The organism is Streptomyces rubradiris, from assembly GCF_016860525.1.
GTDB lineage: Bacteria > Actinomycetota > Actinomycetes > Streptomycetales > Streptomycetaceae > Streptomyces > Streptomyces rubradiris.
The window spans coordinates 1-57,671 of the sequence record NZ_BNEA01000008.1; the positions used below are offsets into that span (position 1 = coordinate 1).

At 71.8% G+C, this 57,671-nt stretch carries 36 protein-coding genes and 3 pseudogenes (1 of these 39 running past the window's edge); 18 read left to right on the plus strand and 21 right to left on the minus strand.

The window, feature by feature from the left end; translation table 11 throughout:
• The 6 genes from Srubr_RS12190 to Srubr_RS12215 all read right to left on the minus strand — a co-directional run.
• Positions 1 to 715 (minus strand): SDR family oxidoreductase (locus Srubr_RS12190; RefSeq protein WP_203854979.1); only part of this gene is annotated, 715 nt, incomplete at its 3' end.
• Positions 716 to 938: 223 nt separating this feature from the next.
• Positions 939 to 1,721, minus strand: coding sequence for a thioesterase II family protein (locus Srubr_RS12195; RefSeq protein ID WP_189999752.1), 783 nt, complete (start codon positions 1,719 to 1,721; stop codon positions 939 to 941).
• 13 nt (positions 1,722 to 1,734) lie between these two features.
• Positions 1,735 to 2,190, minus strand: a complete 456-nt coding sequence (locus tag Srubr_RS12200) for a type II 3-dehydroquinate dehydratase (RefSeq protein WP_189999751.1) — start codon at positions 2,188 to 2,190, stop codon at positions 1,735 to 1,737.
• Between the two features lie 82 nt (positions 2,191 to 2,272).
• Positions 2,273 to 3,022 carry a 3-oxoacyl-ACP reductase FabG gene (fabG, locus tag Srubr_RS12205; protein ID WP_189999750.1) on the minus strand — a complete coding sequence of 250 codons (750 nt, stop codon included), beginning with the start codon at positions 3,020 to 3,022 and terminating at the stop codon, positions 2,273 to 2,275.
• Positions 3,019 to 4,248 (minus strand): cytochrome P450, encoded by a 1,230-nt coding sequence (locus tag Srubr_RS12210; protein ID WP_189999749.1) that lies wholly within the window; start codon positions 4,246 to 4,248, stop codon positions 3,019 to 3,021. Before Srubr_RS12210 ends, fabG begins: the two co-directional genes overlap by 4 nt.
• The gene (locus tag Srubr_RS12215) at positions 4,245 to 8,198 is read right to left on the minus strand and encodes an amino acid adenylation domain-containing protein (RefSeq protein WP_189999748.1); all 3,954 of its coding nucleotides are present in this window, start codon (positions 8,196 to 8,198) and stop codon (positions 4,245 to 4,247) included. The genes Srubr_RS12210 and Srubr_RS12215 overlap by 4 nt, the downstream gene beginning before the upstream one ends.
• Before the next feature lie 224 nt (positions 8,199 to 8,422).
• On the opposite strand from Srubr_RS12215, the gene mhpA reads away from it, so the two are divergent.
• Both mhpA and Srubr_RS12225 read left to right on the plus strand, forming a co-directional pair.
• Positions 8,423 to 9,922 carry a bifunctional 3-(3-hydroxy-phenyl)propionate/3-hydroxycinnamic acid hydroxylase MhpA gene (gene mhpA / locus Srubr_RS12220; protein WP_189999747.1) on the plus strand — a complete coding sequence of 500 codons (1,500 nt, stop codon included), beginning with the start codon at positions 8,423 to 8,425 and terminating at the stop codon, positions 9,920 to 9,922.
• A gap of 41 nt (positions 9,923 to 9,963) precedes the next feature.
• Entirely contained in the window at positions 9,964 to 25,335 is a 15,372-nt protein-coding gene (locus Srubr_RS12225) for a type I polyketide synthase (RefSeq protein ID WP_189999746.1), read from the plus strand.
• Here the strand turns inward: Srubr_RS12225 and Srubr_RS12230 are convergent.
• Positions 25,328 to 26,083 carry an alpha/beta fold hydrolase gene (locus Srubr_RS12230; protein WP_189999745.1) on the minus strand — a complete coding sequence of 252 codons (756 nt, stop codon included), beginning with the start codon at positions 26,081 to 26,083 and terminating at the stop codon, positions 25,328 to 25,330. The two genes, Srubr_RS12225 and Srubr_RS12230, sit on opposite strands and share 8 nt — an antisense overlap.
• A 156-nt stretch (positions 26,084 to 26,239) precedes the next feature.
• Positions 26,240 to 27,529, minus strand: coding sequence for a helix-turn-helix transcriptional regulator (locus Srubr_RS12235; RefSeq protein WP_189999744.1), 1,290 nt, complete (start codon positions 27,527 to 27,529; stop codon positions 26,240 to 26,242).
• A gap of 645 nt (positions 27,530 to 28,174) precedes the next feature.
• Between Srubr_RS12235 and Srubr_RS12240 the strand changes: the two genes are divergently transcribed.
• The gene (locus Srubr_RS12240; protein WP_189999743.1) at positions 28,175 to 28,417 is read left to right on the plus strand and encodes a hypothetical protein; all 243 of its coding nucleotides are present in this window, start codon (positions 28,175 to 28,177) and stop codon (positions 28,415 to 28,417) included.
• Positions 28,384 to 29,196 (plus strand): NADPH-dependent FMN reductase, encoded by an 813-nt coding sequence (locus Srubr_RS12245; protein WP_229927007.1) that lies wholly within the window; start codon positions 28,384 to 28,386, stop codon positions 29,194 to 29,196. The genes Srubr_RS12240 and Srubr_RS12245 overlap by 34 nt, the downstream gene beginning before the upstream one ends.
• A 146-nt stretch (positions 29,197 to 29,342) precedes the next feature.
• Here Srubr_RS12245 and Srubr_RS40525 read toward each other — a convergent pair.
• A pseudogene (locus Srubr_RS40525) lies at positions 29,343 to 29,700 on the minus strand (IS5/IS1182 family transposase); the annotation flags it as partial.
• A 263-nt stretch (positions 29,701 to 29,963) separates the two neighbouring features.
• Complete coding sequence (locus tag Srubr_RS12250; protein WP_189999741.1) at positions 29,964 to 31,112, minus strand: questin oxidase family protein; 1,149 nt, start codon at positions 31,110 to 31,112, stop codon at positions 29,964 to 29,966.
• Between the two features lie 275 nt (positions 31,113 to 31,387).
• On the opposite strand from Srubr_RS12250, the gene Srubr_RS12255 reads away from it, so the two are divergent.
• The 5 genes from Srubr_RS12255 (at position 31,388) to Srubr_RS12275 (ending at position 37,556) form a co-directional block, all read left to right on the plus strand.
• Positions 31,388 to 32,200, plus strand: coding sequence for an NAD(P)H-binding protein (locus Srubr_RS12255; protein ID WP_203854980.1), 813 nt, complete (start codon positions 31,388 to 31,390; stop codon positions 32,198 to 32,200).
• Between the two features lie 7 nt (positions 32,201 to 32,207).
• Entirely contained in the window at positions 32,208 to 32,864 is a 657-nt protein-coding gene (locus Srubr_RS12260) for an NADPH-dependent F420 reductase (protein WP_189999995.1), read from the plus strand.
• Between the two features lie 170 nt (positions 32,865 to 33,034).
• Positions 33,035 to 34,624, plus strand: a complete 1,590-nt coding sequence (locus Srubr_RS12265) for an ANL family adenylate-forming protein (RefSeq protein ID WP_203854981.1) — start codon at positions 33,035 to 33,037, stop codon at positions 34,622 to 34,624.
• A 44-nt stretch (positions 34,625 to 34,668) separates the two neighbouring features.
• A complete protein-coding gene (locus Srubr_RS12270; protein WP_229927018.1) occupies positions 34,669 to 36,306 on the plus strand; it encodes a class I adenylate-forming enzyme family protein in 1,638 nt (545 codons plus the stop codon).
• Between the two features lie 29 nt (positions 36,307 to 36,335).
• Positions 36,336 to 37,556: a cytochrome P450 gene (locus Srubr_RS12275; protein WP_189999863.1), complete on the plus strand. Its 1,221-nt coding sequence runs from the start codon at positions 36,336 to 36,338 to the stop codon at positions 37,554 to 37,556.
• A 49-nt stretch (positions 37,557 to 37,605) separates the two neighbouring features.
• Here the strand turns inward: Srubr_RS12275 and Srubr_RS12280 are convergent, their stop codons facing one another.
• From Srubr_RS12280 to Srubr_RS12295, 4 genes are all read right to left on the minus strand, one after another.
• The gene (locus Srubr_RS12280; RefSeq protein WP_189999864.1) at positions 37,606 to 38,892 is read right to left on the minus strand and encodes a phthiocerol/phthiodiolone dimycocerosyl transferase family protein; all 1,287 of its coding nucleotides are present in this window, start codon (positions 38,890 to 38,892) and stop codon (positions 37,606 to 37,608) included.
• 21 nt (positions 38,893 to 38,913) lie between these two features.
• Positions 38,914 to 39,708, minus strand: coding sequence for an arylamine N-acetyltransferase family protein (locus tag Srubr_RS12285; protein WP_189999865.1), 795 nt, complete (start codon positions 39,706 to 39,708; stop codon positions 38,914 to 38,916).
• A gap of 42 nt (positions 39,709 to 39,750) precedes the next feature.
• The gene (locus Srubr_RS12290) at positions 39,751 to 40,773 is read right to left on the minus strand and encodes an NADPH:quinone reductase (RefSeq protein ID WP_189999866.1); all 1,023 of its coding nucleotides are present in this window, start codon (positions 40,771 to 40,773) and stop codon (positions 39,751 to 39,753) included.
• Between the two features lie 134 nt (positions 40,774 to 40,907).
• Positions 40,908 to 41,861, minus strand: coding sequence for a phytanoyl-CoA dioxygenase family protein (locus Srubr_RS12295; RefSeq protein ID WP_189999867.1), 954 nt, complete (start codon positions 41,859 to 41,861; stop codon positions 40,908 to 40,910).
• Positions 41,862 to 42,242: 381 nt separating this feature from the next.
• Here Srubr_RS12295 and Srubr_RS12300 point away from each other — a divergent pair, with 381 nt between their 5' ends.
• From Srubr_RS12300 to Srubr_RS12330, 9 genes and pseudogenes are all read left to right on the plus strand, one after another.
• Positions 42,243 to 43,043: an AfsR/SARP family transcriptional regulator gene (locus Srubr_RS12300; protein WP_189999868.1), complete on the plus strand. Its 801-nt coding sequence runs from the start codon at positions 42,243 to 42,245 to the stop codon at positions 43,041 to 43,043.
• Positions 43,044 to 43,266: 223 nt separating this feature from the next.
• Complete coding sequence (locus Srubr_RS12305; RefSeq protein WP_189999869.1) at positions 43,267 to 44,388, plus strand: DegT/DnrJ/EryC1/StrS family aminotransferase; 1,122 nt, start codon at positions 43,267 to 43,269, stop codon at positions 44,386 to 44,388.
• 29 nt (positions 44,389 to 44,417) lie between these two features.
• Positions 44,418 to 45,653 carry a class I SAM-dependent methyltransferase gene (locus tag Srubr_RS12310; protein ID WP_189999870.1) on the plus strand — a complete coding sequence of 412 codons (1,236 nt, stop codon included), beginning with the start codon at positions 44,418 to 44,420 and terminating at the stop codon, positions 45,651 to 45,653.
• Between the two features lie 63 nt (positions 45,654 to 45,716).
• The gene (rubN8, locus tag Srubr_RS12315; RefSeq protein WP_189999877.1) at positions 45,717 to 46,988 is read left to right on the plus strand and encodes an amino sugar nitrososynthase RubN8; all 1,272 of its coding nucleotides are present in this window, start codon (positions 45,717 to 45,719) and stop codon (positions 46,986 to 46,988) included.
• Positions 46,989 to 47,158: 170 nt separating this feature from the next.
• A complete protein-coding gene (locus Srubr_RS12320; protein WP_189999871.1) occupies positions 47,159 to 47,998 on the plus strand; it encodes a phytanoyl-CoA dioxygenase family protein in 840 nt (279 codons plus the stop codon).
• Between the two features lie 127 nt (positions 47,999 to 48,125).
• Entirely contained in the window at positions 48,126 to 51,404 is a 3,279-nt protein-coding gene (locus Srubr_RS41390; protein WP_189999872.1) for an RHS repeat-associated core domain-containing protein, read from the plus strand.
• A gap of 135 nt (positions 51,405 to 51,539) precedes the next feature.
• Positions 51,540 to 51,659: pseudogene (locus Srubr_RS41960) on the plus strand (hypothetical protein); the annotation flags it as partial.
• Positions 51,660 to 51,786: 127 nt separating this feature from the next.
• A pseudogene (locus tag Srubr_RS41965) lies at positions 51,787 to 51,855 on the plus strand (hypothetical protein); the annotation flags it as partial.
• A gap of 75 nt (positions 51,856 to 51,930) precedes the next feature.
• Positions 51,931 to 52,425, plus strand: a complete 495-nt coding sequence (locus Srubr_RS12330) for a glycosyltransferase (RefSeq protein ID WP_373313655.1) — start codon at positions 51,931 to 51,933, stop codon at positions 52,423 to 52,425.
• Positions 52,426 to 52,463: 38 nt separating this feature from the next.
• On the opposite strand, the gene Srubr_RS12335 is transcribed toward Srubr_RS12330, so the two are convergent.
• From Srubr_RS12335 to Srubr_RS12360, 7 genes are all read right to left on the minus strand, one after another.
• Positions 52,464 to 53,414 carry an ROK family protein gene (locus Srubr_RS12335; protein ID WP_229927020.1) on the minus strand — a complete coding sequence of 317 codons (951 nt, stop codon included), beginning with the start codon at positions 53,412 to 53,414 and terminating at the stop codon, positions 52,464 to 52,466.
• Entirely contained in the window at positions 53,381 to 54,046 is a 666-nt protein-coding gene (locus Srubr_RS12340) for an HAD-IA family hydrolase (protein WP_189999874.1), read from the minus strand. Before Srubr_RS12340 ends, Srubr_RS12335 begins: the two co-directional genes overlap by 34 nt.
• Positions 54,046 to 55,140, minus strand: a complete 1,095-nt coding sequence (locus tag Srubr_RS12345; protein WP_189999875.1) for a Gfo/Idh/MocA family protein — start codon at positions 55,138 to 55,140, stop codon at positions 54,046 to 54,048. Before Srubr_RS12345 ends, Srubr_RS12340 begins: the two co-directional genes overlap by 1 nt.
• Positions 55,137 to 56,297 carry a DegT/DnrJ/EryC1/StrS family aminotransferase gene (locus Srubr_RS12350; RefSeq protein ID WP_189999876.1) on the minus strand — a complete coding sequence of 387 codons (1,161 nt, stop codon included), beginning with the start codon at positions 56,295 to 56,297 and terminating at the stop codon, positions 55,137 to 55,139. Before Srubr_RS12350 ends, Srubr_RS12345 begins: the two co-directional genes overlap by 4 nt.
• Before the next feature lie 162 nt (positions 56,298 to 56,459).
• Positions 56,460 to 56,789 carry a TPMT family class I SAM-dependent methyltransferase gene (locus tag Srubr_RS40545; protein ID WP_229927022.1) on the minus strand — a complete coding sequence of 110 codons (330 nt, stop codon included), beginning with the start codon at positions 56,787 to 56,789 and terminating at the stop codon, positions 56,460 to 56,462.
• The gene (locus Srubr_RS40550) at positions 56,693 to 57,082 is read right to left on the minus strand and encodes a class I SAM-dependent methyltransferase (protein ID WP_229927023.1); all 390 of its coding nucleotides are present in this window, start codon (positions 57,080 to 57,082) and stop codon (positions 56,693 to 56,695) included. The genes Srubr_RS40545 and Srubr_RS40550 overlap by 97 nt, the downstream gene beginning before the upstream one ends.
• 163 nt (positions 57,083 to 57,245) lie before the next feature.
• A protein-coding gene (locus tag Srubr_RS12360) for a methyltransferase domain-containing protein (protein ID WP_229927024.1) crosses the window boundary here: on the minus strand, positions 57,246 to 57,671 show its end. 570 nt of this gene lie beyond the right edge of the window; 426 of the gene's 996 nt are visible here — the last part of the coding sequence; its start codon lies beyond the right edge, outside the window; its stop codon occupies positions 57,246 to 57,248.

Below are 57,671 nucleotides of genomic sequence, written 5' to 3' on the forward strand. Positions count from 1 at the left end.
TGTTCATGAGTTCGGTCATGATCCGGATGAAGAACTCCGGGAGCTTGGGCTCGGCGTCCTCGGGAGCCAGGTCGACCACCTCGATCGGCCGCCCGGTCACCGCTGCGATCACCTCGATGTGCTCCTGCTGCGTCAGGGCCTGCGGCCCGGTCAGCCAGTACCCCTTCCCCTCGTGCCCGGCACCGGTCAGCGCGCAGACCGCCGCGTCGGCGATGTCGCGTTCGTGGATCGACGCGGTGGGGGCTTGCAGGAAGGGAATCCGCAGTACTTCCCCGGACCGGATCGCCGGCGCCAGGTGAAGCTGTTTCGTGGCGAAGGTGGTGGGACGCAGGAACGTCCAGGCGATCCCGGATTCCCGGAGCGCTTCCTCCACCGCGGAGTGCATCACCGCGCTGCGGCTGTGCCGGGTGGCGGGATCGACCACGGCGGCCGAGGACAGCAGCACGATGTGCTCCACCCCGGCAGCCCGCGCCGCACCGGCGAAATCGGCGACACGGTCCGCATGGGCGTACAGGAAGACCTTCTTGACGCCGTCGAGCGCCGCCGGCCAGGTCTCCGGCTCGTCCAGGTCGAGGCGGACCATCTCGACGCCATCCGGCGACTCGCCGGTGCGCGGCGTCCGGCTGGTCCCGCGGACCGGGACTCCGGCAGACAACAGCCCGGCCACCACATGGCTGCCGACATCGCCGTACGCACCAGTGACAAGAACGGACAAGACTCCTCCAGAGGATCGGCGGGTCGACGTTCGAACGAACGGCCATACAGTACTGAGAACCTGACGGAGAGCCACGGTACGCGGCTTTCGCCCGGCCGCGCAGACCCTCTGGGACGTCAACGGCGCATCACCGCCGCGTAGATGACGCACGGAGGAAGGCCGCCGGGCTCGATAAGCGCGGGCCCGCGGGCGGATCCGCGGCACCGAGCGCTCCTCACCGTCCTCACCGCAGACGCGGTGTCTGCTGCGCGGTGACGGCCGCGAGCCGCCGACGAAGGAGCGCCACGACCTGCTCGTTTTGGTCGGCCAGGTAGAAATGACCGCCGGGCAGTGTCACGACGTCGGTCGGCCCGGTCGTGTGCCCGGCCCAGGCGTGCGCCTCCTCCGGGCTCACCAGTGCGTCGCGGTCGCCGGTGAGTACGGTGACCGGGCAGTCCAGGACGGCGGACGGATCATGCCGGTAGGTCTCCACCGCACGGTAGTCGTTGCGGATGAGGGGGAGGGCCATCGCCCGGATCTCCGGGTCGTCGAGTGCCGTCGAACCGGGACCGCCGAGCCGGCGCAGGTGGGCGAGGACGTCACCGTCCGAGGACAGGTGGAACCGGTCGTCCCGGTACCGGGACGGCGCCCGGCGCCCGGAGACGAACAGGCGGGACGGTGCGGGCAGCCCGTCGGCGGCCAGCCGCAGGGCGACCTCGTACGCCAGCAGCGCCCCCATGCTGTGTCCGAACAGGGCGAGGGGCCGGTCGTCCACGAGCCGCACCGCGTCGGTGATCCGGTCGGCCAGTTCCGGGAGGTTGTCGATGCTCGGCTCGTGATGGCGGTCCTGCCGGCCCGGGTACTGCACGGCCAGTACGTCGACCTCGGGGGCCAGCGCTCGCGCGAGCGGGAAGAAGAAACTGGCCGATCCGCCCGCGTGCGGCAGGCAGACCAGGAGGGACATCGCGTCCCCGGCCGGGCTGAAGCGGCGCAGCCAGGCCCTCAGGTGCGCCGATGACTCCGGCATCGCGGGTGCCTCCCTAGCTTTGGTGTGTGGGATCGGGGCCGCACAGCTCCAGCAGCGCCCGGGCGGCCAGGCGGTAGCCGAACGCGCCGAGACCCACGACGACCCCGCTGGCCAGCGGGGCCAGGACCGATTCGTGGCGGAAGCGCTCACGGGCCCAGACGTTGCTCAGGTGCACCTCGATCCACGGCGCGGGATAGGCGGCGAGCGCGTCGCGCAGGCTCCACCCGGCCATCATGAGCGCGCCGGGGTTGACGATCGCGCCGATGGTCGACCTGCGGTGCGCGTGCACCGCCTGGACCAGGCCTCCTTCGTGGTCGTCCTGGATCGCGACGACCTGCCAGCCGGCCTCGGCCACCTCGTCGGCGACGGATTTCGCGATGTCGTCGACGGTGTCGTAGCCGTAGATCTCCGGTTCGCGGTCTCCGAGTATTCCGAGGTTGGGCCCGTTGAGCAGGAGCACGGTGGTCACAGGGGGCAGTCTCCTTCGGCCTTCGGCGTATCGGCGTATCGGTGTTCGGTGTTCGGGGTGCGCGGTCGGGCGGAGGAGCCGGTCAGCAGACCGGTCCGCCGGCGACATGGATGATCTGGCCGGACACGAACGAGGCATGGTCGCTGGCCAGGAAGGCCACGACGTCGGCGATGTCCTCCGGCCGGCCGACCCGGCGCAGCGGGATCGTCGCCGCGGCCTGCGCCTGGTGTTCCTCGGCCGTCCGGCCGGCCTGCGCCGCCAGGGCCGCGGTCATCTCGGTGGCCACGTAGCCGGGCGCCACGGCGTTGACTGTGACGTTCAGCGGACCGAGTTCCAGGGCCAGCGTCTTGGTCAGGCCCTCGATTCCGGCTTTCGCCGCCGAATAGTTGGCCTGGCCGGGGTTGCCGACCGCAGCGATGCTCGACAGGTTCACCACGCGGCCCCAGCCGAGCTTGGCCATGTGCTCGGCGACCGCGTGCGTCATCAGGAATGTGCCGCGCAGGTTCACGTTGATGACCAGGTCCCAGTCGGCCGGTGAGAGGGAGAAGACCATGTTGTCCCGGGTGATGCCGGCGTTGTTGACCAGGATGCAGGGCGGCCCGAACCGGTCGACGACTTCGTCGACCGCCGTGCTGACCGCGTCGGCGTCGCTCACGTCGACCCCGATGGCCCCGGCGCGGCCGCCCGCCCGGACCAGGCCGGCGGCCGTGCTCTGCGCGGCCGTCACGTCCACGTCGAGGACGGCGACGTCGATGCCGTCCCCGACCAGCCTGCCGGCCACCGCGGCACCGATGCCCCGGGCCGATCCGGTGACGATGGCGACGCGGTTCACGCCGGCTCGGGCGTCAGCGTGACCGGCAGGGAGCTCATGCCGTGCAGGATGCTGGAGTAGATCCACCGCTCCGGCCCGGTCTGTTCCGCGCACGACACGAGCGTGCGCAACGAGTCGAGGATTTCCTCCACTTCGATGCGTGCCAGCGTGTGCCCCAGGCAGAGGTGCGAGCCGAAGGCGAAGGTCAGGTGCTTGTTCGGCCTGCGGTCGAGGAGGAAGCGGTCCGGGTCGGCGAAGACCTCGGGGTCCCGGTTGGCCGAGGAGATCCAGACGCTGACGATGTCGCCCTTCTTGACCGGCTGGCCGTTCACCGTGGTGTCCCCGGACGCCGTGCGTCCGCCGTGCAGGGACGGCACGGTCCAGCGCAGCACCTCGTTGGCGGCGGTGTCGAGGCCGACGGTGCCCTCCTTGAGCGCCCGCCACTGGTCCGGCCACTCGATCAGTGCCTGCAGACCGCCGGAGATGGCATGCCGTCCGGTCTCGTCGCCGCCGATCATCAGCCCGTAGCAGTTGGACATCAGGTCGGCGTCGCTCAACGGCCCGCCCCCGATGCGGCAGTTGGCCAGCAGGCTGACCACGTCGTCGGCGTCACTGCCGCGCCGGGTGTGCGCCAGGTCGGCGAAGTAGAGCAGGATCTCGCTCTTGGCCTGCCAGCTCTCCTGCGGCGGGGCGTCCGCGTAGTCGGAACTCCACGCGTGCGAGGTGAGCCCGAGCAGATAGCGGCGATCCGCCTCGGGCACGTCCATCAGGCCACAGATCGCACCCAGCGGGACGTTCGCGGACACGTCGTGGACGAAATCGCACTCGCCTTTGTCGATCGCCGCCCGGATCAGGTCGTCGATGGTCCGCCGGATCGCCGTGCGGATGGTCTTGAGCCGGCGAGGGGAGAACGCCGCGTTGAGCACGTTGCGCAGCTGGGTGTGCTTGTCGCCGTCGGTCACCGCGAGCATCGAGCCGGACGCCGAGTCGCCGCCGGCCAGCAGGGTCGCCAGCGCGTTGCCGCCTTCGGTGGTGAAGTGTTCCTTGTCCCGGTAGACCGCCATCGCGTCGGCGTAGCGGGTGAAGACCCAGAAGCCGGGACGGTCCCCCCGCGCCGGATGCCAGTAGTGGGACCGCTCCTGCCGGAGCCGGCGCCACACCTCGGAGAGTTCGTTCTCGGCGTGCAGCACCGGGTCGGCGAGGTCGAGCGAATCCAGGAGCTCAGGGCTGACTACGGGGCGGGTCATCGGCGGCCTTCCACGTGAGGCGTCTGGGCGGGCGGGGACGGCAGCGAGGTGGCCACCGCGGCGAGGGCACCGATCGTGGGGTTTCCCACGATCTCCTTGGGGGAGAGGGCCAGACCCGCTTCGCGGGCGCGCCGGATCAGCGAGATGGCCAGCATGCTGTCGCCGCCGAGCGCGAAGAAGTCGCTGTCGGCGCCGACGTCCGTGGCGCCCAGCAGCTCCCCGACGATGGCGGCCAGCGCGCGTTCCGCCGGCGTGCGCAGGGCCGGCCGCGCCGCCGCGGGCGGGGGACTGTCCCGCTCGGCGACCGCGGGCAGCGCGGCCAGGTCCAGCTTGCCGTTCGGCGTCATGGGCAGGGCACTGACGAGGACGTACCCCGTCGGCGTCATGTGCTCCGGCAGCCGGCGTGCCGCGTGCTCCCGGAGCCGCTCGGGGGTGGGTGCCTCCCCGTCGGCGGGCACGACCCAGGCGATCAGCCGGGCCCGGCCGCCACGGTCCTCGCGTACGCCGGCCACCGCACGGGCGACCGCGGGCAGTTCCTCCAGCACCGCCGCCACCTCGCGCGGCTCGATCCGAAAGCCCCGCAGTTTGATCTGGTCGTCGGCCCGGCCGTGGAAGTCCAGGTTGCCGTCGGCGCGCCAGGAGGCGATGTCGCCGGTGCGGTACATCCGGCTGCCGGGCGGGCCGAACGGGTCCGCCACGAAGCGTACGGCTGTCAGGGCGGGCTGGTTGAGGTAACCCCGGGCGACGCCGGGGCCCGCGATGTAGAGCTCGCCGCGGAATCCGGGTGGCACCGGCTGCAGCCCGGGGCCGAGCACGTAGGCGCGGGCACCGGCGACGGGCCGTCCGATCGGAGGCCGGCCGTCTGCCGTGAGCGGCCCGCTCTGAGTGGCGCAGACGGTGACCTCGGTGGGCCCGTAGGCGTTGACCATCCGGCGGCCCTGCGACCAGCGCGCGGCCAGCTCGGCCGGGCACTCCTCGCCCGCGCTGATCAGGCCGCGGAGCCCGGGCAGTGCGCCGGCGGCGCCGTCCATGCTGGACAGTGCCACCGGCGGCAGGATGGCGTGGGTGATCCGGCGCTCGGTCAGAACCGCCGTCAGCGGTTCTCCGGCGAGGGGGCCCTGCGGCGGCACGACCACCGTCGCCCCCGAGGTGAACGCGCCCAACAGCTCGGCGACGAACGCGTCGAAGCTCGGTGAGGCGAACTGCAGGACCCGGGCGGTGCTGTCCAGTCCCAGGCCCTCGCGTTTGGCCGCGGCCAGGTTCGCCAGCCCGGCGTGGGTGACCACGACGCCCTTCGGCCGGCCGGTCGTGCCGGAGGTGTAGATGACGTACGCCGGATCGGCCACGTCGGGCGCGACCCGGGGAAACCCGCCCGCCGGCTCGCCGGCCTCCGGCCCGTCCAGGTGGACGCGCGGCCAGGGACGGGTCGAGGGCATGTCGGCCGACGCCGTCGTGCAGACCGCCACCGGGTCGCAGTCCTCCAGCATCGCCGTGATCCGCTCTGGCGGGTATCCCGGGTCGATGGGGACGAACGCCGCGCCGGTCCGGACGGTCGCCAGGAGCGCGGTGATCAGGTCCAGGGACCGCGGCAGCAGGAGGGCCACCATCCGGCCCGGCGCCGCACCCGCCTGCGCGATGGCCGCCGCGAGCCGGCCGGCACGGCGGTCGAGTTCGGCGTACGAGGTGGTGACGCCGGCCTCTTCCACGGCCGGCCGTCCGGCGTGTGCGTCCGCAGCGTCCTGCCACAGCCGGCCCAGGGTCGCGGCGGGCTGCTCCTGCCGGGAGGAGTTCCATTCCTGCAGCACCTGGCGGCGGGTGGCCGGGTCGAGGAGGTCCAGCGAGGCGACCGGCTGGCCGGGCGCCTCGCGAAATGCCCCGAGCAGGCGCAGGACCATCTCGAGGAGGCGTCCGGCGCAGTCCGCGCCGATCCGCCGCGGGTCGGTGACCAGGGTCAGGACGAGATCGCCCGCGTCGTGGCCCACCCTGAGCTCGGCCGTGAGCGGCCGGGCCGGGCCGGGCGGCGGGTCCCCGACACGGGTGAAGGTGAGCGCGGTGTCGAACAACGTGTCTGCCGCGGCGTCGAGTTCGGCCCGCCCCCGCGGTCCCAGCCGGGCGTGCCCGGCCGAGGCGGCCACGGCCTCCTCGACCCGGTGGAGGACGGCGCCGATCTCCTCGCCCGGCGCGACGGCCACCAGCAGCGGCCGGGGCCCGGCCCCGAAGACGACCGGCGAGCCGGCGCCCAGCAGGTGCAGCAGGACCGCCCAGACTCCGAGCAGCGTGTTCTTTGCGGACGGGAAATCCGGGATCCGCCGCTGGAGTGCGGGTGCCCCCAACGTGTCGTCGCCCGGCCGGGCGAGCCTGTCCCGGAGCAGGGAATCACCGTCGACCCCCCCTAGCGACGCGTGCCAGAACCGCGCGCCCAGCGCCTGCTCGCGCAGCAGGTTCCGGTCCGGCTTCGCCGATCCCAGCAGCGGCAGTTCGGACCTGACCTCGATGTCCACCGGAGCATGGCGGTCACCGAGCGCGTCCGCCACGTACGCCCCCAGGTCGGCCGGCCGCGGCGTGCAGCCGGGCGCCGGCGTCACCACCGCGTGGACCAGCGCCAGGAAATCCTCGTCCTCGATCCCGAACACCGCGGCCTGGGCCACGTCGGCGTGTTCGAGGAGCACGCGCTCGATCGCCTCCGGGTGGATGCGGACACCGTGACCCTTCAGGACCCCGTCGAGGCGGCCCTCGAGGGTCAGGTATCCCGACTCGTCGAGCCGTCCGATGTCGCCGGTGCGCACCCACCCGTCGCGGACCGTCCGCGCGGTCTGCTCCGGGTCGTTCCAGTAGTGGCTCATCGCCCAGCGCCCGGACGAGCAGATCTCGCCGGAGACGCCCGGCGGGAGGAGCCGGTCGTGGTCTCGCGGATCACGGATGGTGATCCGGACGTTCGCCGGGGGCCGGCCGACCGTGCGCCGCAGGTCGGGGTCCAGATGATCCTGTGGGGTGAGCAGGCTGATCATGCCGGTCTCGCTCGTGCCGTAGACCTGGAACAGCACCGGGCCGAGCGATTTGGCGGCGGCCGCCAGCCGCTCCGGCGCGGCCGGGCTCCCGGTGTAGAACACCTCGCGCAGGCTGGAGCGGTCGTAGTCGTCGAACGCGTGATGCTCGGTGAGGGCGTAGACCTGCGCAGAGGCGAGGACGAGCCGGGTGACGCGGTGCCGTTCGACGGCTCGGAGCACCGCCTCGGCGTCGAACCCGTGGTGCAGCACGACACTGCCCCCGGCGATGATCGCGTCATCGGCCGAGAAACCGCTGGAGTGGGTCAGCGTCCCGGTGATCAGACAGACCGCCGGCTGGGCCCCGGCGGCCGCCGAGGCCATGTCGTCCTTCACGTCGAACGGCCAGCAGACGCCCTTGGGCCGTCCCGACGATCCGCTGGTGAACGTCACCACGGCGATCTCCGCCCGCTCGGCCGTCGCGTCGTCGAACGGCGACTCCAAGGGGCGGCTCATGTCCAGAACATCCGGTCCGTACGGACCCGGGGCGGCGAGGGCGAACGCCGATCCGGCCGCGGCACGCAGCTCGCGCGCACGGTCGAGGTTGTCCTGGTCCACCGCCAGCACGCTCGGCCGCAGCCCGGCGAGAATCTCCGCCTGGACGCGAGGACCCAACTCGTCCTGAGGGTCCGCGGCGTTCACCCCGCGAATGTGGACCGCCGTCGCGCCCAGGAGGTTCACCGCGTACCGGTACACCAGGGTGGACGGTGTGTTGGGACTGGTCAGCACGGCGACCGAGGTGCCCGGGCCGACACCGGCCGCGCGCATCCACCCGGCGGTCGTGCGGATCGCACGGGCGAGACGCTCGGCCGGGAAGGGGTCGTTTCCGAGCACGAAGGGAACGCCGGCAGGATGGGCGTCGAGCCGGCCGAGGATCCGGCGGATGTAGTGATCATGCCCCCGCAACGGTGATCTCCAATGCAGCTTGACGATCGGGCCGACGGACCGGCCGCGAGGCTGGACGTCGGCGCGAACCAGGGTGCCGTGACGGCGTGCGGGACCACGCTAGGTACAGGGGCGGCCGCCGCAGATCCCTCGCATTGACAGTGGTTGCCGCTGCCCGGTCCCCGCCCGCACTGTCCGGGTGGGTGATGGCCAAGCGCCCGGGCGCATCCGTAGGGTCGCCGGACATGGCCTCCCTGACTCCGCGCGCCGACGTTCTGGTGGTCGGCTGCGGCCCTAGCGGTGCCGTGCTGGCGAGCCTGCTGGCCCGCCGGAACCGCCGGGTGATCGTGCTCGAGCGGCATCGCGAGGTCTTCGGGCTGCCCCGGGCCACCAGCTTCGACGGGGAGACCGCCCGGCTGCTGGCGGCGGCGGGGATCGGCGCCGGCCTGCCCGGCATCTCGGTGCCCGCGACCGGCTACCAGTGGCACGGCGCGGACGGGCAGGTCCTCCTGGACATCGCCTTCAGCGACACCGGCCGGTACGGGTGGCCGGACGCCAACACGATGCACCAGCCCGCGCTGGAGCGGCTTCTGGGCGCCGCGGTGGCGGCCGAACCGACGGTTGAGGTGCGCCGTGGCCTGACCGTCGTAGGCGTCGACCAGACCGACGGCGACGTCACCGCGACCGCCGAGGACGAAACCGGCGCCACCCACACCTTCCGGGCCGGCTGGCTGGTCGGCTGCGACGGGGCGAACAGCGTCGTCCGCGAACTGGCCGCCGTGCCGATGACCGACCTGGGGTTCTCCTTCGAGTGGCTGCTGTGCGACGTCCTGCTGCACGAGACACGCGAGTTCGCCCCGACCAACCTGCAGCTGTGCGACCCGGCCCGGCCCACGACACTGGTGGGCAGCGGACCCGACCGGCGGCGCTGGGAGTTCATGTGCCTGCCGGGGGAGTCCGCCGCCGACATGGACAGCGCCGAGACGGCGTGGCGGCTTCTGGCACCGCACGGCGTCACGCCGCAGACGGCGAAACTGCTGCGCAGCGGGGTCTACCGGTCCCATGCCCGGTGGGCCCAGCAGTGGCGGCAGGGCCGGGTCCTCCTCGCCGGGGACGCGGCCCATCTGATGCCACCGTTCGCCGGCCAGGGCATGTGCTCGGGCATCCGCGACGCCAGCAACCTGGCATGGAAACTGGACCTGGTGCTCGGCGGCCGGGCCGACGAGCGGCTGCTCGACACCTACACGCTGGAGCGGCGCAGCCACACCAAGGCCGCCGTCCTCGCCTCCGTCAAGCTCGGCCGGGTCATCTGCGTGACCGACCCCGCCGCCGCGGCCGACCGCGACGCGGCGATCCTGGCCAACGGCGGCGGCCGCCGGACGCCACCGCCCGAGGCGACAGCGCTGGCCACCGGGCTGCTCCGACCCGGAGCCGGTGACGTGATCGGCACCGGCCGGTTCGACGACCTGATCCCGGCGGGCTTCCTGCTGATCACCACTGAGGAACCCGGCACCGTCAGCGAGACCCGGCGCACCCTGCTGTCCAGGCTCGGCGCCACCGTCGTCCACATCGGAGCCGACGAACAGACGGACAGCGGATACCTCGGCTACCTGCGGGACCGGGGCGCGGCCTCCGTTCTGGTCCGGCCGGACTACCACGTCTACGGCACCGCCCCCGCCGGCGCGATGACCGCGCTGCTGGAGGAACTGCTGGACCGGCTGGCGCCGCACCGCCCGTCAGACTGAGGGATCCCGGCCGCCCCGCCGCGACCCTAGCGTTGACCGACGTGAGTACCACTGAGGAAGATCTCATCCGGGCATTGCGCGAGTCGGTCAAGGAAACGGCCAGGCTGAAGCAGCGGAACAGCCAGCTGCTCGCCGCGGCCTCGGAGCCGATAGCGGTGGTCTCCATGGGATGCCGCTTCGCCGGGGGCATCGCCGGGCCGAAGGACTTCTGGCGTGTGGTGTCTGAAGGCGCCGACGTCTACACACCGTTCCCCACCGACCGCGGCTGGGACCTGGCCAACCTCTACGACCCGGACCCGGACACACCCGGTACGACCTACGTCGACCAGGGCGCGTTCCTGCACGACGCCGCCGAGTTCGACGCCCGCTTCTTCGGCATCTCACCCCAAGAGGCGACAGCGATGGACCCGCAGCAGCGGCAGCTTCTCGAGGTCTGCTGGGAGACGATCGAACACGCCGGAATCGACCCGGACAGCCTGCGCGGCACCGCCACCGGCGTCTACGCGGGCATCGTGCACCAGGACTACGCACCCGACATCGCGGGCGCGGAGGGCTTCCTCAGCCTCGAGCGCGCGCTGGGCAGCGCCGGCGGCATCGCCTCCGGCCGGGTCGCCTACTGCCTCGGGCTGGAGGGGCCCGCGGTCACGGTCGACACGATGTGCTCGTCGTCGCTGGTCGCGATCCACCTGGCGAGCCAGGCACTGCGCCGGGGCGAGTGCACGATGGCACTCGCCGGCGGCTCGACCGTGATGGCGACACCGGGCGGCTTCGTCGGATTCGCCCGCCAGCGGGGCCTCGCCCGCGACGGCCGGTGCAAGTCCTTCGCCGCCGCGGCGGACGGCAGCAGCTGGGCCGAGGGCGTCGGCGTGGTACTGCTCGAGCGCCTCTCGGACGCCCAGCGCAACGGGCATCAGGTACTCGCCGTGATCCGCGGCTCCGCGGTCAACCAGGACGGCGCCTCCAACGGCCTCACCGCCCCCAACGGGCCCGCCCAGCAGCGGGTCATCCGCGCCGCGCTTGCCGCCGCCGGGCTGACCGCCGACGAGGTCGACGCCGTCGAGGCGCACGGCACGGGAACCACGCTCGGCGACCCGATCGAAGCGCAGGCGCTGCTGTCGACGTACGGCCGGGGACGCGACCCCGAGCGGCCCCTGCTCCTCGGCTCGGTCAAGTCGGTCCTCGGCCACACCCAGGGCGCCTCGGGCGTCGCGGCGGTGATCAAGACCGTGCTGTCGCTGCGTCACCGGTACCTGCCCGCCACACTGCACGTCGACGCCCCGACCCCGCAGGTCGACTGGTCACCCGGCACGGTCGAACTGCTGACCGAGGGACGCGCGTGGCCCGACACCGGGCGCCCGGCCCGCTCCGGCATCTCCTCCTTCGGCGCCAGCGGAACCAACGTCCACATGATCCTCGAGGAGGTTCCGGCCGAGCCCGTCCCGGCCGGCCGGGACGCCGACGGCGGGGCACTGCCGTTCGTCGTCACCGCCAAGACCGCCACCGCGCTGGCCGGCCTCGGCCGACGGCTCGGGGACACCGTGGACGAGAGCACCGCCCTCGGCGACCTCGCCCACGCGCTGACGACCGGACGCGCGGTGCACAGCCACCGGGCGGTGGTGGTGGCCCGGACCCGGGACGAGCTGCGCGCGGGGCTCGCCCAGGTGGCCGAGGGCCGCACCGGGCCCGCAGTGATCAGCGGGTCGGCCGGCACGAGCGGCCCCGGCAAGGTCGTCTTCGTCTTCCCCGGCCAGGGCACCCAGTGGACCGGCATGGGCCGTCAGCTGCTGGACACCTCGCCGGTCTTCGCCGCCCGGATCGCCGAGTGCCAGCAGGCGTTCGAGCCCTGGGTCGACTGGTCCCTGGTCGACGTCCTGCGCGGCGAGGCTCCCGAGACGCTCGAACGTGTCGACGTCGTACAGCCGGTGTGCTTCGCGATGATGCTCGGCATGGCGGCGGTCTGGGAATCGCTCGGCGTGGTCCCGGACGCGGTCGTCGGCCACTCGCAGGGCGAGATCGCCGCCGCCTGCGTCTCGGGCGCGCTCTCCCTGGCCGACGCCGCCCGAGTGGTGACACTGCGCAGCCAGGCGATCGCCGAGCTGCTGCCCGCCGGGGGCGGAATGGCATCGCTCCAACTGTCCCAGGACGCGGCACGCACCCTGATCGAGCCGTGGGGAGGGCGCCTGCAGACGGCGGCGCTCAACGGCCCCTCGTCCGTGGTGATCGCCGGCGAGGACACCGCGCTGGACGAGCTCGCGGCGCAACTGGCGGACAGCGACATCCGCTTCCGCCGGATTCCGGTCGACTACGCCTCACACAGCCACTACGTGGAGAGTGTGCGATCCGCCCTGCTGGCCGACCTCGCCGCCGTCACCTCCACGGCACCGCGCACACCGTTCTACTCGACGGTCGAGCCCGGCTGGCGCGACGAACAGCCCTTCGACGCCGACTACTGGTACCGCAACCTGCGCCAGCCCGTCCTGTTCGAACCGGCCATCCGCGAGCTGATCACCCACGACCACCGGGTCTTCATCGAGCTCGGCGCCCACCCGGTGCTGCTCCCGTCGATCAGCGAGACCGCGGCCGAGCTGGACGCGGACGTGCTCGCGGTCGGATCGATCCGGCGGGACGAGGACGGACCGGCCCGGCTGGCCGCCTCGGCGGCCGAGGTCTTCGTCCGCGGCACGCCGGTGAACTGGCCGGCCCTGCTGCCCGAGGGCGCCGGAGCGGTACGGGTCGAACTGCCCACCTACCCCTTCGACCACCAGCGCTACTGGATCACCATGCCGACCACGGCGGCGGGCGCCGAGTCGCTGGGCCAGGTGACCAGCGGCCACCCGCTGCTCGGCGCAGTGGTGGAACTCCCGCAGACCAACGGCGTGGTCTGCACCTCCCGGCTGTCCCTGGCGACCCACCCCTGGCTGGCCGGCCACCGCATCCAGGACAACGTACTGGTGCCCGGCACCGCCTACGTCGACCTGGCGATCCAGGTCGGCGACCAGCTCGGCTACGGGGTGCTCGACGAACTGGTGATCGAGGCGCCGCTGGTGCTCGCCGCGGACGCGTCCGTCAGCCTGCAAGTCGCCGTCGGCGCACCGGACGCCACCGGCCGCCGGCGGGTGGAGGTGCACAGCTCCCGCGCCGACGGCGAATGGACCCGGCACGCCGCCGGCCACCTGCAGGCCGACGCGCACGACCAGACGCCGGGCGGCGGCTTCGACTTCGGCCAGTGGCCGCCCCCGGGCGCCGTTCCCGAGCCGGTCGACGACTTCTACGACAGCCTCGCCGAACGCGGGTACCAGTACGGGTCGGCCTTCGCCGGGCTGACCGCCGTGTGGCGGCGCGGTGAGGAGATCTTCGCCGAGGCCGCGCTGCCCGCCGACCACCGGGACGACGTGGACCGGTTCGGCATCCACCCCGCGCTCTTCGACGCCGCCCTGCACGCGAACGCCTTCCACCGGCGCGCGGACGACCGTAACGTCCTGCCGTTCGCCTGGAACGGCGTCCGGCTGCACGCCGGCGGGGCCGTCGCGCTGCGCGTCCGCGTCGCGCCGTGCGGACCGGACGCGCTGTCCTTCGACGCCGCGGACGGCACCGGCGCGCCGGTGCTGTCCATGGAATCACTGGTCTCCCTCCCGATCACGGACGTGAACGGGCAGCCGGGCGGCCGGACGCCGCACTCGCTCTGGCAGGTCGACTGGACGCCGCTGCCCCCGCCGGCGCCGGCGCCGGCCACGGCGCGAAAGCACCAGGCCGTCGTCGAGACCTCGGGCGACGTGGTCCGGCTGGCGCTGGACGACGAACTCGGCGAGCCCCGCCCGGACTTCGCCGTCCTGGACGTCGTACCCGGCGCCGGCGCGCAGACCGAGCCGCTGCCGCTGCTGGGCCGGGTGCTCGAGGTGGTGCAGGCATGGCTGGAGGAACCGGCGCTCGCCCCGGTGCCCCTGGTGGTGGTGACCCGCGGCGCGGTTCCGGCGTCGGGCCCCGTCGCGGACCCGGCGGGTGCCGCGGTCTGGGGGCTGGTGCGGTCGGCACAGGCCGAGCACCCGGACCGGATCCTCCTGGTCGACATGGAGTTGGACGGGGACCGCGACGGGGCGGTCACCGCGGGCCTCGCCAGCGGCGAGGCCCAGGTCGCGGTCCGCGGGGACGCCGTCCTGGCCCCGCGCCTGGGCCGTGCCGCCCTCACCGGGCAACCGGCCGCGGCCGGCTTCACCGACGGCGGCACCGTACTGATCACCGGCGGGACCGGCGTGCTCGGCGCGCTGCTGGCCCGGCATCTGGTGGGCGAGCACGGCGTACGCCGGCTGGTCCTGGCGGGCCGGCGCGGCGCGGACGCCGACGGGATGGCCGAGTTGGTGGCCGAACTGGGTGACCTGGGTGCGTGCGTCGAGGTGGCCGCCTGCGACGTGACCGACCGGGAGGCGCTCACCGCGCTGCTCGCCGCCGTCCCGGCCGAGCACCGGCTGACCGGCGTCATCCACGCGGCCGGGGTGCTGGACGACGCCGTCATCACCGGCCTCGACCCGCACCGCCTGGCCCGGGTGTTCGCACCGAAGGCGGCGGCACTGCGGCTGCTGGACGAACTGACCCGCGACGACCCGCCCGAGGTCTTCGCCGTGTTCTCCTCGGCCGCGAGCGTTTTCGGCTCGGCAGGCCAGGGCAACTACGCGGCCGCGAACGCCTACGCCGAGGCGATCGTGTCCGCACGCGCCGCCGGCGGTCTGCCCGCGGTGGCACTGGCCTGGGGACTGTGGAGCCCGGCGACCGGAATGACCGGCCGGCTGGCCGACGTCGACCGGACCCGGATGAGCCGTGGCGGCGTACGTCCGCTACCGCCCGCCGAAGCGCTGGCCGGCTTCGACGCCGGCATCCGCGCCGGCCTCCCGCTGCTGGTGCCGATCGGTCTCGACCTCGGCGCGGTCCGGGCCGAGGCGGGAGCCAACGGCACCGTTCCGGCTCTCTTCCGCACGCTGGTCCGGCCGCCACGGCCCACCGCGCGGGCGGGCGCCGACGAGCCCAGGGGCGCACTGAGCCGCCGGCTCGCCGGGCTCACCAGCGAGGAGCAGACCGAACTGGTCCTCGCGCTCGTGCGTACAGAGGTCACGACCGTGCTCGGCATCACCGACCTCGATGCCTCCTTCGACGACAGCCGCTTCGGCGAGATCGGGTTCGACTCACTGACCGCGGTCGAACTGCGCAACCGGCTGACCGCGGCGGCCGCGGTCAAGCTCCCCGCCACGCTGATCTTCGACTACCCGACACCACGGCAGCTGGCCGGCCACCTGATCGAGAAGGTGCAGGGGTCCGCCACCGGCGCCGCCGCGCCCGCGCTCCACGCCCCCGGACACACGCTCCCGGCGTCCGACGACCCCGTGGTGATCGTCGGCATGGCGTGCCGCCTGCCGGGCGGGATCACCACACCGGCCGAGTTCTGGGACCTGGTGGCCGAAGGACGGGACGGCATGTCCCCGCTGCCGGCCGACCGCGGCTGGGAGACGGACCGCCTCCTTGGCACCGACCCCGACCAGGCCGGCACCACCTACGCCCGACAGGGCGGCTTCCTGCACGACGCCGGCTACTTCGACGCCGGGCTGTTCGGCATCTCGCCGCGTGAGGCGACCGCCATGGATCCCCAGCAACGGCTGCTCCTCGAAACCACCTGGGAGGCCCTGGAGACGGCCGGCGTCGACCCCTCGTCGCTGCGCGGCGAACCCGTCGGCGTCTACACCGGCATGTCCATCCACGACTACCTCGGCGACCTGACGCGCGTACCGGCTGAGTTCGAGGGCTTCACCACCACGGCGACGGCCGGCAGCGTCGCCTCCGGCCGCGTGTCGTACGTGTTCGGTCTCGAGGGCCCGGCCATGACGGTCGACACCGCGTGCTCGTCCTCCCTGGTGGCGATCCACCTGGCGGCCCAGGCACTGCGCCAGGGCGAGTGCGAGACGGCACTCGCCGGTGGCGTGGCCGTCATGGGCTCCCCCGTCGGCCTGACCGGGTTCTCGCGGGCACGCGGACTCGCCGCCGACGGCCGGTGCAAGGCGTTCGCCGCGGCGGCCGACGGCACCGTGCTCTCCGAGGGCGTCGGCGTCCTGGTGCTGGAACGGCTGTCCACCGCACGGCGCAAGGGACATCGCCCGCTCGCCGTCGTCCGCGGTTCCGCGATCAACCAGGACGGCGCGTCCAACGGCCTCACCGCCCCCAACAGCCTGGCCCAGCAGCGGGTCATCCGGGCCGCTCTCGCCGCCTCGGGCATCGGCCCGGACGAGGTCGACGCGGTGGAGGCACACGGCACCGGCACCACGCTCGGCGACCCCAGCGAGGCACAGGCCCTCATCGCGACCTACGGCCACGGCCGTCCGGCCCAGCGACCGCTGTGGCTCGGCTCGGTGAAGTCCAACCTCGGCCACACACAGGCGGCGGCCGGTGTCACGGCGGTGATCAAGATGGTGGAGGCGATCCGGCACGGGCATCTGCCGCCCACGCTCTTCGTCGACGAACCCACCCCCCACGTCGACTGGTCCGAGGGCGCCGTGAGGCTGCTGACCGAGGGCCGGCCCTGGCCCGACGCCGACCGGCCGCGGCGCGCCGGAATCTCGTCGTTCGGCATCAGCGGCACCAACGCCCACCTGATCCTGGAACAGATCCCCGAACCGGCCGCGCCGGAGGAGGACGGGGACAACGCGCCGGCCGTGCTGCCGTTCGTGCTGTCCGCACAGAGCGCGACGGCACTCGCCGGCCAGGCCGCACAGCTGCGCACCGCCGTCGAGCAGGGGGTGCCGCTTTCCGGTACGGCCCGCACCCTCCTCGCCGGCCGCGCGCTGCTCGCGCACCGGGCGGTCGTCGCCGCGGCCGACCGGGACGCTCTGCTCGCCGGCCTGGACACGGTCGCCGCGGGCGAGGCCGGTCCCGGCACGGCAGTGGGCGCCGCCTTTGCCGGCGCCGGGGCATCCGTGGTGTTCGTCTTCCCCGGCCAGGGGGCGCAGCGGCCCGGAATGGGCCGCGCCCTCTACGACCGGTTCCCGGTCTACGCCGCCGCCTTCGACGACGCGTGCGCCAGGCTCGACGAGCGGCTGGCCGGCGCCGCGGACCGGTCCGTCCGGGACGTGGTCTTCGCCCGGCCGGACAGCCCGGAGGCGGCCGCGCTGGACCAGACCGTCTACACCCAGGCGGCGCTGTTCGCCGTCGAGACCGCACTGTTCCGGCTCGTCGAGTCCTGGGGCGTACGGCCTGCCCTGCTGCTCGGGCACTCGGTGGGCGAGATCGCCGCGGCGCACGCCGCCGGCCTGCTGTCGCTCGACGACGCGGCGACCGTGGTGGCCGCCCGCGGCCGCCTCATGCAGGCCCTGCCCGCCGGGGGAGCGATGGCCGCGGTGGCCGCGACGGAGGAGGAGCTCCGGCCGTTCCTCACCGAGGGCGTCTCCCTCGCCGCGGTGAACGACCCCGCCTCGGCCGTGCTGTCCGGTGACGAGGACGCGGTGGACGCCGCCGTGCGGACACTGCGGGAACAGGGCCGCAAGGTGCACCGGCTGCCGGTGTCCCACGCCTTCCACTCGGCGCGGATGGACCCGATGCTCGCCGAGTTCCGGACCGCGATCGCGGACGTGGTCTGGCGTCCGGCCCGGATTGCGGTGGTCGCCCACGACGGAGCCGACCTCACCGACCCCGACCACTGGGTCGACCACGTCCGGCGCACCGTGCGCTTCGCCGACGGCGTGCGCACCGCACTGGACCGGGGCGGGCGGCTGTTCGTCGAACTGGGGCCGGGGGCCGGCCTGTCCGCGCCGATCCTGGAGACGGCGGCACGGTCCGGGTACGAACCGGTGTGCGTTCCCGCGCTGCGGGACGGACAGGCCGAACCCGACACCATGATCAGCTCGATGGCCGCGCTGTTCGTGCGGGGAGTGCCGATGGACTGGCATCCGCTCGTCCCCGCGGACGCCCCGGATGTGCTGCTGCCGACGTACGCGTTCGACCGACGGCACTACTGGCTGCCCCCGGCGCCCGGTGCGGCGAACGCGGCCGACCTGGGCCAGAGCCGGGTCGAGCACCCGCTGCTGTCGGCGATCGTGCCCGTCCCGGACACCGGCGGCCTGATCGGCACGGCCCGGCTGGCGCTCACGACCCACCCCTGGCTCGCCGCGCACAGGCTGCACGAGGTGGAGACCCTGCCGGCCGCCGCACTCGTCGACCTCGCCGTGCGGGTGGGCGACGAACTCGGTTACGGCGTACTGGGAAACCTGACGCTGGAGACCCCGCTGACGATCCCCGCGGAGACGACCGTCCGGCTGGAGATCGTGGTCGGAGCCGACGACGGCGGCAGCCGCCCGTTCACGGTCTACGGCGCCCGCGACAGTGAGGAGAACTGGGTCCGGCATGCCGGCGGCACGCTGGAAGCAGGCGCCGTCACCGACCCCGGGCCGGTGCAGCCGTGGCCGCCGTCCGGCGCCGAGCAGGTCACGAGCGGCCCGGAGACCCCCGAACGCTCGCGGCTGCTCGGGCTGTGGCGCCGCGGCGAGGACACCTTCGTGGAGGTCGCGCTCGCCGACGAGGAGGAGCCCGATACGTTCGGACTCGACCCGGCCCTGCTCGACGCAGTGACCCGGGCGGTCCTCGACCCCGCCTCGGCCGCGACACGATGGGAGTCGGTGGTACTGCACGCCACCGGGGCGCGCCGACTGCGGGCTCACCTCACCCGGCTGGACCACGACCGCTGGAGCCTTCGGGCGACCGACGAAACCGGCAGGGCGGTCCTGTCCGCCCGCTCGGTCCACTCGACGCCGGTCCGCCCCGAGGACGTGGGCGCCCGCCCCCCGCAGGCCATGTACCGCCTGATGTGGCACCCCGTGGCCACCCCGGCGGTTCCGCCCGGCCACCCGGCGGCCGTCAGCGTCACCAGCGCCGAGGACGTGGCCGCGCTCGCCGCCGGACCCGGCCGGCCGACGGCCGCCGTGTACGACGTACCGACCGGCACCTCCCACCCGGCGGCCGTCCTCGCCGACGTTCTCGGCCTGCTCCAGGCCTGGCAGCGCCACGCCCCCGCGGACACCCGGCTGGTCGTGCGGACCGAGGGCGCCGTCGACGGCGGGACCGGCGGCCTGACCGACGCGACCGGTGCCGCCGTGTGGGGCCTGACCCGTGCGGCCCAGGCCGAGATGCCCGGTGTCCTGCTGCTCGACGTGGAGCCGGGCCTCGATACGGCACCGGCCCTCGCCACGGCACTGGCCGTCGACGAACCACAGCTCGCCGCCAGGACCGACGGTTTTAGGGTTCCCCGCCTCGCGGCGGCCGGTGCACCGGCCGCCGAGCCCGCCTCGTGGAACCCGGACGGGACGGTGCTGATCACCGGTGGCACCGGGTCGCTCGGCGCTCTCGTCGCGCTCCACCTGGTGCGCACCCGCGGTGTCCGGCGGTTGCTCCTGGCCAGCAGGCGCGGAGCTGCCGCCGACGGCACCGAGGCACTGGTGGCCGAGCTGTCCGCACAGGGCGCCGAGACGTCCGTGATCAGCTGCGACGTCGCGGACCGGGACGCGGTGGCGGCGATGCTCGCCGCGATCCCGCCGGAGCACCCGCTGACCGCGGTCGTGCACACCGCCGGCGTCCTGGACGACGGGCTGGTCGCCGCGATGACCCCGGCACGCCTGGACGCCGTGTTCGGCCCGAAGGCGGACGCCGCCCGCCACCTGGAGGAGCTGACCCGCGACCACGACCTCGCCGCGTTCGTCACGTTCTCGTCCGCCGCCGGACTGCTCGGCTCGGCCGGCCAGGCCAACTACGCCGCCGCCAACGCCTACCTGGACGGCCTCATGGCGATCCGGCGCGCCAACGGCCGCAACGGCGTGTCACTGTCCTGGGGCCTGTGGGCCCAGGACAGCGGCATCACGCTCCACCTCACCGACGCGGACCGGGCCCGGATGCGCCGCGCCGGCGTGTCGCCACTGCGCCCCGAGGAAGGGCTCATGCTCTTCGACGCGGCCGTGGACAGCGGTGAGGCCCACCTCGTACCGATCAAGCTCGACCTCGCCGCCGCGCGGGCCGAAGCGGCCACCGGCGAACCGGTCCAGCCGCTGCTGCGCGATCTGGTACGCGTCCGCCGCCGGGCGGGCCAGGCGGCGGGCGCCGGTGACCTGGCGGGCTCGCTGGCCAACCGGTCGGTGGCGGAGCAGGAGCGCTCCCTGCTGTCCCTGGTCCGGGCCAGGGCGGCGCTGATCCTGGGATACGCCTCGGCCGAGGACATCGCACCGGACGCGCCGTTCCAGTCCGCCGGGATGGACTCGCTGGGCGCGATCGAGCTGCGCAACCGGCTCAGCGCCGCGGCCGGCTTCGCCATGCCCGCGTCGTTGATCTTCGACTACCCCACGCCGGTGGAACTGGCCCGGTTCCTGCGGGAGCGGCTCACCGACGCAGACACGCCCGCCGCGGCCGGCGCCGCCGTGGCGGCGAGCCCGGCCGATCCGATCGCGGTGGTCGGGATCGGCTGCCGGCTGCCGGGCGGCGTGCGGGGCCCGGACGGGCTCTGGGACCTGCTGACCGCACGCGGCGAGGGCCGGTCGGCGGTGCCGACCGACCGCGGCTGGGACCTGTCCACCATCCCGGTGGAGGCGGGCGGCTTCCTGACGGACGCGGCCGAGTTCGACGCCGGCTTCTTCGGCATCTCCCCACGCGAGGCGACGGCCATGGACCCCCAGCAGCGGCTGCTGCTCGAGGTCGTGTGGGAGGCATTCGAGGACGCGGGGCTCGACCCGGCCGCCCATCGAGGTTCCGACGTCGGCGTCTTCGTAGGCGTGATGGGCGAGGGCTACGGGATGAACGGCGGTGATCCGCAGACCGACGGCCTGCGGGTCACCGGCGGCGCCCTCTCGGTGGCGTCCGGCCGCGTGTCCTACACGTACGGCTTCACCGGGCCGGCGATCTCGGTCGACACGGCGTGCTCCTCCTCCCTCGTCGCGATGCATCTGGCCATGCAGGCCCTGCGCAACGGCGAGTGCTCGCTCGCCGTGGTCGGCGGTGTGACGGTCATGGCGACGCCCAACGCGTACCTCGAGTTCGCCAAGGCCGGCGGGCTCGCGGCCGACGGGCGGTGCAAGGCCTACTCCGCGTCGGCGGACGGGACCAGCTGGTCGGAGGGCGTCGGCGTGGTGCTGCTGCAGCGACTGCCGGACGCCGAGGCCCAGGGCAGCACGGTGGGCGCCGTGATCCGGGGCTCGGCGGTCAACCAGGACGGCGCCTCGAACGGCCTGACCGCCCCGAACGGGCTCGCGCAGCAGCGGGTCATCCAGCGGGCCCTCGCGGCCGCCGGGCTCGCGCCGTCCGACGTGGACGTCGTCGAGGGACACGGCACGGGCACCCGGCTGGGCGACCCGATCGAGGCGCAAGCACTCCAGGCCACCTACGGAAGGCGCGGGACGGCGCAGCCGCTGTGGCTGGGGTCGGTGAAGAGCAACATCGGCCACACCCAAGCGGCGGCCGGTGTGGCGGGCGTGATCAAGATGGTGCTGGCGTTGCGCCACCAGACGCTGCCGGCGACCTTGCACGCGGACATGCCGAGCACCGAGGTCGACTGGTCCGGTGACACCGTCCGGCTGCTGACCGTGGCCAGGCCGTGGCCGGCCCGCCCGGACCGGCCACGCCGCGCCGGAGTGTCCGCTTTCGGGGCCAGCGGCACCAACGCACACGTCATCCTCGAAGAGCCGCCCCGGCGGGGCACCGCGAGCGGACCGGCCGAGTCCGGCGGGGGAGGCATCCTGCCGTTCACCGTGTCGGCGGGCGACCCAGGCCGGCTCGCCGCGGCCGCGACCCGGCTGGCCGACACCGTGGAGAACCGGCGGCCACCGCTGCCCGACCTGGCCGCCGCGCTCGCGTTCGGCCGGACGAAGCACCGGGAACGGGCCACCGTACTCGCGGCCGACCACGCCGAACTGGCCCGGCGGCTGCGGAGCCTGGCCGCCGGCGAGACCGAGCCGGACGTCATCACCGGACGGGCCGGGCCGGGCACCGGCGCGGTGTTCGTCTTCCCCGGCCAGGGCGGCGGATGGGCCGGCATGGGCCGTGAACTGATGGCCGAGTCGGCGGAGTTCCGGGAATGGGTGCACCGGTGCCAGGAACTGCTCGACACCTACGACTGCGACTGGACACTGGAGGAAGCGCTCGGCGGCGCCGACGACCTCTCCCGGACCGACGTGGTCCAGCCCGCCGCGTTCGTGATGATGACCGGGCTGGCGCAGCTGTGGGCCAGGGCCGGTGTCACGCCCGACGTGGTGATCGGGTCGTCGCAAGGTGAGCTCGCCGCGGCATGCGTGGCCGGGCTCCTCTCGCTGGACGACGCGCTGCGGATCTGCGTGGTGCGCTCCCGGCTGGCCGCGGCACTGCCACCCACCGGCGGAATGCTCGTCCTGGGCGTCGGCCGCACGCGGGCGCAGGAGCTGCTGTCGGCGTACGGGGGCAGGCTCGAACTGGCCGCGGTCAACGGACCCGCGATGGTCGGCGTCTCCGGTGAGGCCGACGCCATCGAGCACCTCGCGGCCTTCGCCGCCGAGCAGGAGATCTGGTTCCGCAGACTGCGGGCGGACTACGCCTCCCACTCCTTCCTCGTGGACGAGCTGGAACGCCCGATGCTGGCCCAGCTCGACGGCGTCGGCGAGCGCCCCGCACACGGACTCGTCGGCTCGTGCCGGTTCTACTCCACGGTCGAGAGCCGGTGGATCGGCCCGGACGAGGTACTCGACGCGGGCTACTGGTTCCGCAACCTGCGCCGGCCGGTCGAGCTGGAAGGGGCCGTCCGCGAGGTGACCACCGAGATGCGGGCCGTCATCGAGGTGTCCCCGCATCCGGGCCTGGTCTCGTCGATCCTCGACGTCATCGCCGACACCGGCCGGCCGGTCGGGGTGATCGGCACGCTCCGCCGTGACCAGGGCGGCCCGCGCCAGGTGCTGACCGCGCTGGCCGAGGCGTTCGCGATCGGGCTGCCGGTCGACTGGTCGGCGGTTGTCCCCGGCGACGGGCCGGCCTGGCGTGAGCTCTGCCGCGACCTGCCCACCCATCCCTTCGACCATCGCCGGTACTGGCTGCGTGGCGGCACCGTCGCGGCCGCGGACGAAGCGGCCCACCCGCTGCTGACCACCGTGGCGGCACTGCCCGGTTCCGGCGGCGTGCTGGCCGCCGGCCGGCTGTCCGCGAACCACCCGTGGCTCACCGGAGCGGTTCCCGCTTCGACGTGGATCGAGCTGGTCATCCGGGCCGGTGACGAGGTGGACTGCGGCACGGTGGCAGAACTCGATCTGGTCGAACCCCTCCGGCTGGACCGGAGCGATGCGCGGCAGGTCCAGGTCGTGGTCGCCCGCGCGGACCTCACCGGCCGGCGCCCGGTGCAGGTGCGGACCGGCAGTGACCGGTCGGGCTGGACCCTGAACGCGACCGGTGTCCTCTCGCCCGGCCCCGCGGCAGCAGCCCCAGCGGAAACCGGAACCGGCCCGCTGTCCTGGCCGCCGGCCGGCGCCGACCCGGTGACACCCGCCGGCCTGCCCGACTGCGTACGCGGCGTCTGGCGGCGAGGCGAGGAGACCTTCCTGGAAGTGATCCTGCCAAACGAGCTCCGCGAGGAGGCCGACGGCTTCGGCATCCACCCGCTGCTCCTGGACGCCGCGACCCGTGCCACGGGCGAGGCGACCTCATGGCGCGAAGTCGAACTGCACGCGACCGGCGCCGTGTCCGTGCGGGTCGCGCTGCGCCCGGCTGAGGACGGCATCGCACTGACCGCGGTCGACGAGTCCGGCCTGCCGGTGCTCACCGCGGGCCGGATCGCGACGCGGCCGGTGCACGAGCCCCGGCCCAGCGGACCGGGTGACGTGCTGCGGACCGTCTGGTTCCCGCTCGACCACGAGCCCGCTGCCGGCCCGCCGCGGACCGTCGTGGTCGACAGCGACGACGACCTGCTCGATCCCACCGCTCTGGCCGCGGCGGTCGCGGTGCTCGATGTGCTGCCTGGCGAGCCGCCCGCGGCGGCCTGCCGCCGAGCGCTCGCCGTCACACAGGCGTGGCTGGACGAGCCCGAACTGGCCGGCCACCGGCTGGTGGTACGGACCCGGAACGCGGTTTCGGCCGAGCCCGTCGCGGTGCTTGATCCCGCCGCCGCGGCCGTCCGAGGCATGATCGCCGCCATCCAGGCCGAGTACCCGGACCGTTTCGTCCTTGTGGACGTCGAGCCGGGCGCGGATCCGGACGCCGGACTGGGCCCGGTGCTGGCCGCCGACGCCGCACAGGCCGCGGTGCGGGCCGGGCGCGTCCACGTTCCGCGGCTGGTGGCCGTCAACGAAGCCGGACCGGCCGTCCGGCCACTCGACCCCGACGGCACGGTCCTGATCGTGGGCGGCACCGACGGGACCGGATCCCGCGTGGCCCGGCACCTGGCCGCCGACCACGGCGTCCGCCACCTGGTCCTGGCGGACCCACAGGGCGCGGACACCCCCCGATCCGCGGCCCTGGCCGACGAGCTCGCCGCCCTCAGCGCCTCCGTGTCCGTCGTGGCCTGCGACGTGACCGACCGGGACGCGCTGCACCGCCTGCTGTCCGCGATACCGGCGGACCATCCGCTGACCGGCGTGGTCCACGCCGCCGAAACGGCCGACCGCACCCCGCTCGGGGAACTGGACCCGGAACGCCTCGACGCGGTCCTCGGCGCACGCAGCGACTCGCTGCGGCACCTGGCCGAACTCGCCGCGGGCCGGGAACTCGCCCTGTTCGCCGTGGTCACCACGGCGGCCGAACTGACCGGTCCGGCCGACCAGGCGGCCACCGCGGCGGCCGACGGGCTCGCCCGGGCCGCCGCCGCGAGCTGCGGAGCCCGCGTACCGGTGCTTGCGTCCGCGGACGGTCCGGGACTGTCGGCGCTGTCTGCGGCGATCGGCACCGCCGAACAGTTCCCGGTTCCCGGCCGGCCCGATCAGTGGGGCGCGCCCGTGCCCGGCCGGCCGGTCCCGCCGCTGCTGCGCGGGCTGGTCCGGCCGCGGCGGCGGCCCGCCTACCGGGCGGCGGCCGGCGCGGAGAGGGCCGACCGGTGGTCGCAGCTCCTGAGTGCGCAGGCCGGTGCGGACCGGGAGAAGACCGTACTGGACCTGGTGCAGGCGCAGCTGGTTGGGGTCCTTGGACTCGACCCGGAGGAACCGGTCGAGCCCGAGCGCGGCTTCTTCGAGTCCGGCCTGGACTCCGTGATGGCGATCGAACTGGCCCGGCGGCTCAACAGCCACGCCGGCACCGCGCTCACCCCGGCCGGGGTGTTCAACCACCCGACCCCCGCGGCGCTGACCCGACATCTCGTCGAGCTGATCGAGACGGCCGGGCGCCGCGTACCCGTCGCCGTCCCTCACCGGTCACACCGAAGTCAAGCCGGAGGATCCGGGCCCAGGACGGTCAGGTGAGCGCCCGGCCAAGATGCCGGGCGAAGAACCGGACCGCGCTGTCGGTCTCGAACCGGGGCATCTCATGGTGCTTGCCCGCATTGGCGTGCAACGTCTTCTCCTGCGAGGCGAAGGCATCGAACAGCGCGAGGCCGGCCTCGCGCGGGACGTCCTCGTCGTCCCACTGCAGGTCGAACTCGATCGGGACGGTGATCCGCTTCGCCGTCTCCGCCAGGGCATCGGGCCAGTGCAGGCCGAAGACCGCGGCCGTGATCCTGGGCTCGGCCGCCACCAGCGGCACCCCGATCGCGGTGCCCAGGTTGACGCCGAAGTAGCCCACCGGTCCATCGGCGCCGATCTCCGCAAGCTCCTGAAGGGAGTCCAGGGCCGCCCGCCACTCGGGCACGGCCAGCTCCGCCAGATACATGCTGTAGCGCCGGGCATCCGGGCCCTCCGGCCTGCCGGCCGCCTTCGCCTCGGACAGCGCGGCGAGCTCTTGCTCGTCGCGCGCCGTACGCGGCCGGTCGCCGTGACCGGGCGCGTCGATGACGGCGACATGGAACCCGCCGTCGGTCACGAAGCGCCGTGCCCGGCCCGTCATCGCCGGATGCTTCTTGTGGTTGCCCCCTCCGTGGCCCATCAGCACCAGGGGTGCCCGATCGGCGCCGGCGGCCGGCGACCAGAGAACACCGGGGACCTCACCCATGAGGAAATCGCGCTCGACGACGCCGTTCGACGACGACTCGGCGGTGAACCGCAGAGAGTGCATAGGGGTTGCCTTTCGAGAAGGGCCGTTGACCGAGGAGTTGCCGCGATGCCGTGGTCCGCGACCTCTTTGGCACACGCTCCCGCCAAAGGCGCCTGCGGCGACTGCCGCGCCGACGCCTCAGGGCGGCCCGGCGGGAGCGCCGGCGGTCCGCACTCCTCAGCCGTGGCTGGCCACGTCCAGATCCTGACCGGTCAACTGCTTCCACATGACTGCCAGTTCGATGCGCGACTTGGCACCGACCTTCTGGAAGACTTTGCGGAGGTGGAAGGCGACGGTGTGACGCGACAGGTACATCTGGCCGCCGACCTCGGCGTTCGTCAGTCCACTCGCCACCAGCTCAGCCACCGCGTATTCGGTGTCGGTCAGCACGGAGATCCGGCTGCTGGGCCAGAACCTCGCCGCGGTCTTGGGCGCGTCGCTGCGCCGCAACTTGCTGCGGACCCGGGACGAGTCGCGCGGGGAGCCCGCGTCCGCGTACGAGCGCATGGCCGTCTCGTAGTGCATGCACGCCTGCCGGAACCCTCCGGCGCTCTCGGACAGGAGATCGCCGATGTCCTCGTTCGCCGAGGAGCGGGTCCGCTCGTCGCAGTCGGAGGCGGCGACCTGCTGGAGCAGGCTGATGTCCCTCTCAAGCAGCGCCTCAAGGTGCAGGGCGGCGGTCGCGATGGCGTGAATGCCCGGGTTCTCCGCGGCGAGCACCGCCGCGCAACGCCGGCCACGCTCGGCGGTCTCCCGGTCGTCGGCCCGCAGCAGAATCCGCACGAGGAACGACGCCGCCGAGGGCTCGGACAGCAGAAGGCCCCGGGCCGACGACTCGGACGTGAGGAGCCCGCGGGCGAGCGGTACGGCGACCTCCCAGCCCTTTTCCGCCTCGATGATCTGGACGACGAGCCAGGCGGGGGAGTTCCAGGGAAAGGTGTCCCGGCCCCACAGCCCCTCCCGGCCGAAAATCACGTCCTCCTTGATCTGATTGGCATGATGAATCATCGTGGCGAGTTCGCCACGGCGCATCGCGGTGATCGCGCGGACCATGCTCCCGATCGAGGCCCACGACGCGAGAACCGGGTCGTCCGCCACGGCCATTCCCGTGTCACACAGGCTGATGGCCTCGTCGATGCGGCCGTCACAGAGGGCGATCTTGGCCCTGACCAGGTCCATCACCGCGTTGATGGCGGGGTCGTCGAGTACCGCGGCGGCTTGGCGCACCGCACGCCGGGCCTCGTCGATACGCCGGAGATTGGTCAGCAGCAGCGCGAGCTGCAGGCTCGCCAGCGCGGTGCAGCGCTCACTGCCCTGCCGGCATCTGGCCGCCGCCGCCGCCTCGGCCAGAGCGATGGCGGAGATGACGTCGCCCTCAAGCCAGACCGAACCGGCTGTGCGCAGGATTTCAAGGTTGATGCAATGGTGCGTGGAGAGGCATGACGCGGTGAGACCCGTTATATACAATCGAACCCCCCAGAATTCTTAGGCGCGCTTTGAAACGACGTGTGCCAATTGATTTCTGAACTGCTCCATTGCTCAAAGTCAAACCTTATTCGGGCATGATGACGCTATGCGGATGATCACCCCCCATGGGCAAATTTGACGATACCCCATGACTGTGGCCTGTCAAGGTCGACTCACCGTGCATTGGCAACGCCGACTTTCGATCAAGTCCGCCGGAGAGGGCTTGACGGATCCCGCCGGGCGGTGATCCATTCGTGGATCGCATTTGGTGATTTTTGTCACTGAAGCTGCCGATTGGATCACGTCGCGATAAAGAAAAGCTGACCCGGCGTGACGTGCGTTTTCGCTCCCCGGGGGGCTCGACCGCGCGTGGCACGTGGACCGTTGCGCGACCGCGGCCAGAGACTGTCAACCCGGGTAGTTGTCGTCGTTGCCGAGCGGTTGCCACGATGGCGCACACGGCCGGCGCGATCCGCGCCCGGCGTAATCGAGAGGCGCCCGATGCCCGGAGGTGCTGCTGAGCGGACTGGTCACCGGGGTTCTCGGCGAACGCGTCACCGGAGTTCTCGGCGAACGCGCACTTCTGTTGTCTGCTCGACGGCAGTGAGTGGGCCTCCCTGATTTCCGGAAAGCGAAGGAAGAATAGTGGGCTCCTGGTTCATGCGCCTTTTCCGTCGATGGGTCAAGCTCGCCGCACCGCTTCATTCGAATTCCTCGTACGCGGCATCGATATTCGCCTGCAGTGTCATTTCGACAGAGTTCTATCTGCTCACCATGTCGATTCCCGTCGATGTCGACGACCCGCATCGCCGGGTCCCTTTCTCTCCGGGTGTCGAGGTGGACATCGACGGTCTGTGGTTCCTCGACGACAACGACGACGCCGACTAGCGGCGCGGTCCCTCGAACAGTCAGAGCGAGGGATTCCTCGGCGGCGAGGGAACGGCATACGCTCTCTCAAAGGGCCGGGCACGACGCATGGCTCACATCATCGAACCAGCAGACCGTCACGAAATGAATGCGGGTGTGGTGAGTTGCGAATTCTGGGCGTTTCCGGATCGCTTCGCAAAGAGTCGTTCAACACCCAGCTCCTGACGGCCGTCAGGCTGTTGGCCCCGGCGGGGATGGAGATCGAGCTCTTCGACGGAATCGGCGATCTTCCCCTGTACAACCAGGACCTCGACACCCGGGAGGGCAGCCCGGCCCCGGTCACCCGGTGGCGCGACGCCGTCCGTGAGGCGGACGGTCTGATCATCGTCACACCGGAGTACAACAGCTCGATTCCGGGCGTGGTCAAGAACGCGGTCGACTGGGCGTCCCGCCCCCTCATGAACGCCGCGTTGCACGGCAAGTGCGTGGTGACCATGGTGGCCACCCCCGGGCGGGGCCTCGGCCGCAACGCGCTGACCGATCTGGGCCGCGTCCTGCACGACTGCCACGCGCAGGTGATCAGCGGGCCGTGGGTGGTGCTCACCGAGGCCGAGGACAAGCTCGTCGACGTCGAGGACGAGCAGGGCCGGCTCGTCCCCACCCTGTGCGACCCGAGCGCCGCGCGTCTTGCCACGGTCCAGTTGAACGCGCTGGCTGCCGCGGTCGACGCGGGTGCCGGCGAACACGCCGTGGCTCCGCTGCGCTCCTACTTCGCCGCCGGCCGAGCGCGGAACAGCTAGCCGGCCCCGGCCCCGGTCACGCTCGTGCGTGAGGGCCGCCGGCCGATCCGGCCCCCTGACCCGATGAACGCCCCCGGCCCCCGGGCACACGACGCCGCCGGTCAACTCGGGGGCCGGCTTTGCCCGGTCCCGTTGAGTTTCGGCTGCGTCGAGTCGGTCCGCGCCCGGCCCGTAGTCCTCGGCAATCCCCGGTCCCCGGCCGCGACCAAGATGCCGTCCAGCACCCGCCGCCCGCACCGGCCGGACGGTCCCTGGACTCCGACAGCGGCCTGCCGGTCGGTCACCCCCTCCACGAACTGCAACACCGACACCGACGCCGGCCGCCCCGGCGACCAGGCCGGCCTGCCCCCGGCCGGGAACAGATCCGCGAACTCCTCGTCGCCGGACAGTTGCCCCAGCCCGTCGCGGATCCGGGATCGCCAGACCCTCCTTCGGGAACGCGGCCCGCGCCACCCGCACCGTCTCCGCCGGGACCTCGCTCGGCCCGCTCGGCCGCATCGACACCCGCACCCACCCCCTACGACAACGTCGGCCTTCAAGACCACAACCAGGTCTTGAAGGCCGACGTCACGCGAGCTCCCGGATCGACCAACAGCGTCCCCGGCACCCGGCCGGGGGCGGTTTTTCCGACGGTGCGGCGGAGTCTGACGCCGCACGCCCGACGCACCAGGGCTACGGCACCGGCGGCCCGGTGCCGGAAGAGCTCAAGGCCTTCCGGACGACCGAACCGCGGACGGCGTCGGCTTCGGGACACGAAAGCCGGGCGGTTACGTGGAGGATCCGCGGCCATCGATTCGCGAACGTCCCGATGCCTCCGCGTGGCTGATCATCTCCACGCATCGGCCCACCGCCGCCAGTGCGTCCCGTTCCCCGGTACGCGCGAAGGCTTCCACGGCGGTGTCGGCGAACTTGATGACGTGTTCGTCCCCGTGGTCGATCGCCCGGGCCATGGCGTCCTCGGCCGTCGTGACGCCGTCGGTGTGGACGGCGATTTCCGAGGCGTCGACTGCTTGCGGGGGCGAGGCCGCCGCGGTCAAGGCGGCGCTCGCGTGCCATGCCGCGTCCGCGCTGGGCACCCACAGTTCGCGCGGCAGGGCGGGCAGCACGCGCAGGACGGCGGTCGGCGCCGTCGAGGCGTGGACCAGCATGACCGCCTGGCCGTGGCTGTAGCTCAGGTAATGGACCACCGAGGCGTCGGTCAGCTGGGACAACAGCGCGGGCACCTGCTCGGGATCGTCCACGGCTCGCAGGCCGCCGAGTGCCGATTGCCAACCGTCGGTGGTCGTGAGCTGGCCGACTCGGTAGGGCACGCCCTGTTGCTGGTCGGCGACGCTCGGCACGGCGGCCAAGGCGTCGGCCGCCGTCAGCGACCCGGTCCGACGGGAGGGTTCGCCGGGCACCGGCCGCCAGCACGCGGCCCAGTAGCCCAGGCCGTCGGCGAGTTCGACCAGGCGCGGGTTGTCGTCGATGGGGCCGCCGGCGGACCCCGGCCCCGAGCCGGAATCGGCTTCGGCCGCCAACAGGGAGTGGACCAGGTGCGCGACCCGGATCGCGCCGTGCGCCGTGCCGCCGATGATGCCGGGTATCAGCCGCGGCCACCACGTCGCCAGCACCTCCCGCCAGGGACGCTCGGCGAGCTCGCGCTGGAACAGCGTCGTCCAGTCCGCCACCCGCTTCAAGTCGCCAAGGGCCTCGCGCCAGTCGTCCTCGGTGACCGGGGCGAGCCCGCGCGGTGGTTCCTCCAGACGTTGCGTGTAGTTGTCTATCCAGCGATGCACGGTGTCGGCGTATCCGTGCCGGACCATGGCCTCGACGGCCATCGGGCCGTGGTTGCTGAGATGATGACCGCCCCACTCCGGTCCCGTCGCGTGGAACCGCTGGTAGGCCTCCATCAGGACCGACTCGTCGTCACTCATTCGGGCCCTTCTTGCTGGTCGCAGAAGCTTGTGTTGGACCTTTTCGGACACTAGGCCCGGCCTCCGCCGCGCCACTATCCCCGATGTTGGTAGTGGCCCTTGGGCGGCACGTCGCTGCCGCACCACAGGATTACCAAGGTGGGGGAAGGCCAGTCACCCGGCAAGCCGTTGACTGGTGCCCAGCCGGTTCGGTGGGCCGGCGCCGTCACGGGTGCGGTGATGGCTGCCGGCGGCGATTCGCCCGGCCGTCGACCCGCCGATCCTCTGGAGGAGCCTTGTCCGTTCTTGTCACTGGTGCGTACGGCGGTGTCGGCAGCCATGTGGTGGCCGGGCTGCTGTCTGCCGGAGTCCCGGTCCGCGGGACCAGCCGGACGCCGCGCACCGGCGAGTCTCCGGATGGTGCCGAGATGGTCCGCCTCGACCTGGACGAGCCGGAGACCTGGCCGGCGGCGCTCGACGGCGTCAAGAAGGTCTTCCTGTACGCCCATGCGGACCGTGTCGCCGATTTCGCCGGTGCGGCGCGGGCTGCCGGGGTGGAGCACATCGTGCTGCTGTCCTCGGCCGCCGTGGTCGATCCCGCCACCCGGCACAGCCGCAGCGCGGTGATGCACTCCGCGGTGGAGGAAGCGCTCCGGGAATCCGGGATCGCCTGGACGTTCCTGCGTCCCACCACCTTCGCCACGAAGCAGCTTCACCTGGCGCCGGCGATCCGGTCCGGGGAAGTACTGCGGATTCCCTTCCTGCAAGCCCCCACCGCGTCGATCCACGAACGCGACATCGCCGACGCGGCGGTCTGCGCGCTGACCGGTGCCGGGCACGAGGGGAAGGGGTACTGGCTGACCGGGCCGCAGGCCCTGACGCAGCAGGAGCACATCGAGGTGATCGCAGCGGTGACCGGGCGGCCGATCGAGGTGGTCGACCTGGATCCCGAGGACGCCGAGCCCAAGCTCCCGGAGTTCTTCATCCGGATCATGACCGAACTCATGAACAATCCGTGCGTCGTGACACCCGCCGTCGAGGAGATCACCGGAGTGCCGGCCCGCCCGTTCCGGCAGTGGGCCGAGGACCACATCAAGGACTTCAACTGACCGCCCCATGACCGGATTCCTCATCCCGGACGCGCCGCTGCCTTCGGCACGGCACCTCAGGCTGGCGATCGTCGGGCCTGACGACTGCTGGGCTGCCGCTCTGGTGGAGGCGTTCGCCACGGTAGGACGCACCGTCGAGCGGCTCTCCCTTGAGGAGTTGGCGCCGGCCAGAACGCGAGCACACCAGGCCGACGTGGCGTTCCTGACCATCCGCACCTCCCAGATGCCGTCGCTGGTCCCCCGGTTGGGCGACGCGCTGAAGGGCGTCGTCACGGTGATATGCACGACATCGCTTCAGCATGACGAGAGCGGCTACTTCATGCAGCCCGTACACGGCGGGAGCGCCACCGGACTGGCAAGTGAGCTTCTTCCCGGCTCCCGGGTCGTCGGAGCCTTTCAGCAGTTCGGTCCCAGCCATCTGGCACTTGCCGGCATGGGCGTTTTCGAGACCGACGTCCCCGTCATCGGAGACGACCGCGAGGCCTGTGACGTCGTGGAGGAACTGATCGACGAGTTCCGCGGACTTGAGCCGGTCTACGCCGGCGGACTGAAAACCGCCGCCGCAATCGAGGGTCTGGCGGCGTTGGTAGGAGAGGCCACCGCCGGCATCGGACGGCCGGTCGGATTCCGTCTCAGCTCAGGAGGCATCAAAATCCTCGACTGACCGTCGCGTCAATCCAGCCTTCCCGGGCATGCCGGGCCGGCTCTTTCGCGGCGACCACGTGCCGTCAATGTGAGGTATGGGGCCCTCGGTGCCCGCCGGTTTAGCCTGCGGTTCGTCTCACTCGACCACTGGACATCGCATTGTCTTGGACAGGAAGGCGAAGCCGGGTCATGAGTACCACGCATGTGCATTATGTTCAGCAGCTGCTGACTCATTTCGATGCCGATCCGGATCGCCTTGCCGTGGTCAGCGGGGAAGTCCCCTTCTCGGCCGGGGAGCTGGCCGACGCCGTTCGCCGGGCCGCGGCCGCGATGGGCCGCCACGGCGTCGGCCGCGGTGACGTCGTCTGCATCCTGACCGAGCCGAACACCGCGGCCACGCTGATCCTGCAGTGGGCGGCCAACCTGGTGGGGGCGACCGCCGCGCACATGCGCTGGGTGGACCCGGCCGGGCCCGAGGACGAGTTGCGCGCGGAGCTGCAGCGCGCCCTGGCCGCGGATACCGGTGTCCGGATGCTGGCGGTCGACCCGGCCAACGAGGCGCGGGCGCGGGAGCTGCTGGTGAACGCGACCGGTCGGCCGGTCCTGGCCGTACTGGGCGCAGGGCAGCCGGACACGGTGGATGTGAGCGCCGGTTGCGGTGACGGAGTGGGCCCGTGCGCGGACATCACCGACGGCGACGTCGCGGTGATCACCCAGACCAGGCTGCCGAGCGGACGGAACGGCCTCTGCTGGACCTTCGGGGTCAGGAACGACATGCTCTCGGCCGCACCGTCCCTGCCCTCCACGGCCGGCGCGAGCGCGACCGGCCCGACGACCCTCCTGATCACCGCACCGCTCATCCACACCGACGTGTTCACCGCGGAGGACACGCTCGTCACCGGCGGCATGGTCGTCCTGCATCCCGGCTTCGACGCGGCGGCCGTGCTGCGTGCGATCGCGCAGCACCGCGTCGGCCGGCTCATGCTCGGCGCTCCGCAACTGGACGCACTGGCCGAGCACCCGGACCGGGCGGCCACCGACCTGTCCAGCCTGACCGAGCTGATCTACACCGGCAGCCCCGGGGCACCGCTCAAGCTGCGCAAGGCCCGGGAAATCTTCGGCCCCGTACTGATCCAGGTCTACGGCACGACCGAGACCGGAGTGCTCACCATGCTCCCCCCCGGCGACCACGACGACCTGCGCGCCTGCTCCAGCGTGGGCCGGCCGGTCGACCCCGGGGCGCTCAGCATCCGGCACCCCGACACCGGCGCGGTGCTGCCCGTCGGCGAGGTCGGCGAGGTCTGCGCGGTTCCACGCTGGCCCACGGCCGGCTACTGGCACGAGCCGGCGCTCACCGCGGCACTCGTCCGCGACGGCTGGGTGCGCACCGGCGACCTCGGGCACCTCGACACCGACGGCTACCTGCACCTGACCGGCCGGCTCGCGAACATGATGAAGGTCAAGGGAATCCGCATCCACCCCGAGCAGGTGGAGAAGGTGCTCAGGCAGGCCCCGGGCGTGTCCCAGGCCGCCGTATGCGGGGTCGAGGACGCCGACCGGGTGGAGCACATCTACGCCGCCGTCGTGCCCGAGCCCGGCGCCGACCCGGATCCCCGGGAACTGCGCCGTCACGTCGCCGAGGCACTGTCCGACACCTACGTCCCCCGCCTGATCGACATTCGCCGGAAACTGCCGACGACCGGCTGGGGCAAACCCGATCGGGTCCGGCTGCGGGCCGACGCCCGCGCGGCACTGACCCGGCCCGCCCCCCAGGCCTAGGAGACCGGATGGATCTCGGTCAGGCTCAGACCAGGAAGAGTCTCGTGAACCGCACCTCAGCCCGGTATACCGACCACGTTTCCGCCGACCAGCGCCAGGCCTGGGCCGCCGCGGGCCACTACCCGGGCCAGGACCTGTACTCCCTGTTCCGTGGCCACGTCCAGCGCACGCCTCAGGCGCCGGCCGTGCTGGACGCCGAGGGTACGGTCAGCTACGGCGAACTGGACCAGGCAGCCCGGCGCCTGGCCGCGGGACTGGTGCAGCTCGGCATCGTCCCCGGCGACGTCGTGGCGGTCCAGCTGCCCAACGCCCGTCTCGCGTGTGCCGTCGACCTCGCCGTCGCCGCGGTGGGCGCCGTCGTGCTGCCGTTTCCGCTCGGCCGGGGCGACCGGGACGCGGTCAGCCTGCTACGCCGCTCCGAGGCGGTCGCGGTGATCACCGTCGCCGATCATCACGGCTATCCCTGCGCCGAGCGGATCCGGAAACACGCCGACGCCCTGCCGATGCTGCGTGCCGTCATCGTCGCCGGGGACGGTGCCGCCAAGACGCCGGACTGCGTGCCGATCGAGGCCCTGGCCGCCGCCACCGCCGACGAGTTCGTGCCGCGGGAATCCGACCCCGACGCACCGGCACGGATCCTGGTCACCTCCGGGTCCGAGGCGGAACCGAAGATGGTCCTGTACTCGCACAACGCGCTGGCCGGTGGCCGCGGTGCCATGATGGCCGGCCTGCACCGAGGTTCCCCGGCCACGATGCGCAACCTCTTCCTCGTCCCGCTGGCGTCGGCCTTCGGCTCCAGCGGGACGCCGGTCACCCTCGCGACCCTGGGCGGAACCCTCGTGCTGAGGCCGTCCTTCGACGCTGCCGGGACGCTGCGGACCATCGCCGAAACCCGGCCCACCCACCTGCTGGGCGTGCCCACGATGCTGCGCATGCTGCTGGACCGCCCGGAGATCCAGGACACCGACCTCAGCTCCCTGCAGGCCGCGGTACTCGGTGGGGCCGCGCTCGACCTGGACACGGCGCGGCGCGCCGAGGAGCTCCTGGGCTGCACAGTCGTCTCGCTGTACGGCTCGGCCGACGGCGTCTCCTGCAACAGCGGTCTCGCCCTTTACGACGGTACGGTCGGCCGCCCCGACCCCGCCGTCGCGGACATCCGCATCGTCGACCCGGACGGAATCGAGCTGCCCGGCGGAGCGACCGGCGAGGTCGTCGCACGCGGCCCGATGTCGCCGATGAGCTACCTCAATTCCCCCGAGCTGGACGCCTCGCTGCGCAACCCGGACGGATGGACCCGCACCGGAGATCTCGGGTTGATCGACGACCGGGGCCGACTCCGGATCGTCGGACGCCGCAAGGACGTGGTCATCCGCGGCGGCCTCAACATCAGCCCGGCGGAGGTCGAGTCGGTGCTGATCACGCATCCCGCGATCCGCGACGTGGCCTGCGTAGCGGTGGCCGACCCGCTGTACGGCGAGCGCGTCTGCGCCTGCGTCGCCACCTCGGCCGACCTGAGTCTGGCCGAGGTCACCGCCCACCTCGCCGCGGCCGGGATGGAGCCGCGGAAGTTCCCCGAACGCCTGTTGCTGCTGGCTGCCCTGCCGCTGAGCGCTGCGGGAAAGGTGGACCGGCAAGCGCTTCGGGCCCAGGCCGCGAACCAGGGCTCCGGCACGACCCGGTGAACCCGGTCCAGAACAGAGGATGTCACCAGATGACTGAGGGAATCCCGGAACCGATCTCCTATCTGCGGCACTGGGACCGCACCGAACCGTTCGATCCGCCGGCGGTGCTCGGTGAGCTGGTCCGGACGCGGCCACTGGCCCGGATGGTGTATCCGGACGGTCACGTCGGCTGGCTGGCCACCAGCCACGAGCTCGCGCGTGAGGTGCTCGGCAGCCAGGCGTTCAGCCACCGCTTCCACACCACACACGCCCCGGTGACGAAGAAGGGCGAGATCTTCCCCTCCGTGCCCATCGTGCCGGGCGGGTTCATCCACATGGATCCGCCGGAGCACACCCGCTACCGGAATCTGCTCAGCAGCGAGTTCAGTGCCCGCGCCACCGCGGCGTACGCCCCGCGGGTGGCCGAGCTGGCCGCCGCGCAGCTCGCCCAGGTACGGCAGCACGGCTCACCGGTCGACCTCCTGCCGACGTACGTCCGGCCGCTCTCGCTGCGGGTGTTGTGCGAGGTGCTGGGGGTCCCGTTCACCGGCAGCCCGGTCCTGTCCGCTCTGAGCGACAGCGCCACCGACGACGAGGTCAGCCTCGAGGCGGAGCGGGAGGCCGGGACCCGGGCGTACCACTACCTCCTGGACCTCGTGGGCAAGGCACGGGTCGAGCCGGGCGAGAACGTCACCGGGCGGTTGGCCGCCGACCCCGAGCTGACCGACCGCGAGATCACCAACATGCTGCTGATCGTCTTCGCGGCGGGCTTCGCCAGCTGCGAGGGCGCGCTCGCGTCGTCGTTGCTGGCGCTGCTGCACCACCGCGACCAGCTCGACAGGCTGCGTTCGGCCGCCCGGAGCGGCGGCGCCGACGGGATCGAGAAAATGGTCGAGGAGCTGCTGCGGTACACCTCGGTCAACCAGTTCCAGATCTTCCGGACCGCACTGTCCGATGTGGAACTCGGCGGGGAACTGGTCCGCGAGGGGGAGACGGTGACGGTCGCCTTGCCGGCGGCCAACCGTGATCCGGCCAGGTTCGGCTGTCCCGACGGGCTGGATGTGAGCCAGGACGCTTCCGCCCACCTGGCCTTCGGATACGGCGTACACGCCTGCGTCGGACAGCGGCTGGCCCGGCTCGTCCTGGCCGAGGGGCTGACCGCGCTGGTGCTCGGCTTCCCCGGACTCGCCCTGGACGTGCCGCTGCGGGAGGTTCCGGTACGGCTGAAGACCCCGGTGCTGGGCGTACTGCGCCTGCCCGTGCGCTACTGATCCCGGCGTGTTCACGGGCGGCCGGAGGGCATCCGGCCGCCCGTTGGCGCTAGCGCCGTGAACCGGGGGCCCGATCAGCGCATGCCAGCAGCGAATCGCGGACGTGGTCGTGGATCGAGTCCATCTGCGCGGTCGTGAAGCACTGCGTGCTGTACGGCATCTCGATGCTGAACCGGCCGTAGATCGTTGCCGGCGACGCGAGCAACGGGCCCGCACCGCGCTCCGGGTCCCACCGGCTGGACAGCGGGAACTTGGTCATGTCGACGATCTTCAGCCCCTTCGGCGACGGCGGCCCGTCGATTCTTCCGACGTTGGTGAGCACCAGGCTGGTCGGCCAGAGCTGGGGGTGGGGGAGCAACCGGTCCAGTGCCTGCATCTCCATCGCCGCGTCACCCCGCTCGATGCCGGCGCGCAGCTCGGTGCTGAACCGGTGGCCGAGCTTGACCAGGTCGGCGCCGGCGGGCACGTGGAGCAGATCGCGGTACCAGGAGACCATGGGCACCATCGCCTCGTGGCCGAGTCCCGGCGCGAACTGGTTGCGCAGGTCGACCGTGCAGAAGCTGGACAGCCGGTGGTCGGCCAGTTCCTCGGGCAGGCCGGCGCGCACGGCCGCCAACAGTGCCGCGGCGACCAACCCGTTCACCGATACTCCGGTGTGCTTGGCGAAGGCCAGCAGACCAGTGGTCTGCGATTCGGTCAGTCGGAGCCTGCGCGAGGTCATCAGACTCTCCGCCGGCACCGGCGGGAGGGACCCGGCCGCCCGGAACGGCAAAGACGCCACCGGTGCCCCCTCGGCCCGCTCGAGCCGCTCCTGGACGTAGGCGTCGAGCTCGGCATCGCTGCGCGGCGGCAGCCAGTCCTCGAGCGGCGCCGGCCACTGCTGCTGTTGCGGCTTTGGGGCCGAGTAGCCGCCGGACTGGATGTCGATGTAACGCTGCCAGATCCGGTTGCAGAACGCGGTCGCGCTGCGGCCGTCGGAGATCGCGTGGTCGACGCCGAACATCACGACGTCCTCGTCGGTGCCGGTCAGCAGGACGGCACGCGCGAGCGGGCCACCGAGGTGCAACGGCTTGTTGTACTCCTCAAGCCGCGCACCGGGCTCGTTGCGCCGGACGTGCAGACGCGGCAGCTCGCTCGGCTCCAGCAGGCTGAGGTAGTAGTCGTCGCCGTCCTTCTCCAGACGGCTGCGCAGACCTGGCGCCTCCGCGAGGACAGCGGTGAAGGCCGCGTCCAGAATCCCGGCGTCGACGCCGCCGCGCACCACGCAGATCTGCAGCGCCTGCGTCCTGATCTCGCTGACGTACATCCGTTCCGACCGGGCAATTCGTCGGCGCATGCCTTCTCCTCGTTGTCTGGGTCAGCCGACTTCGCCGGCCAGGATGGCGCTGCGATACGCGTGCCAGTCACCGTCGTCGGTGACGGTGCGGGTCTTCTCGATGCCGGCCCGGACGGTGAGATAGCGGCGGCCCTTCAGCACCACCTGGCCGTCGGGGACCGCTCGGCTGTAGAGCTCGCCGCCGCCGCCGGCGGCGAGCGCGGCGTTGATCGCCTTCTCCGCCGGCGCCCAGTCCGACCGGTCGCGGACGTGCGTGGTGAACTCGTAGACCGTGCTCCACTGGCCGAGCCTGGGGCGGCGCTGCAGCGTCACACCGTCCCGGCCGGGGATGAGCCGGTACCGGCAGCCGTACTGGCGTTGATCGCCGGGGGCGCCGTCGAGGCGCAGCGGCTCGACGAACGACGGCCCGGCGTACCCGATGTCGGCCAGCCAGGACCCGCCGTCCACGCGGGCCAGGATGAGCATGTGCTCGACCTCGACGCCGTACGACTGGCGGCCTTCCGCCGTCGTGCCGGCGATCAGGTCGGCATCGAACCCGAGGTCGCGCAGCAGCCGCAGGAACAGCCGGGTCATCTGGACGCAGCCGCCGCCGTTGCCCGCCGCGACCACCGAATCGAACGTCGCGTCCTCGTCGAAGTCGACCAGATCGACCAGCCTGCCGCTCGCAGCGGGCACAGCCAGCGAGCCCGCACTGTTGAACGGAACGGTCTCCATATGCCGCTTGTGCAGTGCGACGAGGGTCGCCAGATCCGCGGCCGGTCTGCCGGCGGCGGGGTCGTACCCCAGCCGCCGCAGGTACGTGTCGCTGTCGTACATCCGTCCGTCCCTCTCCGGGGCATCCTTCACGCTGACAGTCGGCTAGCCGATCTCGACGACGACCTTGCCGAGGACGCCGGCCTGCACGGCGTCCTGTGCCTCGCCGGTGCGCTGGAGCGGGAACCGGTGGATCGGCAGCCCGGCTTCCTCTCCCACAGCGAGTGCCCCGTCGGCCGCCGCCCTCGTGATGTCGGCCGACGCGAGGTCCTTGTCGGCCGCGGACAGCGTCATCGCCAGCACGAACTGAAAGCGCAGGTTCCGGCCGATCGCCTTCTTGGTCGGGAACGCCAGCACGCTGTCCCCCTCGGTGCCGTACGCGGCGACGGTGCCGTTCGGGGCGAGGACCTCCAGGTGGGTGGCGATGTTCTCCGTCGCCGCCACCTCGACGATGAGGTCCACCCCCTGCGGCGCGAGGGCGCGGATGTCGGACTGGGCCGTCTGCGACCGGTACTCGACGGTGTGCGCCGCGCCGGCGCGGCGGGCCATTTCCGCCTTCTTCGGGCCGCTGACCGTCGCGATCACGGTCGCCCCGGACCAGGCGCCGAGCTGGATCGCGGTATGCCCCACGGCTCCGGCGCCGCCGGCGACCAGCACGGTCCGCCCGCTCAGGGCGCCGGGGCCGAGACGGTCGGGGCCCTTCTGCCCGGCGAGCAGGCAGCGTTGGGCGGCGACCGCCGGCAGGCCGAAGCAGGCACCGGTCTCGAACGAGACCTGCGCCGGCAGGGGGACCGCCTGGCGGGAGGGGACGACGGCGTATTCCGCGGCGGTGCCGTGGGGCCGCTTGTACGCCGCCTCCCACACCCACACCCGCTGGCCGATCCGTTCCCGGTCGACGCCCGCTCCGACGGCGTCGATCACTCCGCTGCCGTCGTTGTGCGGAATCACCTCGGGGAACATCAGGGTGCCGTTGCGGTGACCGAACTGCCGGCCCTTCCAGTCCGAGTGGTTCACCCCGGAGACCGCGACACGGACCCGCACCTCACCGGGACCCGGCTCGGGCACAGGCCGGTCGACGAATCGGAGAACGTCACTCTTGCCGATTGACGAATATATGATCGCTTTCATCGCGGGAGGTTATCCAATGCAGGTCGCCTGACAAGGTGGATGGTGCGGCGCCGTCGAACCAGGGGATGACGCGTGGCGGCAAAGCCGAGCCGGCAGGTCGGAAACCTGCCGGCTGTCGAATCCGACCGCGGATCCTATCGGCCTGAATCGTCGTTTTCTTCGAAAGCGGACACCAGCGGCCGCAGCGGAGTGAAATCGTGCCAGGGATTCTGGAGGATCTGACGCCAGGTCGCGTCGTGCCCGCGGACCTTGAGCCGGAAGTAGACCGTGCGCCGAACGGAGTCGGACGTGTTGCTGCCGACGTTGTGGCCGACCATGTAGTGCTTCAGCAGCATGTCTCCGGCGCGGCCGCGTACCTGCTCCCGTTCGGGCAGCTTGATGTCCGGGTAGGAGGTGAACGCGTCGGGCCCGTGCTCACGGAAGTACTTCGCGTGAGCGCGGTGCGTTCCCGGCCAGACGTAGAGGTTCCCGGTGTCGTCGTCGTCCTGGTCGGTGAGGAAGAAGCCGGCGAGCACGGTGAAGGTCCGCGGGGGTTCGTCGGCCTTCCGGCGCATGCCGCCGTCGATGTGCGGCATTCCCCGGTCGTCGGTGTAGGGCGGATAAGTCATCGCTATCTGCGTCTGCCACGGGTATTCCATGGCGCCGTCACCGGTGAGTTCTTCGGCGAGCGAGAAGGCCTGGGTGTCACGCAGGAGCGCCGCGAGTGCCGGCTCCTCCTCCCACTTGGGGAACATGAAGTGCGGTCCGGCGTGGCCTTCCTGGGGCGGATGCATGCGCAGCTGGTCGTCCACCGCCGCGTTGGCCGCGGCCAGGATGTCCGGAGGCACGACGTCCCGGATCACGATGTAGCCGCGTTCGGCGAACTCCTGCAGCTGGTCACGGGTCAACATCCGCCGCACACTCAGCGTCCGCGAGTCGATGCTGTCAGGCATGGCCTCGGTGGGAGCGGCCGGCGCGGCGCGCCTGGCCGATTCCAGGATCGCCTGCTCGATCGCCGTCGTGGCGGACGCGCCACCGCGGGTCAGGGCGGCAATTGCCTGCTCGATCCGCTCGTCAACGCGAATGGTGATCGTGTCGTTTTCAGCCACGAACTTGCCACCCTTCCTGGTGCACCTCGTTGTGTGGAACGTGCAGCCGATGCTATGGCGGACAAGGAGACGCCCATATCCCTCGGTCTGACAGCACGTGCGCACCCCGTGCCCGTCCGGCCCCCGCGCGCAGCGCGCGGCAATGAGTCCCGGGAAGGGAGCGGCGAGGCACCCGCCGTCACCTCGGGTGAACAACCGGCCGCAGTACTAGCAGGGTGTGTGATGCCAGGTCCCCGCGGTGCGGTTCTACCGTCTGCGGTGAGCACCGTGCGGGCCGGGTCGTAGGAAAAGGGTGAGCTTCATGGGTGTGGCGCAGTCCGAACGGACACTGTCCGGTTGTCCCGCCCATCACGACGGGTCGCACGGATGCCGTAGAACGCCATGATATTCCGCGTACTCGGCCCGCTGGAGGTCGCAGTGGAGGGCGCCGCCGAAAAGCCCTCGGCACCCAAGGTCCGCTGGACACTCGCCCTGCTGCTGCTTCACGCGAACCAGGTCGTCGGCCACTCCTCGATCCTTTACGAGTTGTGGGGCGAAAACCCCCCGTGCAGTGCCGTCGCCACCGCGCAGACCTACGTCTACCAGATACGCAAGAAATATCAGCGCCGGTTCGACCGGATCGGCTGGGGCGCATTGGTGGAGACCCGTCCGTCCGGGTACGTGCTCCGGGCGGAAGAGTCGGAGATCGACGCGCAGGTGTTCGAGCGGTTGAGCGAGCGGGCGCGCGCGTCGCTGACGGCGGGGCACACCGAGCAGGCCGCGCGGCAGCTGCGCGAGGCGCTCGCACTGTGGCGCGGGCGAGCGCTGGCGGATGTCTCGGCGGGATCGGTGCTGGCGCCGCGCATCATGCACCTGGAGAAGAGCCGGATGCGGACGCTGCGGTTGCGCATCTTCGCCGATCAGCGGCTCGGCCGCCACCGTGAGCTGCTCCCGGAACTGCAGTTCCTCGCGGCCGCCAACCCCCTCGACGAGTGGTTCCACCAGCAGTTGATGATCGCGCTCGTCGAGACGGGCCGGCGTGCCGACGCCCTGGAGGCGTATCACCGGCTGCAGTCCACCCTCGGCGCGGAGCTGGGCGTGCGGCCCTCGCCGAGGCTGCACAAGCTCCGGCACGACGTGCTCACCGGAGTGCCATGGACGCGGGGGCCCCAGAGCGAGCTGGACCTGACGGTGCCGAGCTAGCGTCCCCGCGCCGCGGATTTGTCGGCGGAAGCGGGCGAGGCGGTGGCCGGCCAGGAAGCCGAACCACCGCCCGAGTCGATTCAACAGGAGCCGGTCGGGGCGAAGCCACCTACCGGCCGCGGAGGTTCGCGGGACGGCCGGCCACCACCGCCGGTGTCGAACCGATCCGGAACCACCCGGGCCGCACCGTCGGTGCGACGCTCGCATACGAGGGAGGGCAACGGTGACGATCCGGGTATGGGACTACCTGCCGGAGTACCACGAGGAACGCGAGGAGGTACTCGCGGCGGTGACGAAGGTGTTCGAGTCCGGCCAGCTGATACTGGGTCCCAGCGTGGCCGGGTTCGAGGCCGAGTTCGCGGCGTACCACGGCGCCGCCCACTGCGCCGGCGTCGACAACGGCACCAACGCGGTCAAGCTGGGGCTGCAGGCGCTCGGCGTGGGCAAGGGCGATGAGGTGATCACCGTCGCCAACACCGCCGCGCCGACCGTGGTGGCCATCGACGGGACGGGCGCGAAGCCGGTCTTCGTGGATGTACGCGAGGACGACTTCCTCATGGACACCGACCAGGTCGCGGCCGCGATCGGCCCGCGCACACGGGCACTGGTCCCCGTGCACCTCTATGGCCAGTGCGTCGACATGGCCCCGCTGCGCCGGCTCGCCGACCGCCACAGCCTGGCCATCCTCGAGGACTGCGCCCAAGCGCACGGCGCGCGCCACCACGGCCGGCTGGCAGGCACGATGGGCGACGTCGCCGCCTTCTCCTTCTATCCCACGAAGGTTCTCGGCGCGTACGGCGACGGTGGCGCCGTGATCACCGGCGACGAGGACACCGACCGCAACGTCCGGCGCCTGCGCTACTACGGCATGGAAGACCGCTACTTCGTGGAGCGGGTTCCCGGACACAACAGCCGCCTCGACGAGGTACAGGCCGAGATTCTGCGGGGCAAGCTGCGCCGGCTCGACGCGTACATCTCCAAGCGCCGCGACATCGCGCGGCTCTACACCAAGGCGCTGGGCGACCTCGCCGAACCGGGCGGCCTCGTCCTGCCGACGGTCTCCTTTGGCAATGAGCACGTGTACTACCTGTACGTCGTTCGGCACCCCAGGCGGGACGAGATCATCGAACGGCTGCGCGCGTACGGCATCGCGCTGAACATCAGCTACCCCTGGCCGGTGCACACGATGGCCGGATTCGCGCACCTCGGATGCGCCAGGGGCTCGCTGCCGGTCACCGAGAAACTGGCAGGCGAGGTGTTTTCGCTGCCGATGTACCCGTCGCTGCCGTTGGACCGGCAGCAGACGGTGATCCAGGCCCTGCGCGAGGTGCTGGCCGGATTCTGAGACAACCCATCTGGTACGGAGGGAACACCATGCCGCGAGAACGGGCGACCGTCACCTGCAGAGTGTGCGACGGGACAGTCCACGAGTTCCTCGACCTCGGCCGTCAGCCGCTGTCCGACGCGTTCCGGGAACCGGACTGCGACACCGAGGAGTTCTTCTTCCGGCTCGCCGTCGGGCAATGCGAGTCGTGCACGATGGTGCAGCTCACCGAGTCGGTACCGCGGGACAAGATGTTCCACGAGGACTACCCGTACCACTCGTCCGGGTCGGCGGTGATGCGGGAGCACTTCGCGGGTGTCGCACGACGGTTCCTCGCCACCGAGTTGGCCGCGCCGGACCCGTTCATCGTCGAGATGGGCTGCAACGACGGCGTCATGCTGAGCACGATCCACCAGGCAGGCGTACGCCACCTGGGCTTCGAACCTTCCGGGCGGGTGGCCGAGCTGGCCCGCACCAAGGGCGTCCGGGTCCTCACCGAGTTCTTCGAGGACTCGACAGCGGCGCGGATCCGCGAGGCGGAAGGGCCCGCCCAGGTCATCTTCGCGGCGAACACCATGTGCCACATCCCGTACCCGAACTCGGTCTTCCGCGGAGTCGACGCACTGCTGGCACCGGACGGCGTGTTCGTGTTCGAGGACCCCTACCTCGGCGACCTGGTGGAGAAGACGTCCTTCGACCAGATCTACGACGAGCACTTCTTCCTGTTCAGCGCCCACTCGGTGCGGGCCATGGCCGAGCACCACGGATTCGAGCTGGTCGACGTGGAACGCCTGCCGGTGCACGGCGGCGAGGTCCGGTACACGCTCGCCCGGACCGGCGGACGCACACCCAGCGCCGCCGTCGCCGACCTGCTCGCCGAGGAGGACGCCCGCGGGCTGTCCGACATGGAGACGCTGCGTGGCTTCGCCGCCGGCGTGATGCGCGTGCGCGACGACCTGGTGGCACTGCTGCGACGGCTGCGCACCGAAGGATCCAGCGTGGTCGCCTACGGCGCCACGGCGAAAAGCGCCACAGTCACCAACTTCTGCGACATCGGGCCCGAACTCGTCTCCTACGTGTGTGACAGCACGCCCGCCAAGCAGCACCGCATGACGCCCGGCAAGCACATCCCCGTACGCCCGCCGACCGCGTTCCGCGACCCGTACCCGGACTACGCGCTGCTGTTCGCGTGGAACCACGCCGACGAAATCATGGCGAACGAACAGGAGTTCCGGCGCTCCGGCGGCCGATGGATCAGCTATGTGCCGAACGTCCGGGTGCTCTGAGGGATCGAGAGGGCTATGCGAGAACAGGACACCGCGGCACCGTCCCACGTCGGTGCCGAGGTGATGGAGACGGAACAGGCCCCCCGGCCGGCCGAGCCACCCGGCGACCTGACCACCGCCATCACCGCGCCAGGTGAACAGCTGCTGACCCTCCTGGACCGGCACCTGCCCCGGATACGCGCCCAGGCGGCGCCGAACGACCGGGACAGCACCTTCCCCGCCGCGACGTTCCACGGCTTCGCGCGCGACGGCGTGCTGGGCGCGACCGTGCCCGCCGAACTGGGAGGGATGGGCGTCAGCCGGCTTCACGACGTGGCGGTCGCGCTTTTGCGGGTCGCCGAGGCGGACGCCTCGACCGCACTGGCCTTGCACGCCCAGTTCAGCCGGGGAATCACCCTGACATACGAGTGGCTGCACGGCCCGCCGCCGACCCGGAAACTGGCCGAGCGGCTGCTGCGCGCGATGGCCCGCGGCGAGGCGGTGATCGGCGGCGCGGTGAAGGACCACGGACGAGAGACCACCCGGCTGCGCCCCGACGGCTCCGGTGGCTGGCTGCTGTCCGGACGCAAGACTCTGGTGACGATGGCGCCGATCGCGACGCACTTCGTCGTCTCCGCCCAGGCGCCGGCCGCCGGGGGAACAACGCTGCTGTACGCCCCCATCGTGGCACGGGACACCCCGGGGCTCTCCATCGTCGACGGATGGACCGGCCTGGGCATGCGGGCGTCCGGCACGCTCGACGTGGCGTTCGACGACTGCCCGGTGCCCGCCGGAAACCTGCTGGCGCGTGGCAGCGTCGGCGCGCACAGCGACGCGGCCCTCGCCGGGCAGGCGGTCAGCTCCGTCGCCATGCTCGGCATCTACGTCGGCGTCGCCCAGGCCGCCCGCGACCTCGCGGTGGAGACCATGGCCCGGCGGTCGGCCACACCGCCCGCGGCCTCACGCACCCTGGTCGCCGAGACCGAGGCGCGGCTGTACGCGCTGCGGGCCACCGCATCGGCTGCGCTCGTCAACGTCGACGAACTGTCGCCACGTCACGACATGGATCCCGATGAGCGCGGCCGGCGGATGATGACCCCGTTCCAGTGCGCCAAAGTCATGGTCAACCAACTGGCGGCCGCGGTGGTCGACGACTGCCTCACCGTGGTGGGCGGGGCCACCTACGCGGCGGAGCACCCGCTGGCCCGGCTGTCCCGGGACGTGCGGGCCGGCCGGTTCATGCAGCCGTACACGTACGCCGACGGGGTCGACTACCTGAGCGCCCAGGCGCTCGGTTTGGAAAGAGACAACAACTACGTGAGCCTGCGGGCCACCCGGCCGGTGGACAGCCGGTGACGGGCCGGCGCGGGCCCGTCGCCCGTGGCGGCTTCGTCCGCGGGATCCGGCACGCTCGCGATCCTGCCCAGGGCGGCGAGCGGGCAACTGTCAGACCAAGGGATACGGCTCCCTCCGCACGCGTCCTAGCGTCAGCCGTGCATCGAAGACGGCGGACATGAAGAAGGGTGGTGGCAGATCTCGTGGCTGATACGACCGAAGCCACACCGAAGAGCGGTGACCGGCAGGCGGTGTCGAGCGTGAAAAGGATGTTGACTCGCGAACAACTGGAAGAGTTCACCGAGCGCGGCTATATCGTGATCCCGGATGTCGTGCCGCCCGACCTGATCGCCGCCATCAACGCGGCGATCGATGAGCAGATCCGCGCGCGGCCTCCGGCGGAGGGTCACGTCGGGGTGGTCTACAGGTTCCAGCAGCTGACGGATTCGCCGGTGTTCGCGTCCTTGTTGCGCGACACCGCGGCCTTCTCGCTCGCCGAACAACTCGTCGGGAAGGGCGCGCTGGACTTTCCCGAGACAGCACAGACCGCTCTGACATACCCGCCCTTCAAGGACGCCCGGGAGAATCCGCACATCGACGGTGGAAAGGGGCGGAAGCCCGGTGATCCACCATGGACATTCACCATGCTCGCCGGGTTCTTCATGACCGACCAGTCGAGCGACGACACGGGAAACCTCTTCGTCTGGCCGGGAACACACCGCGATCACGCGAACCTCTTCCGCGAGCGCGGACCCGAAGCCTTCACGACGTATCCCCGTGTCCCCCTGCCTGAGCGGGACCAGGTGCGCGGCCGGCCGGGCGACATGCTCCTGAAGCACTACCTCCTCGGCCACAACGGCGGCCACAACACCAGCGATTCCGTCCGGCGCACGGTCTACTTCAGGCTCCGGCACCGGGAGCACGAGGCGAAGTGGCGTGAGGCCCTGCAAGATCCCTGGCACGACTACACGCCGCTGCGGCGGTTGCTGTCGTCGTCCGGTGAAACCGGTCAGCCGGATCGCCAGCTGTGAGATCTCGGTAGCTCCGCGGCTGTCCGCTCGTCACCGGCCTGCGGACAGCCGCGGTCGATGCCTTGGAGCAAAGCACGAGGAAGCCGACACATGGAAACAAGAATGCGAGGCAGAGGTGGGGACGAAGATGCCTGACGTCAACGATCTCGTGGACGTGGCGACCGGCGACGCCACTGTGGCCGAGACCGATGTCACGCTGCCCGGCGTCCTGCCCCTCGTGCTGGAGCGCGTCCACAGGTCCTCCACCCGGACAGGCCGGTGGTTCGGACGGTCCTGGACGTCGAGCCTCGACCAGCGCCTGCACGTGACCGGCGGACAGATCCACGCGAGGTTCGCCGGCGGACAGACCCTGACCTTCACCTCTCCGGGCAGCGCCGGTGATCCCCCCGCTGTCCCGGTGACCGGCCCGGCATGGCCGCTGCGGCAGAACCCGGACGGCTCCTACGCCATCAGCGACCCGCAGCGCGGCCTCACCTGGCGGTTCGAACGCCGGCCCGGATACGAGGACGACGAACTGCCTCTGGTCTCGCTCACGGACCGGACGGGCCACGAGATCACCTTCAGCTACGACGCTGTCGGCAGGCCGCTCAGCATCACCCACTCCGGCGGCTACCGCGTCCTGGTGACGGTCACCGACGAGCGCATCACCGCGCTGGCCCTCGCCGGCCGCGGCGGCCAGGACGACATCCCGCTGCGACGCTTCGAATACGACGATTCCGGCAACCTGTCCGGCGTCGTCAATTCCTCCGGCCTGCCGCGGCGCTTCACTTACGACGACATGGGTCGTCTGACCGGCTGGACCGACCGTAACGGCTACTCCTACCACTACACCTTCGACTCCGAAGGCCGGTGCGTCCGGGGAGAAGGCCCCGACGGTGTCCTGTCCGGCACCTTCGTCTACGAGCCCGGCGTCACTCGCTGGACCACCACCGACGGGGATGTCACCACCTACGCGATCAACGAGTCCGCCCACGTCGTCGCGGTCACCGACCCGATCGGGAAGACGACGCGGACGCAGTACGACGAACGCGGCCGTGTCACCGTCCGCACCGACCCCCTCGACAGGGTCACTCGACATGCCTACGACGAGCGCGGCAACCTGGTCTCGGTGACCGATCCGGCGGGCCACGAATACCACGTCTACGTCAACGACGCCTGCCTCCCGGAACGGATCACCGCACCGGACGGAACTGTCTGGCTCCAGGATTTCGACAAGAACGGCAATCTCACCGAACAGACCGCACCCGACGGCTCGGTGCTCACCTACGCGTACGACAGCCGCGGGCACCTCAGCCGGATGACCGGCGCGGACGGCGCGGTCACCACGATCGCATGCGATCCGGCCGGATTGCCCGTGGCCGTCACCAAACCCACCGGTGAAACGATCCGGTACGAGCGCGACCAGCTGGGACGAGTCGTGCGTGTCATGAGCTCCGACGGCGGGACGACGGCCCTCACCTGGACGACGGACGGCCTCCCCACCTCCCGGACCCTGCCGGACGGGTCGACCGACTCCTGGGCCTGGGACGGCGAGGAGAACCTCCAGCGGCGAACCTCCGCCACGGGAGCGGTCACGTCATACGCCTACGGGCCATTCGGTCAACTGATGTCGATCACCTGGCCGGGTGGCACCCGCACCGAGCTCACGTACGACCGCAGCTGTCGTGTCACCTCGGTGACCCAATCCGGGATGACGTGGGAATTCGAGCTGGAGTCCGCCGGCCGGCTGAGCGCGCAGACCGACTACAACGGAGCCACCACCCAGTACTGGTACGACGCCGCAGGACAGCTCGTACACCGCGTGAACGCCAGCGGCCATGAGGCCTCGTTCGCCTACAACCCCCTGGGCAAGCTGGCGTATTCGCACACCGCAGAGGGCACGGAGACGACGTTCGCGCACGATCCGGCAGGCCGCCTCGTGCGGGCGAAGAACGACGACGTGGACCTGGTCCTCGTCAGGGACCCGCTCGGACGGGTGATCACCGAAAGCTGCAACGGCCGCACGGTCACCAAGACCTACGACGCGGCCGGAAGGGTGACGAGCCGCGTCACTCCGTCCGGGGCCAGTACGTCGTGGTCCTACGACGCGGACGGAACGCCCTCGCTCCTCACCGCCGACGGCCATGAACTGCGCTTCGGCCATGACCCCGCCGGACGGGAAACCCGCCGGGACCTGCCCGGGGGAGTAGTCCTCACCCAGGAGTGGGACCACAACGGTCGTCTCGTGACGCAGGCGCTCACCGGCTCGGCCGCCGCCTCCGGTCCGGACGGACCCGTGGTCACGGGGCAACCGCTCCAACGGCGCGCGTACACCTACAGCCCGGACGGGTCCGTCGCGGGCCGGCAGGACCTGCTCACCGGCGACCGGACGTTCCGTCTCGACTCCGCCGGGCGGGTCACCGCAGTGACCGGCCGGCGTGACGCATGGTCGGAACAGTACGACTTCGATCCCGCGGGCAACATCGTCAACGCCCTCTGGCCGGCCCCGGCAGCCGGTTCTGCCGCCGGAACACCGGAGACGTCAGCGCAAGGGCCCCGCGCGACCGACGGAACCCTCACCACGCGGGCCGGCGACATCCGCTACCGCTACGACGCCGCCGGGCGCGTCGTCACGCGGACGCGGACACGGGCATCCGGCGATCCCGACACCTGGCGCTATGCGTGGGACGCCGACAGCCGGCTCCACTCCGTCACCCTCCCCGACGGAAGCACGTGGCAGTATCACTACGATCCCCTCGGCCGCCGCATCGGCAAGCGTCATCTCGCCGCCGACGGCCGGCTCCTGGGACAGACACAGTTCACGTGGGACGGGGACGTCCTCGTCGAGCAGGAGGACCGCCACGGCGACTGCCGGAAAGTCACCACATGGAACTACCGCAACGACTCGTGCGTCCCGCTCACCCAGGCCTCACGAACCGTCGTCCGCGTGGACGCCGAAAGGGAGGAGACCGACGAGGAGTTCCACTCCGTCGTCACGGACCTGAACGGCATGCCGACCGAACTGGTCTCCCCCGACGGAGCCGTCGCCGGCCACCAGCGGTACACGTGGTGGGGGCAATCCTCCTGGCAGCACGGCACCGCGACCACACCGCTGCGCTTTCCCGGCCAGTACTGCGACCAGGAAACAGGACTGCACTACGAAAACCAGCGCTACTACGACCCCGAGATCGGCGCCTACCTCTCACCCGACCCCCTCGGGCTGGCGCCCGCGTCGAACCCTCACGCCTACGTCCCGAACACGGCGCGGCTGAGGACAGCGGACAGCTGGATCGGTTCTCTGCTCCCCTCCTCCCATCTCCTGACGGTTTCCGCAGGCGTCGAGGGCCTCGACGCGCGCCTGTTCGCGGGCGGCCGGGCCGCCGGCCCCCACCGCGCAGGCGAAGCCGAACTCCCCGAACTCCCGTAGGGCCCGGCCACCGGTTCACCCGGCGGCAGCTGCGACCGGCGGTGACCGAAGTGTTCTCGTCCACCTGGGAAGAGGTAGGGGCGGGGAATGAGATTCCTGTTCACCACGTTCGCGTGGTCGTCGCACTACTACCCGATGGTGCCGCTCGGGTGGGCGTTGCAGGCCGCTGGGCATGAGGTACGAGTAGCGACCACGCCGTCGCTGGTCGACGCGGTCGTCACGACGGGACTGCCGGCGGTGGCGGTGGGCAAGGACATCGACATCGTGGGCAGGGCCGGGTCCGGCAAGCTGCACGATCATGAACGGTGGCCGACCGATCGAGACAAGGTGAGTTGCGCCGAGGACCGCCCCGTCGGCGTGGATCGACCCCTGCCCGCCCAGCATGCGCGTCCCCGGACAGACCACGGCCCCGCGGCTGCCCGTCCGGTATGTGCCTTACAACGCCCCCGGTGCGCTGCCGGCATGGCTCATCGAGCCGCCGACTCGGCCTCGCGTGTGCATCACCTGGGGCATCTCGACAGTGCGGATGATCGGTGACGCGGTGACCGGTCCGCTGAGCCGGGTCGTCGAGGCGGTCTCCGCCCTCGGTGTGGATGTCGTGCTCGCCGTCTCCGCAGCCACTCGAGCGGCTCTTGGCACGGTGCCGGACGGAGTGCGGGTGGCGGAGTCGCTGCCCCTGCACCTGCTGCTGCCGAGCTGCCGGGCCATCGTGCACCAAGGCGGGGTGGGCACCGCGCTCACCGCAGGCGTCTACGCGGTGCCCCAACTGACGGTCACCCAGTTCTCCGACCAGATGGCGGTCGGCGACGTACTCGCGGCCGGCGGTGCCGGCCGGCATCTCCTCCACGACGAGGCCACCGTGGAGCGGATCACGTCCCACGTCCTCGGGCTGCTGGACGACCAGGAGTGCCTCCAAGCCGCCAAGCTCCTGCAACGGGAGATCGTCTCGCAGCCCGCGCCGGCCGCCTTGGTGCCGAGACTGGTGCAGCTGGCGGGCCTGCGTGCGTCACCCCGGGCGTGACCTGGGGCGCCGAGCGTGAAGCGACCGGGGACAGCACCTCAGAGCGGATCCGGTCCGGGCAGGCGGGCCAGCGCGACCGCGCCGTGCAGCGTGGACAGCGGGCCCAGCACAGACGCCCGCACCACCGGTGCCGGCACGCCCGGCCGGGCCAGCGCGGCCAGATGGTGCGCGACCAGGCCGGCGAACACGGGCAGTCCGGCGGCGAAGCCGCCCCCCACCACGACCGTGCCGGGGTGCAGGAGTTCTCGCACCCCGCTGATGGCCACCGCGAGCCGGTGGCAGGTGCGGTCCACGGCCTGGACCGCCCACTCCTCGTCCGCCACCAGGCCCTGGCGGAGGTCGTCGTACCCGACCGGCACCCCCCGCATCCCGGCCGCTCGCGCCAACGTCGCGGGTCCGGACGCGGTGGCCTGAAGGCACCCGCGGCGCCCGCACGAGCAGATCGGGCCGTCCACGTCGGTCACCACGTGACCGAGCTCGAAGGAACCGCGATCCGGTCCGGGCCACAGCGTGCCGCCCGCGAGCAGCCCACCGCCCACGCCCGTTCCCACCCCTACATAGAGCAGCTCGTCGCAGCCCAGCGCCCGCGCTTCGCCCAGCGCGCCCAGATACCCGTCGTCGGCCCAGCGGACCGGGGTGTCCCCGAAGTGCGAGCGGAACGTCCGCCGCAGATCAAGGCCGGTCCACTCGGGGCGGTTCGGCCAGGTCGTGACCAGCCCGTCCGCCCCCACCGTGGCCGGCATCGCGACTCCGATTCCGGTGTAGCCCTGCGGGATTCGCCGCCGGAACCGGGCGAGTTCGGTCGCGAGCTGGCTCAGGTCGGACTCCAGCCCGCGCCCGCGCCATCGGAAGGTGTGCTCGCTGACTTCTCCGCCGTCGGTCTCCGCCCGCAGCGCCACCTTGGTGCCACCGAAATCGATGCCGAGCCAGCTTCCCGGCCATGCCGTCCGCCCCGTCACCGCCGGCCCGGAGCCGGGACCGGCGGGCACGCCGGCAGCAGTTCACCGGGGGAGTGGACGACCAGATCCGGACCGGCAGCCATCAGGCCGTCCTCGTCCACGGTCGCCCAGGTCGCCGCTACGGCGGTCACCCCGGCGCTTCGGGCGCTGCGGATGTCGGCCGGGGCATCGCCGACCATGAGGGCCGCGTCCGGCTCCGCGTCGAGCAGGCTGAGCGCGCGCCTGACGATGTCCGGGGCGGGTTTGGCGTTGGCGACCTCGTCCGAGCCCACTACGTGGTCGAAGTACTGGATCAGGCCGAGCGTGGCCAGCAGGGAGCGAGCCCGCGGCCCTGCCTTCCCGGTGGCCACGGCGAGCCGGAACCCACGCGTCCGGAGCGTCTGGAGCAGATCGGCCACCCCGTCCGCCACGGGCACCTGGTCCGCGAGCCGGTAGCTCTCCCGGACGAACGGCTCCTCCATCTCCAGCGGGAGGCGCATCCGGCGCATGATATCCGGGAAATACAGGCCCTGATGGCGCTGGTATTCGGCGAACGGCGCCGGTCCGGCGCCGACCACTTCCGCGTACGCCGCGGCGAAGGCCCGGCCCATCACCTCATGACTGTCCACCAGGACGCCGTCGAGGTCGAAGATCACCACACTGCGCACCGGTACGCTCGCCATCAGGTCGCCGCCGCGGTCATGACCGGCCCGGCGGGCAGCAGCGGTGTCGCCGAGGCCGCGTACAGCGCCTCGATCGTGCCGACGATCCGCCGCACGCCCGCGATCGCGGATCCGCACGCCGACGGATCGGCGAGGTGGTCCCTGATGTCGTCGAGCTGACGGGAGTACTCGGCGCCGATCGGCTCGGTCGGGACCGTGATCTCGCTCGTCCGGCCCCGCCGGACGACGCTGAGCCGCGGCCGCGGCTCGCGATTGGGGCTGAAGCCGAAGGTGGACCGGAGCATCGCGGTGTCGTCACTCCCCTCGATCCGGATCTCGGTGACGTCATGGCTCGCCGCGTGCGTGGCCCAGCTGGCGCGAAGGCCCACCGACAGACCGCTGCCGGTGACCAGGAAGCCGCGCACGGTGTCCTCGACGTCCGCGTCGAGTTCCGGCACCGGCTGATCATGCCGCCAGGCCGCCGTCCAGCGCGGGTCGTTGACGTGGTCGTACGAGGTGGACGCGGCGGCCTGAACGAACGCCAACGGCCCGGCGACGGTCTCCAGGACATCGAGCAGATGCCATCCGAGGTCGAACAGCACCCCGCCGCCTGCCTCCGCCCGGCTGGTGAACCAGCCCTGGGACCGGGGCACTCCGCAGGCCCGTTCCCACACCAGGTCGATGTGGCGCAGGTGGCCGAGCTCGCCGGCCAGACCGGCCAGTGCCCGCACGTCCGCGCGGTATCGGCACGCACTTCCGGCCAGCAACGGGACGCCGCCTGCCCGCTCGGCCGCGGCCAGCCTGTCCGCCTCCGCGCTCGAGAGGCAGACCGGCTTCTCCACGAAGGTGGCGAGACCTCGGGTGAGAAGACGTCGCGCGAGCGCCGCGTGCAGGTGGTTGGGCGAGGCGACCAACGCGAGGTCGGCGTCCTCGGCCCGCAGCGCGTCGACGTCGCCGAAGGCCGGACGGCCGGTCGCCGCGGTGAACGCCTCCCGCCTGGCCGGATCCGGATCGACCGCGGCCACTACCTCGTAGTCACCGTTTGCCATCAGACGAGGAAGCCAGATCTCTCGGCCGGACCACCCGAACCCGACCAGTACGGTGCGGATCCTCATCCGGCGGCCACCTGGTCGGCCACGATGGCGGCGGTGTCGGTGAGAGCCTGCTCCGACGCGAGCAGGGTGCGGTGGTGCAGCCAGACGCAGTCCTGGCTGATCGCGTCGGCGTTGGGGCACCGCTTGGCGACCGCGTCGACGGACTCCTCGGGTGCGCCGGTCTCCCAGAACGCCGCGGTGCGGTAGATGGCGCGGAAGCCCGCGAACGCCGGGATCCCCGCGTCGACCAGGCGATCGACGAGGAGGTTGCGACGCTCCTCCGACCAGCCGGGAAGCCGGAACATCGCCATGTAGTGCGGATTCCGGTCGGCCCGCGCATCACCGCCCTGCGGCCGGACGCCGGGGATCTGGGCCAAGAGCTGCGACAGCAACCGCCACCGCTGCTCGCGCAGCTCGATCTGGCCGTCGAGGCGGCCCAGCTGAGCGCGCAGGACGGCGGCCGAGAACTCGTTCATCCGCATGTTGGTGCCGGCCACCTGGTGGTGATAGTTGCGGTCGGTGCGCGGCCGGCCGCAGGAGTGATGCAGGAATGCCTTCTCGTAGTCGTCCGGGTCCAAGAACAGCACCGCGCCGCCCTCGCCCGCGGTCATCAGCTTGCCGTTCTGGAAGCTGAACGCCGCGATCGAGCCCAGCTCGCCCACGCGCTTGCCCCGCCACCGGGCACCGTGCGCGTGGGCCGCGTCCTGAAGGATCCGGACGCCGGCATCGGAGGCGAGCTTGTCCAGTGCGTCCATGTCGGCCATGAGACCCGCCATGTGCACCGGCATGATCACCCGGGTCCGCGGTGTGATCGCCTCGGCGGTGGCGGTCGCGTCGATGTTGTAGGTCTCCGGATCGACGTCCACCGGCACGGCGACGGCCCCGATCCGCTGAGCGGCCTGGGACGAGGAGATGAAGGTGAACGCCGGCACGATCACTTCGGTGCCCGGTCCCGCACCCAGCACCTGCAGGGCGAGCTCCAGCGCGTGCGTGCCGTTGGTGACGGCGAGGGCGTGGTGGGCACCGTGGTATCCGGCGAACTCCCGCTCGAAGCTGTCCACCTCGCTGCCACCCATGCGCCACCACTGGCCCTGGGACAGCGCACGATCAAGAGCTCGGCGTTCGGTGTCATCGAATTGCGGCCAATCCGGAAAGGTCGGCCTCGGTCGCGGACTCATTTCTGCCTGACTCCTTCTGGTTGATTGGCCTCACGGTACGGAGTCCGATGCCTACGCCACGGCTCTTCGACCTGGCAGCCGATTCGGAATTCGCCGTCGCCCTGTTCCATGAATTCGGCGCGACGGGAGGCCTTTCAGGGGGATTCGCTCGGGGAAGGGTGGTCAGGTGCGGGTGATCGCGGCCAGCCAGCCCGGTGCCCCGTCGATGTCTCTGTTGTTCTCCAATGTCGCGGGTTCGATCGAATCGACCCGCCAGCCGTCGGCGAAGGTGGCCCGGATTTCGTCCTGGCTCACCCGCCTGGCGCGGATCCCGCCCTGGCTCTCCCGTCGCGGTCCGCTGCCGGGGTGATGGCGGTCGCTGATGCAGAGCAGGAACAACCGCGCGTCCGGCGGCATCACGGTGGCCAGGCTGCCGGCGTAGCGGACGCGTTCGGTCTCGCTGAACGCGTGGAACAGGGCGCAGTCGAGCACGGTGTCGAACTGCTCGCCCAAGTCGCCGAGTTGAGTGCGTCCCCGACCAGGAAGCGCGCCGGCAGGCCGCGCTCTTCCGCTTTGCGCCGCGCGATCCCGATCGCCGTCGACGCCGAGTCGATGCCGACCGTCGGCAGGCCGAGGGCCGCCGCCATGAGCGCGACCTCGCCGGTGCCGCACCCGACGTCGAGCACCCGGCCGCGGAAGGCGCCCGCCTCGGCGAGGTCGCGCAGGGCCGTCTGGGGGCGGCCGAGGTCCCAGAGCGGTGTTCCGGCGTAGTGCGCGTCGAAGCCCTCCACCTTGCTGCCACCCATGTGTGTCCGGCTCCTTCTGGTCGATTGGCCTCACGGTACGGAGTTCGGCGCCTACGCCACTATCCCTCAACCTGGCAGCAGATTTGTGTTTCGCCGTCGCCCCATTCTGCGAATTCGGCGCACGTGGCAGCCTTTCGGGGGTGTGCGCTCGGGAAAAGGGCGGTCAGGTGCGGGTGATACTGGCCAGCCAGGCCAGCACTCCGTCGACATATTTGTTGTTCTCCAGCATCGCGGGTTCGATCGAATCGACCCGCCAGCCGTCGGCGAAGGTGGCCCGGATTTCGTCCTGGCTCACCCGCCGCGGTCCGATATCGGGTGGATGGCGGTCGCTGAAGCAGAGCAGGAACAACCGCGCGTCCGGCGGCATCACGGTGGCCAGGCTGTCGGCGTAGCGGACTCGTTCGGCGTCGCTGAACACGTGGAACAGGCCGCAGTCGAGCACGGTGTCGAACTGCTCGCCCATGGCGCCGAGTTCGAGTGCGTCCCCGACCAGGAAGCGCGCCTGCAGGCCGCGCTCTTCCGCTTTGCGCCGCGCGATCTCGATCGCCGTCGACGCCGGGTCGATGCCGACCGTCGGCAGGCCGAGGGC

Bases quoted from the DNA above. Each gene is read 5' to 3' on its own strand.
- Srubr_RS12195 (WP_189999752.1), bottom strand. From the start codon at position 1,721: ATGCCGGAGTCATCGGCGCACCTGAGGGCCTGGCTGCGCCGCTTCAGC.
- Srubr_RS12210 (WP_189999749.1), bottom strand. From the start codon at position 4,248: ATGACCCGCCCCGTAGTCAGCCCTGAGCTCCTGGATTCGCTCGACCTC.
- mhpA (WP_189999747.1), top strand. From the start codon at position 8,423: ATGGCCTCCCTGACTCCGCGCGCCGACGTTCTGGTGGTCGGCTGCGGC.
- Srubr_RS12230 (WP_189999745.1), bottom strand. From the start codon at position 26,083: ATGCACTCTCTGCGGTTCACCGCCGAGTCGTCGTCGAACGGCGTCGTC.
- Srubr_RS12250 (WP_189999741.1), bottom strand. From the start codon at position 31,112: ATGAGTGACGACGAGTCGGTCCTGATGGAGGCCTACCAGCGGTTCCAC.
- Srubr_RS12260 (WP_189999995.1), top strand. From the start codon at position 32,208: ATGACCGGATTCCTCATCCCGGACGCGCCGCTGCCTTCGGCACGGCAC.
- Srubr_RS12265 (WP_203854981.1), top strand. From the start codon at position 33,035: ATGAGTACCACGCATGTGCATTATGTTCAGCAGCTGCTGACTCATTTC.
- Srubr_RS12275 (WP_189999863.1), top strand. From the start codon at position 36,336: ATGACTGAGGGAATCCCGGAACCGATCTCCTATCTGCGGCACTGGGAC.
- Srubr_RS12280 (WP_189999864.1), bottom strand. From the start codon at position 38,892: ATGCGCCGACGAATTGCCCGGTCGGAACGGATGTACGTCAGCGAGATC.
- Srubr_RS12285 (WP_189999865.1), bottom strand. From the start codon at position 39,708: ATGTACGACAGCGACACGTACCTGCGGCGGCTGGGGTACGACCCCGCC.
- Srubr_RS12290 (WP_189999866.1), bottom strand. From the start codon at position 40,773: ATGAAAGCGATCATATATTCGTCAATCGGCAAGAGTGACGTTCTCCGA.
- Srubr_RS12300 (WP_189999868.1), top strand. From the start codon at position 42,243: ATGATATTCCGCGTACTCGGCCCGCTGGAGGTCGCAGTGGAGGGCGCC.
- Srubr_RS12310 (WP_189999870.1), top strand. From the start codon at position 44,418: ATGCCGCGAGAACGGGCGACCGTCACCTGCAGAGTGTGCGACGGGACA.
- rubN8 (WP_189999877.1), top strand. From the start codon at position 45,717: ATGGAGACGGAACAGGCCCCCCGGCCGGCCGAGCCACCCGGCGACCTG.
- Srubr_RS41390 (WP_189999872.1), top strand. From the start codon at position 48,126: ATGCCTGACGTCAACGATCTCGTGGACGTGGCGACCGGCGACGCCACT.
- Srubr_RS12330 (WP_373313655.1), top strand. From the start codon at position 51,931: ATGATCGGTGACGCGGTGACCGGTCCGCTGAGCCGGGTCGTCGAGGCG.
- Srubr_RS12340 (WP_189999874.1), bottom strand. From the start codon at position 54,046: ATGGCGAGCGTACCGGTGCGCAGTGTGGTGATCTTCGACCTCGACGGC.
- Srubr_RS12345 (WP_189999875.1), bottom strand. From the start codon at position 55,140: ATGAGGATCCGCACCGTACTGGTCGGGTTCGGGTGGTCCGGCCGAGAG.
- Srubr_RS12350 (WP_189999876.1), bottom strand. From the start codon at position 56,297: ATGAGTCCGCGACCGAGGCCGACCTTTCCGGATTGGCCGCAATTCGAT.
- Srubr_RS40550 (WP_229927023.1), bottom strand. From the start codon at position 57,082: ATGGGTGGCAGCAAGGTGGAGGGCTTCGACGCGCACTACGCCGGAACA.